The sequence below is a fragment of the Streptomyces sp. NBC_00647 genome (assembly GCF_045207245.1).
Taxonomy (GTDB): Bacteria; Actinomycetota; Actinomycetes; order Streptomycetales; family Streptomycetaceae; genus Streptomyces.
This window is the reverse complement of sequence record NZ_CP109040.1, coordinates 3,724,851-3,782,058: the sequence shown is the minus strand read 5'-3', so window position 1 is coordinate 3,782,058 and position 57,208 is coordinate 3,724,851. Positions and strand designations below refer to the sequence as shown.

The 57,208-nt window shown below is 71.4% G+C and carries 50 protein-coding genes (2 of these 50 only partly in view); 22 read left to right on the top strand and 28 right to left on the bottom strand.

The genetic code is table 11. The annotated features are described in order from the left end of the window. On the top strand, positions 1-45 hold the 3' portion of the coding sequence (locus tag OG788_RS16615; RefSeq protein ID WP_406371684.1) for an exo-alpha-sialidase. Its footprint begins 1,167 nt before the window's first position; 45 of the gene's 1,212 nt are visible here — the last part of the coding sequence; the start codon falls outside the window, past its left edge; it ends in the stop codon at positions 43-45. A gap of 92 nt (positions 46-137) precedes the next feature. On the opposite strand, the gene OG788_RS16610 is transcribed toward OG788_RS16615, so the two are convergent. Genes OG788_RS16610 through OG788_RS16590 form a run of 5 tightly spaced genes read right to left on the bottom strand, consistent with a single transcriptional unit; the run spans position 138 to position 6,788 of the window. Beyond that, complete coding sequence (locus tag OG788_RS16610) at positions 138-1,073, bottom strand: dihydrodipicolinate synthase family protein (protein ID WP_406371682.1); 936 nt, start codon at positions 1,071-1,073, stop codon at positions 138-140. Continuing rightward, entirely contained in the window at positions 1,070-2,173 is a 1,104-nt protein-coding gene (locus tag OG788_RS16605) for an oligopeptide/dipeptide ABC transporter ATP-binding protein (RefSeq protein ID WP_406371680.1), read from the bottom strand. Before OG788_RS16605 ends, OG788_RS16610 begins: the two co-directional genes overlap by 4 nt. Positions 2,174-2,204: 31 nt before the next feature. Beyond that, the gene (locus OG788_RS16600; protein ID WP_406371678.1) at positions 2,205-4,181 is read right to left on the bottom strand and encodes a dipeptide/oligopeptide/nickel ABC transporter permease/ATP-binding protein; all 1,977 of its coding nucleotides are present in this window, start codon (positions 4,179-4,181) and stop codon (positions 2,205-2,207) included. Then, positions 4,181-5,140 carry an ABC transporter permease gene (locus OG788_RS16595; RefSeq protein ID WP_406371676.1) on the bottom strand — a complete coding sequence of 320 codons (960 nt, stop codon included), beginning with the start codon at positions 5,138-5,140 and terminating at the stop codon, positions 4,181-4,183. Before OG788_RS16595 ends, OG788_RS16600 begins: the two co-directional genes overlap by 1 nt. Positions 5,141-5,159: 19 nt before the next feature. Continuing rightward, complete coding sequence (locus OG788_RS16590; RefSeq protein WP_406371674.1) at positions 5,160-6,788, bottom strand: ABC transporter substrate-binding protein; 1,629 nt, start codon at positions 6,786-6,788, stop codon at positions 5,160-5,162. Positions 6,789-7,056: 268 nt separating this feature from the next. On the opposite strand from OG788_RS16590, the gene OG788_RS16585 reads away from it, so the two are divergent. Next, positions 7,057-7,797, top strand: coding sequence for a FadR/GntR family transcriptional regulator (locus OG788_RS16585; protein ID WP_406376773.1), 741 nt, complete (start codon positions 7,057-7,059; stop codon positions 7,795-7,797). Between the two features lie 436 nt (positions 7,798-8,233). Then, on the top strand, positions 8,234-8,635 hold the full coding sequence (locus OG788_RS16580; RefSeq protein WP_406376772.1) for a protein phosphatase: 402 nt from the start codon (positions 8,234-8,236) through the stop codon (positions 8,633-8,635). Positions 8,636-8,941: 306 nt separating this feature from the next. Here OG788_RS16580 and OG788_RS16575 read toward each other — a convergent pair whose 3' ends face one another. Together OG788_RS16575 and OG788_RS16570 are read right to left on the bottom strand one after the other, a co-directional pair. Next, positions 8,942-9,799 (bottom strand): ABC transporter permease, encoded by an 858-nt coding sequence (locus tag OG788_RS16575; protein ID WP_406371673.1) that lies wholly within the window; start codon positions 9,797-9,799, stop codon positions 8,942-8,944. Beyond that, positions 9,796-10,710 carry an ATP-binding cassette domain-containing protein gene (locus tag OG788_RS16570; protein WP_406371671.1) on the bottom strand — a complete coding sequence of 305 codons (915 nt, stop codon included), beginning with the start codon at positions 10,708-10,710 and terminating at the stop codon, positions 9,796-9,798. Before OG788_RS16570 ends, OG788_RS16575 begins: the two co-directional genes overlap by 4 nt. Before the next feature lie 132 nt (positions 10,711-10,842). Between OG788_RS16570 and OG788_RS16565 the strand changes: the two genes are divergently transcribed. The 6 genes from OG788_RS16565 to OG788_RS16540 all read left to right on the top strand — a co-directional run bounded on the left by OG788_RS16565 (position 10,843) and on the right by OG788_RS16540 (position 16,317). Next, on the top strand, positions 10,843-12,219 hold the full coding sequence (locus OG788_RS16565) for a histidine kinase (protein ID WP_406371669.1): 1,377 nt from the start codon (positions 10,843-10,845) through the stop codon (positions 12,217-12,219). Then, on the top strand, positions 12,216-12,887 hold the full coding sequence (locus tag OG788_RS16560) for a response regulator (RefSeq protein WP_406371667.1): 672 nt from the start codon (positions 12,216-12,218) through the stop codon (positions 12,885-12,887). The genes OG788_RS16565 and OG788_RS16560 overlap by 4 nt, the downstream gene beginning before the upstream one ends. A gap of 197 nt (positions 12,888-13,084) precedes the next feature. After that, a complete protein-coding gene (locus OG788_RS16555) occupies positions 13,085-13,825 on the top strand; it encodes a hypothetical protein (RefSeq protein ID WP_406371665.1) in 741 nt (246 codons plus the stop codon). Positions 13,826-13,982: 157 nt separating this feature from the next. Further along, positions 13,983-14,729 (top strand): DNA repair protein RecO, encoded by a 747-nt coding sequence (recO, locus tag OG788_RS16550; RefSeq protein ID WP_351538459.1) that lies wholly within the window; start codon positions 13,983-13,985, stop codon positions 14,727-14,729. Positions 14,730-14,830: 101 nt separating this feature from the next. Beyond that, entirely contained in the window at positions 14,831-15,676 is an 846-nt protein-coding gene (locus OG788_RS16545) for an isoprenyl transferase (protein WP_266758536.1), read from the top strand. A gap of 74 nt (positions 15,677-15,750) precedes the next feature. Continuing rightward, positions 15,751-16,317, top strand: coding sequence for a YcxB family protein (locus OG788_RS16540; RefSeq protein WP_406371663.1), 567 nt, complete (start codon positions 15,751-15,753; stop codon positions 16,315-16,317). A gap of 28 nt (positions 16,318-16,345) precedes the next feature. On the opposite strand, the gene OG788_RS16535 is transcribed toward OG788_RS16540, so the two are convergent. The 4 genes from OG788_RS16535 to OG788_RS16520 are packed head-to-tail and all read right to left on the bottom strand — an operon-like array spanning position 16,346 to position 19,470. Then, a complete protein-coding gene (locus tag OG788_RS16535) occupies positions 16,346-16,762 on the bottom strand; it encodes a Fur family transcriptional regulator (protein WP_406371661.1) in 417 nt (138 codons plus the stop codon). A 10-nt stretch (positions 16,763-16,772) separates the two neighbouring features. Next, entirely contained in the window at positions 16,773-17,723 is a 951-nt protein-coding gene (locus tag OG788_RS16530) for a metal ABC transporter permease (protein ID WP_406371659.1), read from the bottom strand. Next, a complete protein-coding gene (locus OG788_RS16525) occupies positions 17,723-18,490 on the bottom strand; it encodes a metal ABC transporter ATP-binding protein (RefSeq protein WP_351538449.1) in 768 nt (255 codons plus the stop codon). The genes OG788_RS16530 and OG788_RS16525 overlap by 1 nt, the downstream gene beginning before the upstream one ends. A 17-nt stretch (positions 18,491-18,507) precedes the next feature. Further along, the gene (locus OG788_RS16520; RefSeq protein WP_406371657.1) at positions 18,508-19,470 is read right to left on the bottom strand and encodes a metal ABC transporter substrate-binding protein; all 963 of its coding nucleotides are present in this window, start codon (positions 19,468-19,470) and stop codon (positions 18,508-18,510) included. A 197-nt stretch (positions 19,471-19,667) separates the two neighbouring features. On the opposite strand from OG788_RS16520, the gene OG788_RS16515 reads away from it, so the two are divergent. Then, entirely contained in the window at positions 19,668-21,050 is a 1,383-nt protein-coding gene (locus OG788_RS16515; RefSeq protein ID WP_351538443.1) for a glycine--tRNA ligase, read from the top strand. Between the two features lie 173 nt (positions 21,051-21,223). On the opposite strand, the gene OG788_RS16510 is transcribed toward OG788_RS16515, so the two are convergent. The 6 genes from OG788_RS16510 to OG788_RS16485 form a co-directional block, all read right to left on the bottom strand. Further along, positions 21,224-22,276, bottom strand: a complete 1,053-nt coding sequence (locus tag OG788_RS16510; RefSeq protein WP_406371655.1) for a chitinase — start codon at positions 22,274-22,276, stop codon at positions 21,224-21,226. 121 nt (positions 22,277-22,397) lie between these two features. Next, a complete protein-coding gene (locus OG788_RS16505) occupies positions 22,398-23,027 on the bottom strand; it encodes a Fic family protein (protein WP_406371653.1) in 630 nt (209 codons plus the stop codon). Then, positions 23,014-23,808 carry a hypothetical protein gene (locus tag OG788_RS16500; RefSeq protein ID WP_406371652.1) on the bottom strand — a complete coding sequence of 265 codons (795 nt, stop codon included), beginning with the start codon at positions 23,806-23,808 and terminating at the stop codon, positions 23,014-23,016. Before OG788_RS16500 ends, OG788_RS16505 begins: the two co-directional genes overlap by 14 nt. 121 nt (positions 23,809-23,929) lie before the next feature. After that, on the bottom strand, positions 23,930-24,136 hold the full coding sequence (locus OG788_RS16495; RefSeq protein WP_266758517.1) for a hypothetical protein: 207 nt from the start codon (positions 24,134-24,136) through the stop codon (positions 23,930-23,932). A 106-nt stretch (positions 24,137-24,242) separates the two neighbouring features. Continuing rightward, positions 24,243-25,517: a M14 family zinc carboxypeptidase gene (locus tag OG788_RS16490; protein WP_406376770.1), complete on the bottom strand. Its 1,275-nt coding sequence runs from the start codon at positions 25,515-25,517 to the stop codon at positions 24,243-24,245. A gap of 280 nt (positions 25,518-25,797) precedes the next feature. Further along, complete coding sequence (locus tag OG788_RS16485; protein ID WP_356757088.1) at positions 25,798-27,228, bottom strand: MFS transporter; 1,431 nt, start codon at positions 27,226-27,228, stop codon at positions 25,798-25,800. A 344-nt stretch (positions 27,229-27,572) separates the two neighbouring features. Here OG788_RS16485 and OG788_RS16480 point away from each other — a divergent pair, with 344 nt between their 5' ends. Then, positions 27,573-28,490: a helix-turn-helix transcriptional regulator gene (locus OG788_RS16480; protein ID WP_406376769.1), complete on the top strand. Its 918-nt coding sequence runs from the start codon at positions 27,573-27,575 to the stop codon at positions 28,488-28,490. 97 nt (positions 28,491-28,587) lie between these two features. Here the strand turns inward: OG788_RS16480 and OG788_RS16475 are convergent, their stop codons facing one another. Then, positions 28,588-30,051, bottom strand: coding sequence for an MFS transporter (locus tag OG788_RS16475; protein WP_406371650.1), 1,464 nt, complete (start codon positions 30,049-30,051; stop codon positions 28,588-28,590). A 96-nt stretch (positions 30,052-30,147) separates the two neighbouring features. Between OG788_RS16475 and dusB the strand changes: the two genes are divergently transcribed. Then, positions 30,148-31,302 (top strand): tRNA dihydrouridine synthase DusB, encoded by a 1,155-nt coding sequence (gene dusB / locus OG788_RS16470; RefSeq protein WP_351538420.1) that lies wholly within the window; start codon positions 30,148-30,150, stop codon positions 31,300-31,302. Positions 31,303-31,357: 55 nt separating this feature from the next. Here dusB and OG788_RS16465 read toward each other — a convergent pair whose 3' ends face one another. Beyond that, entirely contained in the window at positions 31,358-33,295 is a 1,938-nt protein-coding gene (locus OG788_RS16465) for a glycogen debranching N-terminal domain-containing protein (protein ID WP_351538417.1), read from the bottom strand. Further along, a complete protein-coding gene (locus OG788_RS16460) occupies positions 33,292-34,878 on the bottom strand; it encodes an MGH1-like glycoside hydrolase domain-containing protein (RefSeq protein WP_406371647.1) in 1,587 nt (528 codons plus the stop codon). The genes OG788_RS16465 and OG788_RS16460 overlap by 4 nt, the downstream gene beginning before the upstream one ends. A gap of 119 nt (positions 34,879-34,997) precedes the next feature. Here OG788_RS16460 and OG788_RS16455 point away from each other — a divergent pair, with 119 nt between their 5' ends. Both OG788_RS16455 and ppdK read left to right on the top strand, forming a co-directional pair. Then, positions 34,998-36,224 (top strand): ROK family protein, encoded by a 1,227-nt coding sequence (locus OG788_RS16455; protein WP_406371645.1) that lies wholly within the window; start codon positions 34,998-35,000, stop codon positions 36,222-36,224. A 599-nt stretch (positions 36,225-36,823) separates the two neighbouring features. After that, the gene (ppdK, locus tag OG788_RS16450) at positions 36,824-39,574 is read left to right on the top strand and encodes a pyruvate, phosphate dikinase (protein ID WP_351538409.1); all 2,751 of its coding nucleotides are present in this window, start codon (positions 36,824-36,826) and stop codon (positions 39,572-39,574) included. A 131-nt stretch (positions 39,575-39,705) separates the two neighbouring features. Here ppdK and OG788_RS16445 read toward each other — a convergent pair whose 3' ends face one another. The 3 genes from OG788_RS16445 to OG788_RS16435 form a co-directional block, all read right to left on the bottom strand. Beyond that, the gene (locus OG788_RS16445; protein ID WP_406371643.1) at positions 39,706-40,407 is read right to left on the bottom strand and encodes an ABC transporter ATP-binding protein; all 702 of its coding nucleotides are present in this window, start codon (positions 40,405-40,407) and stop codon (positions 39,706-39,708) included. A gap of 43 nt (positions 40,408-40,450) precedes the next feature. After that, complete coding sequence (locus OG788_RS16440) at positions 40,451-42,337, bottom strand: hypothetical protein (RefSeq protein ID WP_406371641.1); 1,887 nt, start codon at positions 42,335-42,337, stop codon at positions 40,451-40,453. 406 nt (positions 42,338-42,743) lie between these two features. Beyond that, complete coding sequence (locus OG788_RS16435) at positions 42,744-43,028, bottom strand: lactococcin 972 family bacteriocin (protein ID WP_406371640.1); 285 nt, start codon at positions 43,026-43,028, stop codon at positions 42,744-42,746. A 480-nt stretch (positions 43,029-43,508) separates the two neighbouring features. Between OG788_RS16435 and OG788_RS16430 the strand changes: the two genes are divergently transcribed. Together OG788_RS16430 and OG788_RS16425 are read left to right on the top strand one after the other, a co-directional pair. Further along, positions 43,509-44,960: a hypothetical protein gene (locus OG788_RS16430; protein WP_406371638.1), complete on the top strand. Its 1,452-nt coding sequence runs from the start codon at positions 43,509-43,511 to the stop codon at positions 44,958-44,960. A 182-nt stretch (positions 44,961-45,142) separates the two neighbouring features. Then, the gene (locus OG788_RS16425; protein ID WP_406371636.1) at positions 45,143-46,078 is read left to right on the top strand and encodes an oxidoreductase; all 936 of its coding nucleotides are present in this window, start codon (positions 45,143-45,145) and stop codon (positions 46,076-46,078) included. Between the two features lie 130 nt (positions 46,079-46,208). Here OG788_RS16425 and nirD read toward each other — a convergent pair whose 3' ends face one another. From nirD to OG788_RS16410, 3 genes are read right to left on the bottom strand one after another with little or no spacing between them, the layout of a single operon-like run. Then, positions 46,209-46,571 (bottom strand): nitrite reductase small subunit NirD, encoded by a 363-nt coding sequence (gene nirD, locus OG788_RS16420; protein WP_406371634.1) that lies wholly within the window; start codon positions 46,569-46,571, stop codon positions 46,209-46,211. Continuing rightward, a complete protein-coding gene (nirB, locus tag OG788_RS16415; protein WP_406371632.1) occupies positions 46,568-49,207 on the bottom strand; it encodes a nitrite reductase large subunit NirB in 2,640 nt (879 codons plus the stop codon). Before nirB ends, nirD begins: the two co-directional genes overlap by 4 nt. After that, positions 49,208-50,491 (bottom strand): NAD(P)/FAD-dependent oxidoreductase, encoded by a 1,284-nt coding sequence (locus OG788_RS16410; RefSeq protein WP_406371631.1) that lies wholly within the window; start codon positions 50,489-50,491, stop codon positions 49,208-49,210. Between the two features lie 581 nt (positions 50,492-51,072). On the opposite strand from OG788_RS16410, the gene OG788_RS16405 reads away from it, so the two are divergent. The 4 genes from OG788_RS16405 (at position 51,073) to OG788_RS16390 (ending at position 54,522) form a co-directional block, all read left to right on the top strand. Continuing rightward, positions 51,073-51,678 (top strand): hypothetical protein, encoded by a 606-nt coding sequence (locus OG788_RS16405; RefSeq protein WP_406371629.1) that lies wholly within the window; start codon positions 51,073-51,075, stop codon positions 51,676-51,678. 10 nt (positions 51,679-51,688) lie between these two features. Then, complete coding sequence (locus tag OG788_RS16400) at positions 51,689-52,966, top strand: sensor histidine kinase (protein WP_406371628.1); 1,278 nt, start codon at positions 51,689-51,691, stop codon at positions 52,964-52,966. Positions 52,967-52,986: 20 nt separating this feature from the next. Further along, positions 52,987-53,634 (top strand): response regulator transcription factor, encoded by a 648-nt coding sequence (locus OG788_RS16395; RefSeq protein WP_351557425.1) that lies wholly within the window; start codon positions 52,987-52,989, stop codon positions 53,632-53,634. Positions 53,635-53,739: 105 nt separating this feature from the next. Further along, entirely contained in the window at positions 53,740-54,522 is a 783-nt protein-coding gene (locus tag OG788_RS16390; RefSeq protein ID WP_351557422.1) for a TSUP family transporter, read from the top strand. Between the two features lie 4 nt (positions 54,523-54,526). On the opposite strand, the gene OG788_RS16385 is transcribed toward OG788_RS16390, so the two are convergent. Then, positions 54,527-55,147: a class F sortase gene (locus OG788_RS16385; RefSeq protein ID WP_406371625.1), complete on the bottom strand. Its 621-nt coding sequence runs from the start codon at positions 55,145-55,147 to the stop codon at positions 54,527-54,529. 174 nt (positions 55,148-55,321) lie between these two features. Further along, the gene (locus OG788_RS16380; RefSeq protein ID WP_406371623.1) at positions 55,322-55,840 is read right to left on the bottom strand and encodes a hypothetical protein; all 519 of its coding nucleotides are present in this window, start codon (positions 55,838-55,840) and stop codon (positions 55,322-55,324) included. A 445-nt stretch (positions 55,841-56,285) separates the two neighbouring features. On the opposite strand from OG788_RS16380, the gene OG788_RS16375 reads away from it, so the two are divergent. Both OG788_RS16375 and OG788_RS16370 read left to right on the top strand, forming a co-directional pair. Continuing rightward, positions 56,286-56,909, top strand: a complete 624-nt coding sequence (locus OG788_RS16375; protein WP_351557410.1) for an NAD(P)H-dependent oxidoreductase — start codon at positions 56,286-56,288, stop codon at positions 56,907-56,909. Between the two features lie 210 nt (positions 56,910-57,119). Next, on the top strand, positions 57,120-57,208 hold the 5' portion of the coding sequence (locus tag OG788_RS16370) for a dihydrofolate reductase family protein (protein ID WP_351557408.1). The gene runs 511 nt beyond the window's last position; the window shows 89 of its 600 coding nt (coding positions 1-89); its start codon is at positions 57,120-57,122; its stop codon lies off the right edge, out of view.

The window sequence follows — 57,208 nt, the reverse complement described above, 5'->3', positions numbered from 1 at the left end:
ACGATCGAGTTCCGGCGCCTGCCGGTGAAGGAGCTGCGGGGATAGCGAATCCCGGCGGGGCGAATCCCGGCGGGGCGGCGGGCACCCGCCCTGGTGGAACAGTCCCCCCGGCCGGCCGGCCGGCCGTCCCGCCCCGGCTAGAGCAGGCCCGCCCCCGCCAGATACTTCCCGACCCGCTCGACCTCCTCCTGCGACAGCGGCACCTGGGGTTCCGCCGTCGCGGGGCAGTCGATGACGCCCCGCAGGAACAGCGCGGCCTTGAAGGCGCCGAGGGCCGAGGAACTTCCGCCCATCCGGGCGGGATCGCCGACGCCCACCATGCCGAACAGCTCGCACAGCCGCTCCTGCTCCGCCCGGGCCCGCTCCCGGTCGCCCGCCACGCACAGGTCGTACAGGCGCACGTAGCCCGCCGGGTCCACATTGGCCAGTCCGGGAACGGCGCCGTCCGCGCCGAGGGCCAGCGCCGAGTCGACGACCACCTCGGAGCCGGTGAGCGCGGTGAAGCCGCTGATGCCGGGGTGGCGGCGAGCGCCGCCGACGACCGCGCGGAAGGCGCCGAGGTCACCGCTGGAGTCCTTGAGCCCGGCCAGGACGCCGTCGGCGGCGAGTTCGAGGACCAGTTCGGGGCTCAGCTTGGTGTGGACGGAGGCGGGCAGGTCGTAGGCGAAGACGGGGAGCGACGCGCCGGCGGCGACGGAGCGGAAGTGGCGGGCGATCTCCGCGGGATGGGTGCGGGTGTAGAACGGGGCCGTGACGACGATCGCGTCCGCGCCCGCGGCGCGGGCGGCCCGCGTGTGGTCCAGGACGCGCGGCGTCGTCATGTCGATCGCACCGGCCAGCACGGGAAGCCGGCCCGCGACGTGCCCCACCGCCGTCTCCACCACGAGCCTGCGCTGCGCGTCCGTCAGGTAGGCCACCTCGGACGTGGAGCCGAGGACGAACAGGCCGTGCACCCCGCCGTCCATCAGGTAGTCGATCAGCCGGGTGAGCGACGGGACGTCCACCTCGCGGTCCGGTGTCAGGGGCGTGCAGACGGGCGGTACGACACCGGTCAGCGGGGCGGGGAAGGTCATGAAGGCTCCCGGATGTGCTGCTGGAACGGAAGATCGGCCATGGCGGTGGCCTCCGCGGCGGACTCGGCCTGCGCGACCAGGGCGCGCGTCGACCGGCCCTCCTCCACAGGATGGTGACACCGGAAGCGGTGGCCCGGCGTCGACGCGGCCGTGAAGTCGGGCATCAGGGTGGCGCACTCCTCGTCCGCCTTCCAGCACCGGGTGCGGAAGGGGCAGCCGCTCGGCGGACGCGTCGCCGAAGGGACGGGTCCGCTCAGCGGAATCGGGTCGATCGGATCCAGCAGGCCCGGAGTCGCCGAGAACAGGGCCCGGGTGTACGGGTGACGGGAGCCGTCGGTGACCTCGTCGGCCGGGGACTCCTCGACGATCCGGCCGAGGTACATCGTGATCACCCGGTCGCTCATCCGCCGTACCGTCTGGATGTCGTGGGACACGAACACCAGGGCGAGGCCCAGGCGTTCCTTCAGATCGAGGAGGAGGTTGAGGATCTGCGCGCGGACCGACACGTCCAGCGCGCTCGTCGGCTCGTCGGCCACCACCAGGTCGGGATCCAGGGCCAGGGCGCGGGCGATCGCCACGCGCTGGCGCTGACCGCCGGAGAGCTGGCCGGGAAGGGCGTCCGCGAGAGCCCGGGGCAGTCCGACCAGGGACATCAACTCCTGCACCCGGTAAGCCCGTTCGGCCGCAGTGCCGTGCCGGTGCACATCCAGCGGGTCGCGCAGGATCCGGCGTACGGGCAGCCGCCGGTTCAGCGCCGTCGAGGGGTCCTGGAAGATCATGCCCGTGCTGGCGCCGACCGCCCCGCGCCGCTCGTCCGGTTTCAGGGACCACAGGTCACGGCCGCGGAAGGTCACCGTGCCGGAGGTCGGCCGCTGCACCCCCACCAGCACCTTCGCGAGCGTCGACTTGCCGCAGCCCGACTCGCCGACGACGCCGATCGTCTCGCCGGGCACGATGGTGAGATCGGCGCCGTTCAGGGCGTACACCCGGTCCCGGGTGAACACACCGCCGCTGCGGGCCTTGTGGACGACATGCGCGTCGGTGAGCCGGACGAGCGCGTCCGCCCGGTGGACCTCGCTCTCCCGCACCGGCGCGGTCATCGGACTGCCCCGGGCGCCATCGGTGGAATCGTCATGTCACGGCCTCGCTCTCCGTGGTCACCAGGTCGACGGCCGGGTGATGACAGGCCGCCGTGTGCGTGTGCGGCCCGATCAGGTCCGGCGCCGTCGTCCGGCACACCTCGCTCGCCATCGGGCACCGGTCGGCGAAGCGGCAGCCGGCCGGGAAGTCGGCGGGGGAGGGGACGACTCCCTTGATCTGCGTCATGCGCTCCGCCGCCGACTCCAGGGACAGCACGCTGCCGAGCAGCCCGCGCGTGTAGTGGTGCGCCGGGGATTCCACGAGGTCCGCCGTCACCCCGGTCTCCACGATCTGGCCTCCGTACATCACGGCCACCCGGTCGGTGACCGCCGAGATGAGCGCCAGGTCGTGCGAGACGAGGATCAGGGCGAAGTCCAGTTCCGCCCGCAGCCGCAGCAGCAGCTCCATGACCTGCGCCTGGACCGTCACGTCCAGGGCCGTCGTCGGTTCGTCCGCGACGATCAGCCGGGGCTCGCGGGACAGCGCCATCGCGATCAGGACGCGCTGGCGCTGGCCGCCGGAGAGCTCGTGAGCGTAGCTGCGCAGGGTGCGTTCGGGATCGAGGCCGACCAGCCCGAGGAGCTCGGCCGCCGTGCGCTTGCCGCCCCGCCGTATCACCTGCTTCAGCTGCGCCCTGATCGTCATCGCCGGGTTCAGGGACGACAGCGCGTCCTGGTAGACCATCGCCATCTCGTGGCCCAGCAGCCGGCGCCGTACGCGCATCGGCTCGCCCACCAACTGCCGCTGGTCGAAACGGACATGGCCGCGCACCCGGGCGCCCTTCGGCTCCAGGCCCATCACCGTCAGGGCCGTCAGCGACTTCCCGCAGCCCGACTCGCCCACCAGGCCCAGGACTTCGCCGGGATACACCTCGAAGCTGATGCCGTCGACGATGTCCACACCGCCGTGCCGGTGGTCGAAGCCGATGGCCAGGTGCTCCACGGCGAGGACGGGCTGCCGTCCCGGGGGGAGCGGGCGGGCCCGGGAGCGCAGCCGCGCGGCGGCCTCCGCCAGACCGGGGAGTTCGAGCACCGTGCCGCTGCCCGGCTCGGGGGCTTCGAGACGGTCCTCGGCGGGGGGCACGGTCACCTCCCGGGCCGCCGGAGCGGCCCACGCGTCGGAGACACCCTCGGAGAGGATGTTCAGCGACAGGACGGTGGCCAGCATCAGCATTCCGGGGAAGACGGTGGCCCACCAGCCGCCGGTCAGCACCATGTTCTTGCCGTCGGCGATGACACTGCCCCAGGACGGGTCGGGGGGCCGTACGCCCGCGCCGATGAAGGACAGCGAGGCCTCGAAGACGATGGCCTCGGCGACCTGCACGGTGCAGAACACCAGGATCGGCGCGGCGCAGTTGACCGCCACGTGCTTGAGGACGATGTGCGGGGTGCGGGCGCCGATCACCTGCTCGGCCGTGACGTAGTCCTCCCCGTACTGGTCGAGGACGTTCGCCCGGACGACCCGGGCGACCGGCGGGGTGAACAGGAACGCGATCGCGCAGATCAGGACGGTGATGCCGCCGCCGAACACGGCGACGAGCACGGCGGCGAGCGCGATGCCGGGGAACGCCATCACGACGTCCAGGCAGCGCATCAGCGTCTCGTCGACCGCCTTGCGCGAGGTCGCGGCGAGCGCGCCGAGCAGTGCTCCCACCACCAGGGCGAGCGCGGTGGCGCCGAGGCCGATCGCCAGCGACCAGCGCGCCCCGTACATCAGCCGGCTGAGGATGTCCCGGCCGAGACTGTCCTGCCCCATCCAGTGACCGGACGACGGATGCCCGGTGCCGTCCACCGGCGGCTGCTGGTCGAGCGGGTCGTGCGGCGTGAGCAGAGGGGCGAACAGTGCCGTCAAGGCGACCACGGCCAGGAAGCAGACCGCGATCCGCGACAGCGGCGGCAACCTGCGCCGTCCGCGCAGCCGGACACCGGGCCGGGCGAGGGCCCTCGCCAGTTCCTTCCGCGTGAACATCAGGTCGCCTCCCTCAGCCGTGGGTTGACCAGGAGATACAGGACGTCGATGACGAGGTTCACCACCACGAAGCCGATGGCCGTGGTCAGGACGACGCCCTGCACGACCGCCGGGTCACCGTTCTTCACGGCGTCGATCATCAGCTTGCCCATGCCGGGCAGCGAGAAGATCGTCTCGATGACGACGGCGCCGCCCAGCAGATACCCCACGCGCAGGCCCAGCACGGTGAGCGGGTTCATCAGGGCGTTGCGCAGGACGTTGCGGCCGACGACCACCCGGGGCGGCAGCCCGCTGCCGATCGCGGTGCGCACATAGTCCTTGTCGAGCTCCTCGACCACGGACGTCCGGACGATCCGGGTGAGCTGGGCCGCGACCGGCAGCGAGAGCGCGAGCGCGGGCAGCGCCATGGTCTTCAGCCAGCCGGACAGCGAGTCGGCCGGGTTGATGTAGCCGCCGGTCGGGAACCAGCCCTGGTCGACGGCGAGATACTGGATCATCAGCAGGGCCAGCCAGAAGCCCGGTGCGGCGACCCCGGTCAGGGACACCACCCGGATGACCTGGTCGGGCAGCCGGTCGCGGTAGATCGCGGCCGTGACCCCGCCGAGCAGCGACAGCACCACCGCGACACCGAGCCCCAGGAAGGTGAGCTGGAGCGTGAGCGGCAGCGCCGTGGTGACCTGCTCGACGACCGGCGCCCGGGTCAGCGCGCTGGTGCCCATGTCGCCGTGCACCAGGTCCGCCACGAAGTGGACGTAGCGCACGGGCAGCGGATCGAGCAGGCCGTTCTGCTCTCTGAAGTCGTGCAGTTGCTGCGGGGTCGGGTTGGCGCCCTGGAAGAACGCGGACGCCGGGTCGACGTCCGAGAACCGCATCACCAGGAACACGAACAGGACGATCCCGAGCATCAGCGGAACGAGCAGCGCGACCCGGCGCAGCAGGATCCTGACGATGGCGACCACGTACCGGCTCCCCTGTCGCCTAGACCCACTTGGCTTGCAGCAGGTTGATGCCCGGGTAGGGCTGTGGCCTTATCCCCGCGAGCCGCTGCGGATTCCACGCCGTCATCAGCTCGTTGTGCACGACCGGGTAGAGCACGGCCTGCTCGGCGACGACGTCGATGTAGTCCTGGATCATCGTCTTCTTCTTGTCGGCGTCCGGCTCCTGCGTCGCCCGGTCCATGTCCTTGAAGAGCTTCTTGGCCACCGGGTCACCGGCCCAGCGGGCGTAGCCCATCCAGAGGTTCTGGGGGCCGTAGTTGTAGTGCATGATCAGGTCGGCGTCGAGGCCGAACTGGTTGGGGTTCGAGGCGGCTGCGACGACCTGGTAGTCCTGCTTCTGGTCCATCTTGGTGAACACGGCCGTGGTCTCCTGCGGGGACAGGGTGGTCTGCACGCCGATCGCGTCCCAGGACGCCTTGACGGTCGGAAGGCAGTCGACGATCCAGCTGACGTTCACCGACATGATCTCGATCTTCAGCCCCTTGACCCCGGCCTCCTTCAGGAGCTTCTTCGCCTTCTCCGGGTCGTAGCCGTAGACGGTCTTCGCGGGCCGGTAGGAGGGGTTGGCCTCGTTCAGGAACGATGTCGACGGCCTGCCGTGCCCCTTGAGGGCGACCTCGACCATCTTTCCGGTGTCGATGGCGTAGTGCAGGGCCTGCCGCACGCGCACGTCGTCGAACGGCTTGTGCCGGGTGTTGAACATGAGGAACAGGTTGTTCATGCCGGCGCCGCCCTGGACGGTCATGCCGCCCTTGCGGAGCTGCGCGATGTTGGCGTACGGGATGTTGTCGGCGATCTGGGCACCGGCGCTCGCTCCCGAGATCTTCGCGACGCGGGGCGCGGCGTCCACTATGGTCAGCCAGTTCATCTTCTTGAACGCGGGCTTGCGCGGCCCGTTGTAGGCGGCGAACGCCTCGAAGGTCGTGTTGGACTTCGGGTGGTGCGCGGTCTGCCGGTACGGCCCCGATCCGATCGCCTTGCCCTTGATCGCGTCGTCCCAGGCGCCCGGCTGCGAGAAGACGTGCTTGGGCATGATCTTCGCCAGGGTGAGCCGGGAGATCCCCTCCGGGAAGGGGAACTTGAGGACCAGCTCGACGTTCTGCGCGTCGATCTTGCGGACTTCCTTCAGCCAGCTCGCGAAGAAGCCCTTGGCGAGGGTCTGGGTCTTCGGATCGAGTATCCGGTCGAAGACGAACACCACGTCGTCGGCGGTGACCGGCTTCCCGTCGTGGAAGGTGGCGCCCGCCCGCAGGGTGAACTTCCAGGACGTGCCGGTGAGATCGGCGGGCACCTGGGTGGCGAGCGCGGCGTAGGGCTCGCGGGAGATCGGGTCGGTGTCGAGCAGGCCCTCGTAGATGTGGTTGTTGGCGGCCATGCAGAAGGCCGACGCGGTCTGCGTCGGGTCCCAGCTGCCGTCGTTCCCGTAGCCGATCACGGCCGTCAGCGTGGCGTTCCGGCCGCTGCCCGAGCCGCCGGTGTCGTTCGTGGACTCCGGCCCGGACGAGCAGGCGGCCAGGGACGAGGAGAGGGCGGCGGCCGCGCCCACGGCGCCGGTGTACTTCAGGAACGACCGGCGGTGCAGCGCCGGTGTGCGGTTCACGTCGCGCACGGTTCCTCCAGCAAGGAGTGGTCCAGTTGAGCGGTCCGGTGGAGCGGTGGAGCGATCGGTCCGATGGCCCGGAGACAGGAGATACGACGTCCTACGTCATAGGGGGCAGCGTGACCATAGGAGGGGGCGCGGAGGGGGTCAAGGGATCGCACACGAATGGCGTATCTTCCACAGGTGCGACCAATGACGGTATGAAACAGGGGCAGTTGGCGGTACTTGGCGTTTAATCAGCCCGGAGGTGGGACGTCCGATGTCCAGCGAGCGTACGATGCGGCGCATGCCTGAGGAGACCGGGAACCGGCGTCGGCCCGAGCGCCGGGTGAGCAGCCAGATCCAGCGCGAGGTCATGCAGCTGATCCTCGACCAGGGGCTTCCGGCCGGTGCGCCGCTGCCCACCGAGACCGAGCTGATGACGGATCTCGGCGTGAGCCGCAACTCGGTCCGTGAGGCGCTCAAGGCCCTCCAGGCACTCGACATAGTCGAGATCCGGCACGGCTACGGCACCTATGTCGGCGAGGCGTCCATGACGCCGTTCGTCGATGGACTGACCTTCCGCACGCTCGCCCGTCCGGACGATCCGACTGGGGCGCTGGCCCAGATCCTCCAGGTCCGTGAGGTGCTGGAGGAGGGGCTGATAAGCCGCGTGGCGGAGCTGCTGACAGAGGAGGAGCTGGACCGGCTCGAAGCCGTCGTCACAGAGATGGAGTCGGCGGGCAGCGACGGGCGCTCCTTCCCCGAACTCGACAGCGAGTTCCACGAGTTGCTGTACGCGTCGCTCGGCAACCCGCTGGTGCCCCAGCTGCTCGGCGCCTTCTGGACCGTCTTCCGGCGGGTCGCGGCGGTGCGGGGCTGGACCGACGACATCACCCCGGAGGTGACGGCCCGCCGCCACCGCGACATCCTCACCGCCCTGCGGGCACGGGACGTCGAGGGCGCCCAGCGCGCGATGTCCGACCACTTCCGCGGGATCGAGGCCCGCGCCGCCCAGGGATCGCGCGGGGTGAGCTGAACCGGGCCCGTCACTCTGCGGGCCCGTCCGGCTCCGGGTCCGTCCGGCTCCGGGTCCGTTCGGCTCCGGGTCCGCATCGGGCCTGTCCGGCTCCGGGTCTGTCCGGCTCCGGGTCCGCATCGGGCCTGTCCGGCTCCGGGTCTGTCCGGCTCCGGGTCCGCATCGGGCCTGTCCGGCTCCGGCCCGTCCCGCTCCGGGCCCGCATCGGGCCTGTCCGGAGGCGGCTTCCGGGGGCGCCTTCCGGACAGGCTGACCCGTCCGAACCGTCCGTCTCGTCCTCGGTGCGGCGCCGCTCCGCTCCCGCCCAGTCTCGGCTCCTCGCCCCGGCCCGTCCTACCCTGGCCCCGTGGCCGAAACCGAACCCGACCCGCACGCTCACCCGCAGCCCGGCTCCGGCGCACCCGGCGGTACCTGGGAGCCGGGCGGCGCGGGAGTCCTGTGCCTGCCCTCCGGGCGGCTGATACGGGGCCGGGCCCTGCGCCGGCCGCTCCCCGCCGACGGCGGCCCGGTGCCCACGTACGCCGTCCACCTGCTCGGCCGGCAGCCGCCCCCGGTCCCCTGGGAGGCCCACTGGCTGCGCTGGCCGGACTTCCGGCTGCCGGCCGACCGCGCCGAGGCCCGCGCGGTCCTCGCCGAGGCCTGGCGGCGGGCGGCCGGCGAACGCGTCGAGATCGCCTGCTACGGCGGCCGGGGCCGCACCGGCACGGCCCTGGCCTGCGTCGCCGTCCTCGACGGTGTACCGCCCGGGGAGGCGGTGGCGTACGTACGCCGGCACTACGACCGGCACGCGGTGGAGACGCCCTGGCAGCGCGCGTACGTCCGGCGGTTCGGCACCTAGACGGCCTTCCGGACGACGCTCCTGGGGGTGGGTCGCCCGGAAGCGGAGGGTGTCGCCCCGCCGGTGCACGTCCACGGACACGTCCGGGAAGCCGGCCGCGCCCAGCCGTGCCGGGAGCTCCCGCGGATCGAGGGTGTTCATCGCGCCAGTACGTCCCGTCCGGCCCGTGAACCACCCCGCCGGAAGCCCGCCGGGCCGCCCGCCGGGGCCGGTGCCGGGCCCGGGAATCTCCTTGCCGCACGCCGCACGCCGCGCCTCCCGCCGCGCACGCCTCCCGCCCGCGCCCGGCGTACAGGCCGTGACCGCTCACACATCCCGGCGGTCCACCGCCACGATCGCGACGACGGCCGCCACCGCCGCCCAGGCGGCGAAGGTGATCCAGGCGCCCTGGGCCGTCGCCTGATGGCGGGGGACCAGCGTGAACGGATCGTGGGCGTAGGAGATGTCCGCCAGCCGGTTCCAGGCGTTGACCGGCTGGGCGTGCTTCACCGCGGCCGTCCAGGCGTAGCGGTCGGTGATGAAGGAGGGGATCAGCAGGAGCACGGCGGTGGCGGCGACCATCGTGGTGGCGCTGTGCCGGATCAGGGCGCCGAGCGCCATCCCGGCGAGGGCACACACCGGGGCGAGGAGCGCCGAGGCGCAGACGACGCGTGCCGCGCCGGGGTGGGTGAGGGCGACGCCCGCGTCGCGGGTGGCGAGAATCGCCTGGGTGGAGGCGAACGAAGCACCCGCGACGAGCGCGCCGTAGCCCGTCATGACGACGGCCAGCAGGGCCGCCTTCGCGGCCATCAGGGCACGCCGGTCGGGAACGGCCGCGAAGGTCGTGCGCACCAGACCGGTCGAGTACTCACCCACGACCGTGATCGCGCCGATGCTCGCCACCGCCAGGACCAGGATCATCGCGGAGCCGTCGGTGAAGGCGTCCCGGAGGGCCAACCGGGCCATCTGTGAACGCATCCCGTCGTCGAGACGCGGAAGGTCGGCCGCGTCCACCCGCGCCGCGTTCGCGTTGAACGCGATCACCGCGAGGGCACCGGCGCCGAGCGCCCAGTACGTCGAACGCAGCGAGCGCAGCTTGATCCACTCGGCGACGAGGAGGTCCCCGAAACGGGCGGCGGGAACAGGGACGGAGTCGGGGGAGGCGGGCACGGAGGCGGTCGTCATCGGGAGTCTCCGGCGAGGAATTCGGCGCTGTCGGCGGTCAGTTCCATGAAGGCCGCTTCCAGAGAGGCGGCCTGCGGGGTCAGCTCCTCGAGCAGAATCCGGTGCCGGAAGGCGAGTTCGCCGATCCGCGCCGCGCTCAGCGCCGACACCTTCAGAGTCCGGCCGTCGTACGGTGCCACCGCCGCGCCCTCGGCGGACAGCACCGCCGTCAGCCGTTCGGCGTCCGGCGTCCGGACCGTCACGGCGAGCGGGGTGCCGCGCGCCGCGAACCGCGCCACACTCTCCGCGGCGATCAGCTCACCCCGCCCGATCACGATCAACTCCTCCGCGGTGTTCTCCATCTCCGACATGAGGTGGCTGGAGACGAAGACGGTGCGGCCCTCGGCGGCGAGTCCCCGGAACAGTCCGCGCACCCACAACACGCCCTCCGGGTCGAGGCCGTTGAGCGGTTCGTCGAACAGCAGCACCGGTGGATCTCCGAGCAACGCGGCCGCGATTCCCAGGCGTTGCCGCATGCCCAGCGAGAAGCCGTCGACGCGGCGGCGGGCCGCCGAGCCCGAAAGTCCCACCTCCCGCAGCACCTCGTCGACCCGGCCGGCCGGGATCCGGTTGCCGCGGGCGAGAGCCGACAGATGGGCCCGCGCGCTGCGCCCGCCGTGCACATCGCCCGCGTCCAGCAGCGCGCCGACATGCCGCAGTCCGCGCGGGCGGTCCCGGAACGGCCGTCCGTCGACGGTGGCCGTCCCGCCGGTCGGCGCGATCAGACCGAGGAGCATGCGCAGGGTCGTCGTCTTGCCCGCTCCGTTCGGGCCGAGGAACCCGGTGACGCGTCCCGGGCGCACCTGGAACGTCAGCCGCCGTACAGCTGTCATGTCGCCGTATCTCTTGGTCAGTTCGTCGACTTCGATCATGCCCACACCGTCCCGCCGACGGCCGGACCGGCGCATCGGTCCGGCGCGGACACTCTCCCGCGACCCGTGTCGACCCCGGTTGTACGTCCACGGGCCGATGCCCGCGCCCCACCGCCTGCCTACGATCGGCGCATGCATGTCACGCCGCCGCTCCCCCCGCTCAAGCGTGTGCCGCCCGGCGTCTGGGTGGCCCTGGCCTGGTGCGCCAGCACCTTGTTCACGTTCCTCGCGCGCGTCCGGCTGCCCGGCGAAGAGGCGGCCAACGAACTCGTCGCCGTCCAGTTCTACCGTTGGGACGGCCTGCTCTTCCTCACCGTGGCGTGCGCCCTGGCCCTGGCCGGCAGCCTGTGCCTCGGGCGCCGGCCCCTCACCGCCTTCACCCTGCTGCTCGCGGCGGCCGCCCTGATCACCGTCAACCTCGCCGTGGGGGCGATCCAGCTCCCCCAGTACCTGGCCGTCGACATCGCCCTCTACTTCATCGCGGCCGGCCGTCCCCGCCGTACCGGGGTCACCGCGCTCACCCTGGCGCTCGCCCTCCTGGTCGCCTGGCTGACGGTACGACTGCTGCACGGATGGGGCGTCGGCACACTCGTCGGGCTGACCGTGGCCCTGACCGTCGTCGTCTCCTGGCTGCTCGGCGACGCCGCCCACCGCACCCGCGCCCACGCCGAGCAACTGCGCGTCCGGGCGGCGGGCCAGGCCGTCACCGACGAACGTCTGCGCATCGCCCGCGAGATGCACGACATGGTCGCCCACAGCATCGGCATCATCGCCCTCCAGGCCGGCGCGGCGGCCCGGGTCGTGCACAGCCAGCCGGACGCCGCCCGCGAGGCGATGACGGCGGTCGAGACGGCCGGCCGGGAGACCCTCGCCGGGCTGCGCCGCATGCTCGTCGCGCTGCGCCAGGCGGACCAGGCGGACCAGGCGGACCGGCCCCACCCACCCGGAGCCCGGGGCGCGTCCTCCGACGCGCCGGGCGGATCGCGCGGACAGGGCGACTCCGACGCGCCCGGCCGGTCCCCCGAACACGGTCCCGGAGGGCCGGGCCGTAGCCCCGCGCCCGCCGACAACCGGTCCCGCGTCCCCGAGGCCGCGCCGCTGCGCCCCGCCGAGGGACTCGCCGACCTCGAGCGGCTGGCCGCCGCGACGACGGCCGCGGGGGTCCGCGTGGACATCCACTGGACGGGGGCGCGGCGTCAACTCCCGCCGGACATCGACCTGTCCGCGTTCCGGATCGTCCAGGAGTCGGTCACCAACGTCGTACGGCACGCGGCGACGACCGCCTGCCGGGTGACCGTCGACCACCGCGACACCGAGGTCGCCCTCGAGATCACCGACGACGGCCGGGGGAGGGGCAGTACCACGGACACGGGATTCGGCCTCATCGGCATGCGTGAGCGGGCCGCCCTGCTGCACGGCGAGCTCATCGCGGGGCCGCGCCCCGAGGGCGGCTTCCGGGTGAGCGCCCGCCTTCCGTTCCCGGCCACGAGCACGGCGGCCGCCCGATGACGGTCCGGGTGCTCCTCGCCGACGACCAGCAGCTCATCCGCACAGCCCTGCGCATGGTCATCGCCGACATCGAGGATCTGGAGGTGGTGGGCGAGGCGGAGAACGGCGCGGAGGCGGTGGCCCTCACCGCGCGGCTCTGCCCCGATGTCGTCGTCATGGACATCCGCATGCCCGGCATGGACGGCATCGAGGCGACGCGCCGGATCACCTCGGACGCGGCCGAGCCGAGGAAGGAGACGAGGATCGTCGTCCTCACGACGTTCGACGACGACGACTACGTCTACGGGGCGCTGCGAGCCGGCGCGTCCGGGTTCCTGGTCAAGGACATGGCGCTGGACGACATCATCGCGGCGGTCCGCGTGGTGGCGGCCGGGGACGCCCTCATCGCCCCCGGCGTCACGCGCCGGCTCATCCAGGACTTCACCGCCTCCCGGCCCGAACTGGCCCGTGCGCAGCGCGAGTTGAAAGGCATCACCGAACGTGAGCGCGAGGTCCTGACACTGGTCGGCACCGGGCTGTCCAATACGGAGATCGCCGAGCGGCTCTTCATCAGCGTGGCCACGGCGAAGACGTACCTCACCCGCCTGCTCTCGAAGCTGGACGCCCGGGACCGCGTCCAGCTGGTGATCATCGCGTACGAGGCGGGGCTGGTGTCCGTGAGCCGGTGAGCACCCCGGAGGACCGCGTACCGGGGTGTGCGCGCACCGGATGTCCGGGCCGGATGCCGGTGACCCCGGTGACGCAAGAGGGGCGAATCGATTCACCATGATCTATTCCGTAGTTTTGCGTGAATGTCGCACAACTGCGGTGTCCGGGCGGCAATATGGGCTGATCTTCCTCAGAACCACGGACCCGAGGCAGCGCCATGACCAGACCGCAGTCCCCGACGGATCCCTACGCGAGGCCGCAGCGCCGGGGCCAACCGGTCCCTGGCGACTCCCACCGGACCGCGCTCGTCGTAGCCCTGATCGGCGCCGCCGCCACGGTCGTCGCGGCGCTCATCGGGCTGTTCGTGCAGCTGAGCGGGGATATGGAACAGCGCGGCTCCGGTCCGTCGGTCGGCGGCGCGTCGCCCGTCTCCGGCACACCCGGCGTGCCCGATGAGGCCGGTGTCCCGCGCGCGTCGGGGCCGCCGAGCGCGTCCGCCGCACCCGCGGTGTCCGCCGCACCCGGGGTGTCCGCCGCACCCGGGGTGTCCGACGGGGCCGGGGTGTCCGACGAGGCCCCCTCCACGGCTCCGGCGGCCGTAGGTCTCCCGGAGGAATTCCTCGGGCGCTGGCAGGGCTACGCCGAGGAGGTCGACGCCGGCAGGACCGACCACTACCGCGTCACCGTGGAGCTGAGCGGCGGGAGCCGGCGGGAACAGGTCGGCAGCATCCACTACGCGATGGAGTCCTCCGACTGCCACGGCGTCGTCACCCTGACGACGGTCAGCGGCGGCGACCGGGTGACCCTCGGGGAGGACATCCAGTCCGGCAACTGCGTCACGAACGGCCGCATCACCCTCACGCTGAACCCCGGGGACACCATGGACTTCGCCTACGAGTCGACCAAGCGGGACGGCACTCGGCAGTCCGTGGAGGCCGGCCTGGAACGCGTCGCCTGACCGGCGACGAAGGCCGTCGCCCGGGCGCTCGGCGGGCGGGCCGGGACCCTGCCCGCGGGGCCGCACGCGGCCGCCGTGAGGCGCCTCGTGGGGGTCCCCGGGCGCAAAGAGGCCCATCGGGGCCGGGGCGCGGGTGCCGTAGGCGAGAATGGGCCGCATGAGTCTGTTCCGCGACGACGGCATCGTGCTGCGCACCCAGAAGCTGGGTGAGGCGGACCGGATCATCACGCTGCTCACACGCGGTCACGGGCGCGTACGGGCGGTGGCGCGCGGTGTCCGGCGGACCAAGTCCAAGTTCGGGGCGCGCCTCGAACCCTTCTCCCATGTGGACGTGCAGTTCTTCGCGCGCGGCAGCGAACTGATCGGACGCGGGCTGCCCCTGTGCACGCAGAGCGAGACGATCGCTCCGTACGGTGGCGGAATCGTCACCGACTACGCGCGCTACACCGCGGGCACCGCCATGCTGGAGACCGCCGAGCGGTTCACCGACCATGAGGGGGAGCCCGCGGTGCAGCAGTATCTGCTGCTGGTCGGCGGACTCCGCACTCTCGCCCGGGGCGAGCACGAGCCGCACCTCGTCCTCGACGCCTTCCTGCTGCGCTCCCTCGCCGTCAACGGCTACGCGCCCAGCTTCAGCGCCTGTGCCAAATGCGGCATGCCGGGACCGAATCGGTTCTTCTCGGTCGCGGCGGGAGGTTCCGTCTGCGTCGACTGCCGGGTGCCCGGCAGCGTCGTACCCTCGCCTCAGGCCCTCGAACTCCTCGGTGCGCTGCTCACGGGAGACTGGGAGACGGCGGACGCGAGCGAGCCGCGGCACGTCCGGGAGGGCAGCGGGCTGGTGTCGGCCTATCTGCACTGGCATCTGGAGCGCGGACTGCGTTCCCTGCGCTACGTGGAGAAGTAGGCGCCACCCGGGTACGCGAGAACGACGAGAACAGCAACAACGGCAAGCAGTACCAGAGCACGACGAGCGCCGAGCGCAAGCAAGAGGGAGACGAGAAGCACATGGTCGTACGCGGGATCCTGGGACGCCAGCGCCGCGAGTACAAGACGCCGGAACCGCACCCCTCCGGTGCCCGCGCGCCCAAACTCCCCGGCGAGCTCATCCCGAACCATGTCGCGGTCGTCATGGACGGGAACGGCCGGTGGGCCAAGGAGCGCGGGCTGCCGCGCACCGAGGGGCACCGGGTCGGCGAGGGCGTCGTCATGGACGTCCTCAAGGGCTGCATCGAGATGGGTGTGAAGAACCTCTCCCTCTACGCCTTCTCCACCGAGAACTGGAAGCGCTCGCCCGACGAGGTGCGCTTCCTCATGAACTTCAACCGGGACGTCATCCGGCGCCGCCGCGACGAGATGGACGAGCTCGGCATCCGGATCCGCTGGGTCGGCCGCATGCCCAAGCTGTGGAAGTCCGTCGTCCAGGAGCTCCAGATCGCCCAGGAGCAGACGACGCAGAACGACGCCATGACGCTGTACTTCTGCGTCAACTACGGCGGTCGTGCCGAGCTCGCGGACGCCGCCAAGGCGATGGCCGCCGATGTCGCCGCCGGCCGGCTCGACCCCGACAAGGTCTCCGAGAAGACGATCCAGAAGTACCTGTACTACCCGGACATGCCGGACGTCGATCTGTTCCTGCGCCCCAGCGGTGAGCAGCGCACCTCCAACTACCTCATCTGGCAGTCGAGTTACGCCGAGATGGTCTTCCAGGACGTGCTGTGGCCCGACTTCGACCGGCGTGACCTGTGGCGTGCCTGCGTCGAATACGCGCAGCGCGACCGGCGTTTCGGCGGCGCCGTCCCGAACGAGGACCTGCTGGCCATGGAGCAGGGCATGCGGGGCGACGGCTCGTAGCACCCGCCGTCCGGGGCGTTGTCCGAACCTGGCCTTACGATCATGGCTCATCACCACCGAACCGGGGAGGGGCCGTGGTCGAGGGTCAGGGTGCTGCGCCGCAGCAGGAGTTGCCGGAGCAGCCGCAGGGGCACGGGGCGGATGTCGTCGAGCTGGAGTACCGGCCGGCCGTCCGGGATCTCTCGTCGGCGCTGAGAGCGCGCAGAGGCGTCAGCAAGGCGGGCCGAAGACAGTTCTGGTTGCTGGGCGCCGCGGCCGTGGTGGTCGCCCTGGAGTGCGCGCTCGCGCTGGCCGGACAGGACGCGTCCACGCTTCCCGTGATCTGGCTTGTCGTTTTCGCGCCCCTCTTCTTTCTGACGCCCTGGCTCCGGGCCCGCCAGGTGCAACGCTTCGCGGAGGTCCAGGGCACCTTCCGTGTGACCGTCACGGACGCCGGGGTGACCGTGGCCACGGACAACACCACGATGACGCTCAACTGGGTTGCACAGCCCCGCTACCGGGAGACGGCGGACACCTTCGTCATGCTCAGCCCCGACAAGAACGCCGTCGGCTTCACCGTGCTGCCCAAGCGCGCCGTGCGCGCTCCCGCGGACGTGGACAGGCTGCGGGCGGTCCTCGACCGCAACCTGACCCGCGTCTGACGCCCCGGGGCGGGCACGCGCCGAGGACTCAGCCCTTCGCCGCGGCGCACTCCGAGCACGTGCCGAAGATCTCCACCGTGTGGGCCACGTTCACATAGCCGTGCTCCGCCGCGATGGCCTCGGCCCACTTCTCGACGGCCGGGCCCTCCACCTCCACAGCCTTGCCGCACACACGGCAGACGAGGTGGTGGTGGTGCTCGCCGGAGGAGCAGCGCCGGTAGACGGACTCGCCCTCGGACGTACGCAGGACGTCGACCTCGCCGGCGTCGGCCAGGGACTGCAGCGTGCGGTAGACCGTGGTGAGCCCGACCGAGTCGCCCTTGTGCTTGAGCATGTCGTGGAGCTCCTGCGCGCTCCGGAACTCGTCCACCTCGTCGAGCGCGGCCGCCACGGCGGCACGCTGCCGGGTGGAACGGCCCCGGACGGGCGATCCAGCGGTTGTCACCGTTGCCTCCTCACGTCTGCCCTTGCCCGGCCATTGTGCCAGTCCGGGCTGTGCCCGGTCGGACGCCGACCGTGCTCTCCGCGCCGCGCGCGGCCGGAATCGTGCACTCCGCCGGGTCTCCGGCGGCCTGCGCCGCGGCCAGCGCCCGGGCCCGGCGCCGGGCCAGCGGGGTCGCGAGCGCGGTCAGCGCGATGAACACGCCGATCGTCAGCAGCACGATCGTCGCGCCGGGAGGCACGTCCTGGTAGTACGACGTCACGGTGCCGCCGATCGTCACGGTCACCCCGATCGCCACCGCGATGGCGAAGGTCGCCGCGAAGCTCCGGGTGAGCTGCTGGGCCGCCGCCACCGGAACCACCATCAGCGCGCTCACGAGCAGCAGCCCGACCACCCGCATGGCGACGGTCACCGTGACCGCCGCCGTGACCGCCGTCAGCAGGTTCAGGGCCCGCACCGGAAGACCGGTCACCCGTGCGAACTCCTCGTCCTGGCTGACCGCGAACAACTGGCGGCGCAGTCCCACCGTGACGAGCACGACGAAGGCGGCCAGCAGGCAGATCGCCGTCACGTCGGACTCGCTGACCGTCGACAGGGAGCCGAAGAGATACGAGGTCAGGTTGGCGTTCGAGCCACCCGGCGCGAGGTTGATGAACATCACGCCGCCCGCCATGCCCCCGTAGAAGAGCATGGCCAGCGCGATGTCCCCGCGCGTCCTGCCGTACCAGCGGATCAGCTCCATGAGCACGGCGCCCAGCACGGACACGGCCATCGCCATCCACACCGGTGACGTGGACAGCAGGAAACCGAGGCCGACACCCGTCATGGCCACATGGCCGATCCCGTCGCCCATCAGGGCCTGGCGGCGCTGGACCAGATAGATGCCGACGGCGGGGGCGGTGATGCCCACCAGGACGGCGGCGAGCAGAGCCCGCTGCATGAAGGCGTAGTCGAGGATGTCCATCAGCTCAGCAGTCCCGTCCGGAGGGGTTCGGCGTCATGAGCCGCGTGCGGGTGCACGTGGTCGTGGCCGGGCAGCGCGTGCTGGCCGACCGCCTGCGGTGGCGGGCCGTCGTGCAGCACACAGCCGTCCCGCAGGACGACCGCGCGGTCGATCAGCGGCTCCAGGGGGCCCAGCTCGTGCAGCACGAGCAGGACGGAGGTGCCCTGGGCGACCTGGTCGCGCAGGGTCGCGGCCAGCACCTCCTGGCTGGCGAGGTCCACGCCCGCCATCGGCTCGTCCATGATCAGCAGTTCGGGCTCGCAGGCCAGCGCGCGGGCGATGAGGACCCGCTGGTGCTGCCCGCCCGACAGGGCGTTCACGGAGTCCTTCGCGCGGTCCGCCATCCCGACGAGCTCCAGGGCCCGCCGCACGGCCGCGTGATCCGCCTTGCGCAGCACACCGAAGCGGGCCCGGGACAGCCGCCCCGAGGCGACGATCTCGGTGACCGTCGCGGGCACACCGCCCGCCGCCGTGGTCCGCTGCGGGACGTATCCGACCCGGTGCCAGTCGCGGAAACGGCGCCCCGGGACGCCGAAGATCTCGATCTCGCCTGCGCTGACGGAGACCTGGCCGATGACACTGCGCACCGCGGTCGACTTGCCCGAGCCGTTGGCGCCGAGCAGCGCGACGACCTCGCCGCGGCGCACGGTGAGATCGATGCCGCGCAGGACCGGGCGCGAACCCAGCTCCGCCCGGACACCGCGCAGGGATACGACGGACTCGCTCACGACGTCCTCCACACTGGTCACTTGGCGCCGAGAGCCGTCTGCAGCGCCTTCAGGTTCGACTCCATGACCTGCATGTAGTCGCTGCCCCTGGACTTGTCGGTGATGCCCTCGAGCGGGTCGAGGACATCCGTGCGAAGACCCGTGTCGTCGGCGATCGTCCTGGCCGTCTTGTCGCTGACGAGCGTCTCGTAGAACACCGTCGTGACGCCGTCGGCCTTCGCCATCGTCTCCAGGCCCTTCACCCGGTTCGCGCTGGGCTCCGACTCCGGGTCCAGGCCGTTGATGGCCTCCTCGGTGAGCCCGTAGCGCTCGGCGAGGTAGCCGAACGCGGCGTGGGTGGTGATGAAGGTCTTGGTCTTGGTGTCCGCGAGACCGTTGTGGAAGTCGGTGTTCAGCGCGACGAACTTCTTCCGCAGCGCCGACATGTTCTTCTCGTAGTCCGCGGTGTGCTTCGGGTCGGCCTTCTTCAGTGCGTCGGAGACCCCCTCGGCGACCTCGGCGAACCGCACCGGGTCGAGCCAGATGTGCGGGTCGGTGGCGCCGGTCCCCTCGCCCTCGCTGTCGTCGTGGGCGGCCGCGTGCCCGCCGACCTCGTTGCCGTGCTTCTCCAGCGTCGTCAGCGAGGCGGCGTCGATCTTGGTCTTCACCTCGGCCTGGGCGACCGCGTCGTCGACGGCAGGCTGGAGGTTCTTGAGGTACAGGACGGCGTCCGCCTCCTGGAGCTGCGCGGTCTGCCGGGCGCTGATCTCCAGGTCGTGCGGCTCCTGGCCGGGCTGGGTCAGGTTCGTGACGTTCACATGCGTCCCGCCGATCTCCTCGGCGAGGTACTGGAGCGGGTAGAACGACGCCACCACGTCGAGTTTTCCGTTGCTCTTGCCGTCGGCCGAGGCGGAGCCGGAGCAGGCCGAGAGAGCGCCGAGGCCGAGGGCGGTGGCCGCCACGACCGCGGACCCCGATATGAGGCGTCGTCGTACGTTCATGACACTCATTTTCAACAAATCTGGAAACGATTGTCAACAAGCCCTCGTCGGGGCGGCCGCGCACCCCCCGGCAACGGGCATCAAGCGGATGTAAGCGGCAGGAAGCGGCCCACTCCGCGAACCGATTTGATACAGGGGTGGGCGACGCCGGTAACCTGAAGCATTCGCTGCCGTCCGTTCGTAATGAAGAGAGCACCGTGGCCGCCGACAAGATCGAGACCATCGTCAGCCTGAGCAAGCGCCGTGGCTTCGTTTTCCCCAGTAGTGAGATCTACGGCGGACAGCGTGCCGCCTGGGACTACGGCCCGCTCGGCGTCGAACTCAAGGAGAACATCAAGCGCCAGTGGTGGCGTTACATGGTCACCTCCCGTGAGGACGTCGTCGGTATCGACTCGTCGGTGATCCTGGCCACCGAGACCTGGGTCGCCTCCGGCCACGTCGCCACCTTCACCGACCCCCTCACCGAGTGCACCTCCTGTCACAAGCGCTACCGCGCCGACCACCTGGAGGAGGCCTACGAGGCGAAGCACCACCGCCTCCCGGAGAACGGCCTCTCGGACGTGAACTGCCCCAACTGCGGCAACAAGGGCATGTTCACCGAGCCCAAGCAGTTCTCCGGCCTCCTGAGCACCCACCTCGGCCCCACCCAGGACAGCGGCTCCGTCGCCTACCTGCGCCCCGAGACCGCTCAGGGCATCTTCACCAACTTCGCCCAGGTGCAGACGACCTCGCGCCGCAAGCCGCCCTTCGGCATCGCCCAGATGGGCAAGTCCTTCCGCAACGAGATCACGCCCGGCAACTTCATCTTCCGCACCCGCGAGTTCGAGCAGATGGAGATGGAGTTCTTCGTCAAGCCGGGCGAGGACGAGAAGTGGCAGGAGTACTGGATGCAGGAGCGCTGGAACTGGTACACCGGCCTCGGCCTCAGCGAAGACAACATGCGCTGGTACGAGCACGCCAAGGAGAAGCTCTCCCACTACTCCAAGCGCACCGCCGACATCGAGTACCGCTTCCAGTTCGGCGGCAACGAGTGGGGTGAGCTGGAGGGCGTCGCCAACCGCACCGACTTCGACCTCGGCGCGCACTCCAAGGCCTCCGGCCAGGACCTCTCCTACTTCGACCAGGAAGCCGGAGAGCGCTGGACCCCGTACGTCATCGAGCCCGCCGCCGGTGTCGGCCGCGCGATGCTGGCCTTCCTCCTCGACGCCTACGTCGAGGACGAGGCCCCGAACGCCAAGGGCAAGATGGAGAAGCGCACCGTGCTGCGCCTCGACCCGCGCCTCGCGCCCGTCAAGGTCGCCGTGCTGCCCCTGTCGCGCAACCCGGAGCTCTCGCCCAAGGCCAAGGGTCTGGCCACCGCGCTGCGCCAGAACTGGAACATCGAGTTCGACGACGCCGGCGCCATCGGCCGCCGCTACCGTCGCCAGGACGAGATCGGCACCCCGTTCTGCGTCACGGTCGACTTCGACACCCTCGACGACAACGCCGTCACGGTGCGCGAGCGCGACTCGATGAAGCAGGAGCGTGTCTCGCTCGACCAGATCGAGGGCTACCTGGCCAGCCGCCTCATCGGCTGCTGATCACCCGCCGCTCACGAAGCCCCCGGTTCCCGAGCAGGGAACCGGGGGCTTCGCGTCGTCCCGGACCATGGGGTGTCCGGGCATCGACGGCACCGGCCGCCGGGCGGCACCGGTGCGGCGTGGGTGGCACCGGGCGGCGGCGCCTCCTCCCGGCCCCATCGGCCGGGCCGGCCTCAACGGCCCTGCAGGGCCTTCACGTTGTCTCCGAACGTCCAGTTCTTCGAGCCGTCCCAGTTGACGGACCAGGTCATCAGACCCTTGAGGCCGGTCCCGTAGTGGCGCCAGGCCTGGGAGACGAGACTCGGTGACATGTAGCCACCGCCGGCACCGGACTGCGCGGGCAGCCCCGGCACCTGCTTGTCGTAGGGAACCCTGATGGTGGTCCCCTGCACCACGAGCCCCTTGTCCAGGCAGTCGGTCTGGGCGGTGAAGCCCTGCACCGTGCCCGCGGAGTACGAGTCACCGGAACAGCCGTACATGCTCCCGTTGTAGTACTGCATGTTCAGCCACCACAGACGTCCGTTGTCCGCGTACTTCTTGACGATCGGCAGATAGGCGCCCCAGATCGAGCCGTACGCGATGCTGCCGCCGGTGACGTACGCCGTCTCCGGCGCCATGGTCAGCCCGAAGTTGGACGGCATCTGCGTCAGCACTCCGTCGATGATGCGGATCAGGTTGGCCTGGGAGGCGGAGAGCTGACCGATGTTCCCGCTGCCGACGAGTCCCGTCTCGATGTCGATGTCGATCCCGTCGAAGTTGTACTTCTTCAGGATGGGCACGATCGTCGCGACGAAACGGTCGGCGACCGCGGACGAACTCAGGTCGATCCCGGCAGCCGCTCCGCCGATGGACAGCAGGATCGTCTGCCCCGACGCCTTGGCCGCGCACATCTCGGCGGGCGTCGCGACCTTCACGCCGGTGTCCATCCCGTCCTGCCACAGCGCCGTGCCGTCCGAGCGGATGACGGGGAACGCCGCGTTGATCACGTTGTAGCCGTGCGCGGCGATACGGGAGTCGGTGATCGGTGTCCACCCGAAGGGCGGGTGCACACCGTTGGACGAGCCGTCCCAGTTCTCCCAGTATCCCTGGAGAACCTTTCCGGAGGGGCGGGACTTGACGGCGCAGGTGTCCGCCGCGGAGGCGCTGGGGGCGCCCGCGATCGACAGGGGGGTGAGGACGGCTGCCGCCAGGGCGACGGCGAGCAGGCGCAGCTTCCGACGGATCATGCGAGGCCTCCCGGTGGGGGTGCGGTGAGGTGTCGTAGGCATGACAGTCGCGCGGTCCAGACCTTTCGTCAATAGGTCTGGACCAAAGTGGCGCCGGTGACTCCGGGCGGCCGCCCTCGGCTCACCGGCTGCGGGGCTGGGCCGCGTGGCGGCGGCGGTCGAGTACGCCGATGAGCGCGGCCAGGTCGTCGGCGCCCGCGGGGTCGTCCGCGTAGCGGGTGGTCTGGAGGGGGCCGACCTCCGGAAGGACGACGTTCTCGCGGGCCAGGACGTGGACCAGGGTCAGGAGGGCCGCACGGGCGTTGCCGTCGCCGAACGGGTGGAAGAACGCCACATCGAGGTAGGCGCGGGCGGCGCGGGCCGCGAGCGGGACGTCCGGGTCGGTGGCCTCGCGCAGACAGGCGGCGAAGTCGGCCGGGGTGCGCGGGGTGAGGCCGTAGCGCTCGCGTCCGCCCTTCGCGTAGGCGTCCCCCGTGCGGAACGGTGCTTCCGTCGTGCCGAGGACCTCGCACTGCCAGCGGGCCGCCAGGACGAAGTCGAGCGGGGCGCGGCGCGCGGCGTCGGCGCGGGCCAGGGCGTACGCGCGGAGCAGGCGTCCGGCGCGGACGGGGTCGCGCCGATGGACGGGCCCGGCACACCAGGTCCGGAACCCGTCGCGCGCGGGCCGACCGGGCCTCAGGGCGGGCGCTCGGTGCCACTCGGCCTCGCGGCGCACGCGCAGCCAGGTGGTCAGGCTGTCAGCGGCGGTCATGGAAGTCCTCCAGGGCGGCCCGCTCGCGGTGGTCCTGGTAGGGGGCGTGACCTGTGAGGGCGACGGCGAAGTCCTCGCCGACCGAGTCGATCAGGGTCTGCGCGGGAGCGACCCAGCTCTCGAAACGGCCGCCGATCGCGGCCTCCACCACCTGGTCGGCGTCGTCCGGGCTCATGCCGGTGCTGGTGAGGAACCAGAGCAGGAGCCGTCCGGCCTGCCCGGGCAGCGCGCCCTCCACGCCCGAGTCCAGCGCGAGGGTCACGAGCCGGACGCAGGCCCGCTCCAGGTGCCAGCTGCGGACCTCGGGCGAGGCGTCGGACGGTGGCGCCAGGTCCGCGAAGCGCCGGGCCAGCCACTCCAGCACCCCCCGCCACTGCAGCAGCGCGGCCGCCGCGCGGGCCGCGGTCTCGTCGGGAGTCGTGACCGAGGTGGACGCGTGGTCCCAGCCGCCGGCGACTGCGCCGTACTGGCAGCCCCAGCGCCAGCCCAGGGCCCAACTGCCGTAGCGCTCACGGATGATCGCGTCCACCTGGTGCTCGCACCAGTACTCGCCCTGCCACCAGCCGGCCCCGCCGGAGAGCACGGGCGGCACCCATGGGCGCACCAGCGCACGGAGGCGCGCTTCCTCGTCCTCGTCCCAGACGAAGGGGTGGCGGGCCGGGTCGAGGTTCTCCCAGTTCCGGAAGGTCTCGAAGGAGACGCGGGGTACGAGGTTCTCGGGGAAGGGCAAGGTGTCTCGGTTGTACGTCAGTGCCGGGTCCGCTCTTCCGTCCGCTGCCATGGGCCCTCAGTCTCGGCCCGCGGCGCCGGGGTCGGCGACTGATTTTTCCGGACCCCGACCCCGGACCCGACCTCTGGCCCCGGTCGTGCCCCCGTCCGCAGCCTGATCCGGGCGGCGGCCCTCAGGCCTCTTTGGGGTCGACCGTCGCCTGGTGTTCCTCGGCCAGGTGTTCCTCCGCCTTCAGCCAGGGGAGGAACTGGGCGCTTTTGCGCCAGCCGCAGGTGTCGCATCTGATGGTGCGCTGCACGCCCGCTCGTTGCACGCGGACGGTGTGTTCGCGGCCGTGCTGGTCCCAGCGGCTTACTTTGCTCGTGTTGATCTGCAGCATGACGCCTCCTGGTTCTCCCGCTTCGTCTGCGCAGCAAGGAGTGTGCAGCATGGTGAAGATCAACGGGGGTTCTTCGGCGGTGAGTTCGGTGAGGGTGCGGTCGCTCTCATGAGGCGGCGAGGTGTCCTTCGGCGGCCTCGACGGCGGCGGTGGTGACGTTGACCTGGTGTTCTATCTGCCGGTGCACCGGAACCCAGGTCGCCGTGAAACTCGCCGAGTAGGCGGCGCACCAGCGCGCGACGATGGCTTCCAGTTCGGCGCGTTGGGGCGCGGTCCCCGGGGTCGGCGCGTATTCCTCCAGGAGGCGCAGCAGCATGGCCGCGGCCCGGAGCGGGGTTCGCCGGGCGAAGCCCTCGATGCTGGCCGTGCGGGCGCGGGTGAGATCGGGCAGCGGCGTGAAGGACGAGTGCGCGGGGTCCCAGCTGTCGGCCAACGGGCCGCATACACGCAGCGTTTCGGCCACGGCCCGGCGCATGCTGAAGCCGGCGTCCGGACCGGGCGGGGGAAGGTGCGGGCGAGCCCGTTCGTAGTGGCCGCGGACGGTGTGGGCGTAGGCCCGAAGGCGTTCCGCCCAGTGCTGCAACCGTTGTTCGGGGGCGGGGTGGGGAGTGAGGTCGGCGAACCCGGCGGCGGCCCAGACCGGCACTTCCACCACCGCGGTGACGCCGCCGTGGGCGTGCGGGGCGAGCCAGGTGGAGCGGTGGGCGTTCTCCGGGAAGGCGGTGGGGCGTTCGGGCGCTCCGGGGGGTGGCAGGACGAAGACGCCGGGGGCGCTCGTGGGCCAGTGCAGGGCGTCCAGCGGGGCCCTTTCGACCGGGATGCCGAGCCGTTCGGCGGAGGCGGCGAGGGTCCGGTCGAGGCCGGGTACCTCTCGGGTCACCTGGGCGAAGGTGCCGCCGATGTCCGTGCCGTGCAGAGAGATCTGGATGAAGGGCCGCAGCCGGCGGATGACGTCGAGCAGGGCGCGGCTCTCCGGCAGGAACCGGGGACGGGGGAGGGCGGGTGCCCATTCGGGCTGCTCGTCGGCCGTGGGGCGGAAGAAGCGGCGGTAGTGGTCGAAGAGGGTGTCGGCGTGGTGTCCGCCGTCGTTGAGGCGGGCTCCGTCCGGATCGAGGCACAGCATCAGGTTCCATACGGTGCCGGGCCGTTCGCCGGCCAGCGCCCGGTGGGCCAGCGCGAGGAGGGTGCCCCCGCCGACGTACTCGTTGGGGTGCGCGCCCGCGACCACGAGGGCGTGCCGCGGCCCCTTTCCGACGCTCAGCATCCGCAGCGGGACGCCGCGTCGGGAGTGGCCGATCGTGCTGAGCCGGCACAGGCCGGGATGCCGGGCGGCCAGTGCTTCGGCGGTGCGGGTGACGTCGGCGGGCGTGGGATAGCTCAGTGTTCGGAACCGCTGTCGTCCCCGGTCTCCGTCTGGTCCAGCGCACGGATCTTGACCTCGGCCACGGGGCTCTCCTCGGATCGCGGTTCGGCCGGACGGAACGCGCCGGGCCACCGCCGGGCGCGTTCTGTTCGACTTCAGTGCGACTCAGTACGACATGGTGCATCACCGGTGTCAACAGCCCCTGAAAGGAGGGAAGTTGGGCTCATGGCCGATGCATATGCCGGTGGCCGCGAGGGTGGCCGGCCGCCGGTTCGCGCGGCCGGCCGGGGCCGGCCCCTCAGCTGATCGTGCGCGGCAGCCGCAGGCTCAGTGCCGTGGTCAGGGCCACGCCCACCAGCTGGACCAGGAGCGTCGTCACCAGGGCGTCGCGCATGCCGTGGGCCGGGACGAGGGACAGGAACAGGGTGCCGAGGGTGGCCACCCCGACGGCGAGGGCCGCCTGCTGGGTGGTGGCCATCACGCCGCTGCCGACGCCGGCCCGGGCGGCCGGCACCTCGGAGAGGACGATCCGGATGAGGACGGGGAGCTGGAGCGCCTGACCCGCGCCGGCGACCGCCGCGCCGGGCAGCAGTTCCGCCACCCCGAGGTCCGGCCAGGACCGCCAGGCGGCCAGGGCGATGAGCGCCACGCCCACCGCCTGGATCAGCCCGCCGGCGGTGACGACCCGGGTGCCGTAGCGGGCGATCAGCCGGGGGCCGCACAGGGACGTGATGAAGAAGACGACCGCCATGGGCGCGAGGGCCATCCCCGCGGCGACAGGGCCGAGGCCGGCGCCGCGCTGCAGGGCCACCGCGATCACGAACATGAAGCCGCTGAAGCCGATCGAGAACGGCACGATCATGATCAGACCCCGGCGCAGCGAGGTCAGCTCGAGCAGGCTCGGCGGTACCAGGGGGGTCCGGCCGCCCCGGTCCGCGCGGCGTTCGACGAGGTAGAAGGCGGCGGCCGCGAGCGGGAACAGGGCGAGGGACACCCAGGTCCACAGCGGCCAGCCCGCCGCCCGGCCCTCGGTGAGCGGGGCGAGCAGGGCCAGCAGGGCCACCGCGAGCAGGACGGTGCCGGGGGCGTCGATCGGCTCCGGGTGCTGCGAGCGGGTCTCGGGGACGGCACGGGCGGCCAGGACCAGACCGAGGACGACGACGGGCACGTTCACGAGGAACACCGAGCGCCAGCCGGTGCCCGCGATGTCGGCCGCGACCAGGACGCCGCCGAGGATCTGCCCGGCCACCATGGACAGGCCGGCCGTGGCGCCGTACAGGCCCATCGCCTTGGCGCGGCGGGGACCGGAGGTCGCCGACTGGATGGTGGCGAGGACCTGCGGCAGCATCGCCGCGGACGCCGCGCCCTGGGCGACGCGTGCCGCCACCAGCGTCCACGCGGTGGGCGCGAGGCCGCAGGCGAGCGAGGTCAGGCCGAAGGCCGCCATGCCGCCGAGGAAGAGCCGGCGCCGGCCGAACAGGTCGCCGAGCCGTCCGCCGAGGACGAGCAGGACGGCGTACGCGACCCCGTAGCCCGCGACGACCAGTTCGAGGACGGCCTCACTCGCGTTCAGGTCATGCCCGATGGTCGGAAGGGCTACGTTGACGATGAAGAAGTCGATCAGGGGCAGTGCCGCGCCCAGCAGCACGGTGAACAGTCCGAGGCCGCCCAGTGCGGGTGGCGCGGTGGGGGCGCGGACTGCGGTGGTGAGAGTTCCGGTTTCGGTCACGTCCTCCAGACTTCTCCCTGACTCAGACGGGTACCAGAGTCTTCTTATCCTGGTACAAGCACTACCTGGCAACAGGCTGCGGTGAGCGGCAGGCTGGAGGCATGACGACCATGGTGCGGGACACGACCACCGGCCCGGACCCGGCACGGCCCACCCCGGACCCGGCACGACCCTCCCCGGGCGGGACGCGATCCGTCCCGGACACGGTGGCCCCGGCCCCGGAGCGGTCGGCTCCGTCCCCGGCGGCTTCCGGCCCGCCGCCCGCGGATGCGGCCCCCGGCAGTGCGCCCGGTGCGCCCGGCCCCTCGCGGGCGTCGGGCCCCGCGGGGTCCCGCGGCAGCGAGATCCGGCGGCACGAGCTGGCCACCTTCCTGCGCAGCCGGCGCGAGCGCATCACGCCCGAGCAGGTCCAGCTGCCCCGCGGCCGACGGCGGCGCACACCGGGCCTGCGCCGCGAGGAGGTCGCCCAGCTCTCCGCGGTCGGGGTCACTTGGTACACGTGGCTCGAGCAAGCGCGCGATATCCAGGTCTCCGAGCAAGTTCTCGACGCCCTGGCGCGCACCCTGCAGCTCGACTCCAGCGAGCGGGCGCACCTCTTCCAGCTGGCCGGAGCCGTCGACCCCTCGCCCGCGGCCCAGTGCGCGGTCATCACCCCGGCGCTGCGCCAGATCCTGACGCAGCTGGAGCCGGTTCCGGCCTGCATCCAGAACAGCCGGTACGACATCCTGGCGTACAACCGCACGTACGCGCGTCTGATGATGGGCGACCTCGACACGATCCCGCCCGCCGACCGCAACTGCATGATCCTCGCCTACACCAACGAGGAGTGGCGCCGGTCGATCGTCCTCCTGGACGAGACCATGCGTCTGATGGCCGCGCGGCTTCGCGTCTCGATGGCCGGGCATCTCGGGGAGCCCGCCTGGAAGATGCTGCTGAAGCGGTTGCGGTCCGAGTCGGCCGAGTTCCGCGAGATCTGGGACCGGTACGAGGTGGTCGGCACCCGCGGCAAGACCAAGAAGTTCGTGAACCCGTACGTCGGTCTCGTCACCGTCGATCACACCGACCTGTGGCTCGCGCCCGATCTCGGTGCCCGCATGGTGACGTACGCGCCCTCCGACGAGGAGAGCCGCGAACGGCTGGAGAAGCTGCACGCGATCGCGCTGGAGGCGGAGGCGGAGGCGCGTGCGGAGGCGGAGGCCGAGGCCGCAGCCGACGCCGAGGCCGAAGCGGCATCCCCCGCGGAGGCGGCGGGGGCGGCCTGATCCGGGTGCCGCCGACGCGGCGGACGCGGGTCCGTGCCGTCGGCGCGGTGAGGCGCCGGTGCGGCCGGAGGGCGGACGTGGTGACGCGTCGGCGCGGTCAGACGGCGGAGTGGTCCTGGGCCCGTGCGCCCGCCGTCTCCCGGATCTCCGGGGACTCCAGCAGGCGGGCCGTGCGCTCGGCCGTCGCGCGGGCCCAGCGCCCGCTGGTGAGCGCGCCGAGGACGAGCACGGCGAGACCGCAGGCGGTGATGACCCACCAGCCGGGGCGGGCCGCCGCGACGAAGGTGTCGCGGTAGGCGGAGGCGTGAATGCCGGAGGCGAGGGCCGCTCCGACGACGGCGACGCCGAGGGTGCCGCCGATCTGGCGGCTGGTCGAGGCGACGGCGGCGGCGACGCCCGCCTGGGAGCGCGGCATGCCGGAGACGGCGGTGTTGGTGATGGGGGCGTTCACGAATCCGAAGCCGAGGCCGAAGAAGACGTAGCCGATGACGAGCGTGACGTTCGACGTCTCCCCCTCGAACGCGGCGAACAGCACCCCGCTCACGGTCATCGCGACACCGGCGATCAGCAGCGACGGGCGTGGGCCGCGGCTGCCGACCAGGCGTCCCGAGATGGGCGCGCAGACGAAGCACAGGGCGGCCATGGGCAGCATCCACAGGCCCGCGTGCAGGGCGTCGAGGCCGCGCACGTTCTGCAGGTACAGCGTCGACAGGAACAGGAAGCCGCTGAGCGCGGCGAACGCGCTCACCGCGATGACGGTGGCCCCGCTGAACGGCGCCGAGCGGAAGAAGCGCAGGTCGATGAGGGGTTCGTCGCGCCGGGGCTCGTACCACAGGAGGCCGAGCAGTGCGGCGAGGGCGATCACGCCGAAGCCGGTGGTCCACAGGGCGCCGGAGGTGGGCGCCTCGATGATGGCGTACGTCAGCGAGCCGAGCAGCACGATGACGAGGAGCTGGCCGACCGGGTCGGGGCGGCGGGCCTTGGGCGCGCGGGACTCGGGGACGAAACGCAGGGTCAGCAGGAGCGCGGCGAGGCCGATGGGGAGGTTGATCCAGAAGATCGACCGCCAGCCGACCGTCTCGACGAGCAGGCCGCCCACCAGAGGTCCGGCGGCCATGGAGATGCCGACCACGGCGCCCCACACGCCGATCGCGCGGGCGCGTTCGCGCGGGTCCGTGAACGTGTTGGTGATGATCGACATCGCCACCGGGTTCAGCATCGAGCCGCCGACGGCCTGGACCATCCGGAAGACGATGAGCGCGTCCAGGTTCGGGGCGAGGGAGCAGAGCACCGAGCCGATGGTGAAGAGGACCAGGCCCGCCATGAAGACCTTGCGCCGGCCGATGCGGTCGGCGGTGGAGCCCGCGAGCATCAGCAGGGAGGCCAGCACCAGGGTGTACGCGTCGATGGCCCACTGCATGCCCGCGACGTCCGTGTGCAGTTCCCGCTGCATCGAGGGCAGGGCGACGTTCAGGACCGTGACGTCGAGGCTCACGATCAGCAGACTCATGCAGCAGATCGCGAGCACCAGCATCCGGTGCCGGTGGCTGAGCTCAGGCATTCCCTCAATGTACGCCGCTGTCGATAGTGTGTCTAACTAATGACCGCTACACGATCTTTCGCGCGAGCACCCGGCGCCGTGCGCCACAATGGGGGAATGTCCACGCCCACGTCCACCGTGAACCCCCCGCTGTCGATCGGTCCCCACCAGGTGCAGCCGCCCGTCGTCCTGGCCCCCATGGCCGGGATCACGAACGCGCCGTTCCGCACGCTGTGCCGCGAGTTCACGGGCGGCAAGGGCCTGTTCGTCAGCGAGATGATCACCACGCGGGCACTGGTCGAGCGCAACGAGAAGACCATGCAGCTGATCCACTTCGACGCGACCGAGAAGCCGCGCTCGATCCAGCTGTACGGCGTCGACCCCGCGACCGTCGGCAAGGCCGTCCGCATGATCGCGGAGGAGGACCTCGCCGACCACATCGACCTGAACTTCGGCTGCCCGGTCCCCAAGGTCACCCGCAAGGGCGGCGGCTCCGCCCTCCCCTACAAGCGGCACCTGCTGCGCGCGATCCTGCGCGAGGCGGTCAGTGGCGCCGGGGACCTGCCCGTCACCATGAAGATGCGCAAGGGCATCGACGACGACCACATCACCTTCCTCGACGCCGGACGGATCGCGGTCGAGGAGGGCGTGACGGCCATCGCGCTGCACGGCCGTACCGCGGCCCAGCACTACGGCGGCACCGCGGACTGGGACGCCATCGCCCGCCTGAAGGAACACGTGCCGGAGATCCCCGTCCTCGGCAACGGCGACATCTGGTCGGCGGACGACGCGCTGCGGATGGTGCGCGAGACCGGGTGCGACGGCGTCGTGGTCGGACGCGGCTGCCTCGGCCGGCCGTGGCTGTTCGGTGACCTGGTGGCCGCCTTCGAGGGCCGGGCCGACGCCTACGCGCGGCCGGCGCTGCGCGAGGTCGCCGCGGTCATGGTCCGCCACGCCACGCTCCTCGGCGAGTGGATCGGCGACGAGGCGCGCGGTGTCATCGACTTCCGCAAGCACGTCGCCTGGTACCTCAAGGGCTTCGCGGTCGGCTCGGAGATGCGCAAGCGCCTCGCCGTCACCTCGTCGCTCGCCGAACTCTCCGACGGACTGGCCGAGCTGGACCTCGACCAGCCGTGGCCGTCGGGCGCCGACGGACCCCGCGGCCGTACCTCCGGCAACAACAGGGTCGTCCTGCCGGACGGCTGGCTGAAGGACCCCTACGACTGCGCGGGCGTGTCCGAGGACGCGGAACTGGACACGTCCGGCGGCTGAGCCGCCGGACGTGAGGTGCGCGCGCCGCCCCGCGCGCGCACCGGACCCGGACCCGTCAGGCGCCACCCACCGCCGTGAGCAGGGCCAGGGGGGCCGCCGCCGACCTCGACTCCCTGACACAGGCGTGCGGGTAGGGCACCGGCTCGGCATGGGTGTCGCGCCCGTAGCCCGCGAGGACCTCGGGGAGGCGGTGACCGGCGGCCGTGGCGGCGTCCACGAGCGCGTGCGCCACCGTACGGGCCTCGTCGTGCAGGCCGTACCGCGCCAGCCCCAGCGTGATGAGGGCGTTGTCGTGGGGCCAGACCGAACCCCGGTGATACGACAGCGGATGGTAGGCGGGCTGGCCGGAGGCGAGTGTGCGCACGCCCCAGCCGGAGAAGAAGTCCGGTTCGAGGAGCCGGCGGCCCACCAGCTCGCCGTACTCCTTGTCCAGCAGGCCCGACCACAGCAGATGACCCGCGTCCGAGGCGAGCGCGTCGACATGGCGGCCGTCGCCGTCCAACGCCAGCGCGGGGAAGGAGTGTTCACTCATCCAGAAGTCCCGCTGGAACCGGTCGCGGAGGTCGGCGGCGGCCTGTTCCAGGAGCGCCGCGTAGACCTCGTCGCCCCAGACCGTGCGGGCCAGCAGCGCGGTGCGGCGCAGCGCGTCGTACGCGTATCCCTGGGCGCCCGCCGCCATCACCGGCCCGGTCGGGCGGCTGCCGTCGGCCGAACAGATGGCGCCGGGGGAGTCCTTCCAGTTCTGGTTGGCGAGGCCGCCGCCGTCCGCGCGGTAGACGAGATAGCCGCGCGAGGTCAGCCCGCCGTGGTCCAGCATCCAGCCGATCGCCGCACGGGCGTTGGGCTCCAGCCGGCGGGCCAGCGCCACATCACCGGTCCGCTCGGTGTACGCGCCGAGGAGCACCAGGAACAGCGGCGTCGCGTCCACCGAACCGTAGTAGCGCCCGTACGGCACCTGCCCGAAGTGCGCCAGCTCGCCGTGCCGCACCTCGTGCACGATCTTGCCGGGCTGGGCGACCGTGTCCGCGCCCACCTCGACCGCCTGGGTGGCGGCCAGCGCGGGCAGCGTGGCGGCGGCGAGCTGGGGCCGGTAGGGCAGCGCGAAGAGCGAGGTGAGCAGCGCGTCACGGCCCAGCAGGGTGAGGAACCAGGGGACTCCGGCCGCGGGAACCCGCAGCTCCTCGCCGTCCGGGCCCGTCGCCGGCACCTGGAGGACCGCCAGGTCCGACAGGCCCCGCGCACAGGCCGCGGCCAGCTCCGGCCAGCCGGTCGGGAAGGGCACGCCCTCCGCGAACTCGCCCTCCAGGGCGAGGAGTCGCTCATTGGCCGCGGCGGGGGAGGCGGGCACCCGCGGCGCGTGCGTGGCGCCGTGCGGACGGGCCGCGACCCGGAGCGCCAGCTCCGCCGAGCCGTGCGGTTCGAGGTCGAGGGTCCATACGAGGCGACGCGCGCCCGTGCCCGTCTCCTCCACCCCGTCCGGAGCGGGCTCGGAGGTGACCGTCGTACGGGACTGCCACTCCCCGCGCCGATAGCTGAACTCCACGCCGTCGTCGAGGACCTGGCGCTGGCGCACGACGCCCGTCTTCGCGTACGTGCGGTAGTCGGAGCGCAGCTCGAACTGGTCCGTGAAGTCGGCGTCCGCGGTGACCGCGATGCGGACCGTGGTGGTCGTCGGACGGTTGCTGGTGACGCGCAGCGCCTCCACGAACGCTCCCTCGGCGACGGCCTGTTCGCGGAACAGTGTGTACGCGGGCGGTTCGTTGCGGCCGCCCCGCGGCACCAGCACACAGCGTGCCGTGTCACCGTCCGCGACCGGCGTGAGCGCCTCGGGCACCGCGCCGTCCACCGTCAGCTGCCAGCGGCTGAGGTGCCGGGCGTCCCGGACGAATAACCCGTCCGGAGAGCTGCCGCCCCGTACTCCGCTGATGTCCCCGCCGTCGCCCACGGCGGCGAACGTCCCACCGTGCACGAGCAGATGATGCCGGTCCGTCATCCCCGGTCCCCTCCCTTGGCGCCCGTCTCGAACGCGAATGCGCGCTGTCCCGCAGTGCTGTGTGCCGTGTCGATCAACGCGTCGTGCCCCGCCGGGGACACGACCGGTGCCGCCCCGGAGGGCTCGTGCAGCAGGTCGAGCGTCAGCGCCGCCGTCCAGCTGAAACCGAGCGCTCCGCAGGCCTCGCCGGTGTACGGGTCCACGTACTCCGCGAACCCGGACTCGCCGGCGGTGTCCAGCAGGGCGGCCCGCAGTCCGTCCGCCCGCCCGTGCTCCCCGTGCAGCCGCAGCCCGCGCTCCAGCAGCCAGTTGGTGTTGAACCAGGCCGGTCCCCGCCAGTACCGGTGCGGATCGAACGCCTCGCCGGTCAGGTCGTAACTGGGCGCGAGCCGCGTCGCCCCGCCCAGCCCGAAGTGCGGCCCGCCCGCGGTCCGTACGAGCGTGGCCGCGATGTCGCGGGGCAGCGCGGGGAGGATGAGCGGGAGCAGCCCGGCGACACTGCGCTCGGGGATCAGGGCACCGCGCCCGCCGTTCTCCTCGCTCCGCTCGTCACGGCAGAAGAACATGCCCTCCGCCGGATCCCACAGCCGCTCCACCAGTGCCGCCGTCAGCCGCTCGGCGCGCGCGTGGCGGGCGGTTCCCGCCGCGCCCAGCTCCTGGGCGATACAGGCCAGCGCGTGTTCCGACGCGATCAGCAGAGCGTTGAACGCCGGGTCCTCGACGGCGAACTCGCCGCCGCCGTCGGCGTACCCCCGGTCCCGGTAGTCCGTGGCCAGCCGTACGTACCGCCCGTAGTCGAGGTCCGTCGGCCGGTCCTCGGGGGCGCCGTGGTCGAGGTCGGCGCGCCGGAAGGAGCGGGCCGGTGCCGGGGTGACCCGGCCGAGCGGGGCGTCCCAGCAGGGACTGTTGTCCATGCCCTGCTCCCAGGGGTGGACCACACAGGCGAGGCCCCCGCCGCCCAGGTCCCGGCGGTGCAGGAGATAGCGGTGCCAGGCCGCCAGCCGGGGATACATCCGGGAGAGGAAGGAGCGGGCCCGGGACAGCCCCGGGTCCGCCCGGTGCACCAGCCACACGGCGAGCGCGTGCACAGGTGGCTGCACGATGCCCGACGTCTGTACGGTGCGCGGGGCGCCCGCAGCGCGCCCCGCGGTCGAGGAGCGCCAGAAGTCGGGGCTCGGGAAGTAGGCGTCGAGCGGGACGGAGGGGTTGAACACGATGTGCGGGACGCGCCCGTCGGCCCACTGCGCGCCGAGCAGGGTCTCCAGCTCCGTCTGCGCCCGCAGGGGGGACAGATGGCGCAGGCCGATCGCGATGAACGCCGAGTCCCAGGACCACTGGTGCGGATACAGACCGCGCGAGGGCACCGTGGACGTTCCCGTCCAGTTGCCGTTCAGCACGCGGGACGCCCTGAGGTGCAGCGACCCCGAAGGGTCGGCAGGATCGTATACAAGCGGTCCGGTCCGGGCGATCTCGCCCGGTCCGGGTGGAGAGGGCGGGCCGGAGGCGTGCACGGGTGCGCCGGAGGTACGCATGGGGGTGGTGAGCCCCGTGCGCAGGGCGGTGAGCTGGGTTGTGCTGTCCACTCAGGTCTCCCCGAAGACGTCCGACCGACCAGTTCGGCAGTAGCTGCCGTAGGGTTACGTCTATTTAACACGCAAAACTCAATATGTAATGCAGAGTTGGGGAACGCAAGAGGGTGCGCATGACAGAAAGGGCGGGGAGGACCGTGAAGACCGGCAACCAGGCAAGCTCCGGAGAGCTGCTCGAACTGGTGCGCAGCGGCCGGGCGACCACGCGCGGCGCGCTCCAGCGGGCCACCGGCCTGTCGCGGGCCACGGTCGGCCAGCGGCTCGACCGGCTGTTCCGCGCGGGCTGGCTCCGCGAGGGAGCCGGCGGCCCCGTCGACTCACCGCTCGGCGGCCGTCCCTCCATCACCCTGGAGTTCGACGACGAGCACGCCGTCGTCCTCGCCGCCGACCTCGACACCCGGCACGGCCGGGCCGCCGTCCTCACCCTGACCGGAGAGATCCTCGCCGAGCACGCGGGCCCGCTGGTGGTCGACGACGGTCCCGAGGCCGTCCTCGGCGAGCTCGGGCGCTGGTTCGCCGAGCTGCTGGAGAAGTCCGGGCAGCGCGCCGACGCCGTCTGCGGCATCGGGCTCGCGGTGCCGGGCCCGGTCGACAGCGACACCGGCCGCGTGGTGCAGCCGCCGATCATGCCGGGCTGGGACGGCTACGACATAAGGGGCCGGCTGGGCCGCGCCTTCGCCGAACACGCGGGCACCGGCGCCGCCGAGGTACCCGTGCTCGTCGACAACGACGCCAACCTCATGGCGTACGGGGAGCAGCGCGTCGGCTATCCGGACTGCTCGGCGTTCGCGCTGGTCAAGGTCTCCACCGGTATCGGAGCGGGCATGATCGTGGGCGGCACGGTGTACCGGGGCATCGACGGCGGGGCCGGCGACATCGGGCACATCCGGGTGGGCGCCGACGCCCTGTGCCGGTGCGGCTCGTACGGATGTCTGGCCGCCGTCGCCAGTGGCGGTGCGGTGGCACGCCGGCTCGCGGAGTCCGGGGTCCCGGCCGCGTCCGGCTCGGACGTGCGGGACCTGCTGGCTGCCGGGCACCCCGAGGCGATGGCCCTCGCGCGGGAGGCGGGCCGGCAGGTCGGGGACGTCCTGGCCACCGTGGTGACGCTGCTCAACCCTGGCGTGCTGATGATCGCCGGGGATCTGGCCGGAACCCCCTTCCTCACGGGGGTCCGGGAGCTGCTGTACCAGCGGGCGCTGCCCCGCTCCACCGCTCATCTGGACGTGGTGACGTCCCGGCTCGGTGAGCGGGCCGGCCTCGTGGGCGCGGGGGCGATGGTCGTGGAGTACCTGTACGCGCCGGAGCGGGCCGAGGAGCGCCTGGCGGCCCTCGGCGTGTGACGGACGGCCGCGGCCCCGGGCAGGGAGGCCCCGGGCCTCCCTGCCCGCGGGTCACCGCTCCTGGTGCCGTCCGGCCCGGGGATCGTCCCCCTCCGGCGTCCGCGGTCCGCGGCCGTCCGTCCCGGGGTCATCCGAGCGGGTTGTCCGTGCGTGGCATCCGTGCGTGGCATCCGTGTGCGACATCCGTGTGTGACATCCGTGTGTCGTGTCCGGATCGTGGTCCGCATGATGAAATCTGACTCCTCCACGTGGCGTGATTCTCGCCACCCTTGATAAGGGTCACGCTCAGATGAGCGGATCTTGGGCGATTGCACTTCCCTAAGGGGTGGCACTCAGTGCCACGCTCTGATCGTTCATCGATTAAACTCAGACGTGCCGAAGCTCGCTCACCTGAGCGTCTGAAGCGATCTATGTGCGTTGATTCGTTCAAGAAGTGAAAACACCGCTGTCGGATGGCTTGCCAAGCTTTGACTTTTGATCCGGTGGCGGACGAGTGGTTACAGGCGCATGACGCGCAAGTGGACGTACCCAGACGCCTTCGATCTGGGTATGTTCCCCGTCGTCAGGGCAGCCACCGCGACGTCGAGGAGTCGAGACTCGTGTCGGAAAACAAAGATCCCCACGTAGCTGAGAGCGGCGAAAGCGGCGTTGGCGGAGTGAAGTTCGTTTATGACTTCACCGAGGGCAACAGGGACCTCAAGGACCTCCTCGGGGGCAAGGGCGCCAACCTTGCCGAGATGACCAACCTGGGCCTTCCCGTCCCGCCCGGCTTCACCATCACCACCGACGCGTGCAAGACCTACCTCGACAGTGGCGAGGAGCCGGCGGCACTGCGTGACGAGGTGAGTGCGCACCTCGACGCCCTCGAGGCGAAGATGGGCAAGAAGCTCGGCCAGGCCGACGATCCTCTGCTCGTGTCCGTCCGTTCCGGGGCGAAGTTCTCCATGCCCGGCATGATGGACACCGTCCTGAACATCGGGCTCTCCGACAAGTCGGTGCTGGGCCTCGCCAAGCAGGCCGGCGACGACCGCTTCGCGTGGGACTCCTACCGCCGTCTCATCCAGATGTTCGGCAAGACGGTCCTCGGCGTGGACGGCGAGCTCTTCGAGGACGCGCTGGACGCGGCGAAGGACCTCAAGAAGGTCACCGTCGACACGGACCTCGAAGCGGCCGATCTGAAGAAGCTCGTCACCAAGTTCAAGAAGATCGTCAAGACCGAGGCCGGCCGGGACTTCCCGCAGGACCCGCGCGAGCAGATGGACCTCGCCATCCACGCGGTCTTCGACTCCTGGAACACCGACCGCGCCAAGCTGTACCGCCGCCAGGAGCGCATCCCGCACGACCTCGGCACGGCCGTCAACGTCTGTTCGATGGTCTTCGGCAACCTCGGCCCCGACTCCGGCACCGGCGTCGCCTTCACCCGCGACCCCGCCTCCGGCCACCAGGGCGTGTACGGCGACTACCTCCAGAACGCCCAGGGCGAGGACGTCGTCGCCGGTATCCGCAACACGGTCCCGCTCGCGGAGCTGGAGTCGATCGACAAGAAGTCGTACGACCAGCTCATGCAGATCATGGACACCCTGGAGAACCACTACAAGGATCTCTGCGACATCGAGTTCACCATCGAGCGCGGTCAGCTGTGGATGCTCCAGACCCGCGTCGGCAAGCGCACGGCGGGCGCGGCCTTCCGCATCGCCACGCAGCTCGTGGACCAGGGCCTGATCGACGAGGCCGAGGCGCTCCAGCGGGTGACGGGCGCCCAGCTCGCGCAGCTGATGTTCCCGCGCTTCGACGACGAGGCGAAGGTCGAGCAGGTCGGCCGGGGCATTGCGGCGTCGCCGGGCGCGGCCGTGGGCAAGGCGGTCTTCGACTCGTACACCGCCGTGAAGTGGTCGCGCTCCGGTGAGAAGGTCATCCTGGTCCGCCGGGAAACGAACCCCGACGACCTGGACGGCATGATCGCGGCGGAGGGCATCCTGACCTCGCGCGGCGGCAAGACCTCCCACGCGGCCGTCGTGGCGCGCGGCATGGGCAAGACCTGTGTCTGCGGCGCCGAGGAACTCGAGGTCGACACCAAGCGGCGCCGGATGACCGTGCCCGGCGGGCGCGTCGTCGAGGAGGGCGACGTGATCTCCATCGACGGCTCGAGCGGCAAGGTCTACCTGGGTGAGGTCCCGGTGGTCCCGTCCCCCGTCGTGGAGTACTTCGAGGGCCGGATGCACGCGGGTGCCAACGACGCCGACGAGCTGGTCGAGGCCGTGCACCGGATCATGGCGTTCGCCGACCGCAAGCGCCGCCTGTGGGTCCGCGCCAACGCCGACAACGCCGAGGACGCGCTGCGCGCCCGCCGCTTCGGCGCCCAGGGCATCGGTCTGTGCCGTACGGAGCACATGTTCCTCGGCGACCGCCGGGAGCTGGTCGAGCGCCTGATCCTCGCGGACACCGAGGCCGAGCGCGAGGAGTCGCTGCAGGCGCTCCTGCCGCTCCAGAAGCAGGACTTCGTGGAGCTGTTCTCGGCGATGGACGGCCTTCCGGTCACGGTCCGGCTCCTGGACCCGCCCCTGCACGAGTTCCTGCCCGACATCACCGAGCTGTCGGTCCGCGTGGCTCTGGCGGAGTCTCGTCAGGAGCCCCACGAGAACGAACTCCGGCTCCTCCAAGCCGTTCACCGGCTGCACGAGCAGAACCCGATGCTGGGTCTGCGCGGTGTGCGACTCGGCCTGGTCATTCCCGGCCTGTTCACCATGCAGGTACGGGCGATCGCCGAGGCCGCGGCCGAGCGCAAGACGGCCAAGGGCGACCCGCGCCCGGAGATCATGATTCCGCTCGTCGGCACCGTCCAGGAGCTGGAGATCGTCCGTGAGGAGGCCGACCAGGTCATCGCGGAGGTCGAGGCGGCGACGGGGGTTCAGCTGAAGCTGTCGATCGGCACGATGATCGAGCTGCCGCGCGCCGCGCTGACCGCCGGTCAGATCGCCGAGGCGGCGGAGTTCTTCTCCTTCGGCACCAACGACCTGACCCAGACGGTGTGGGGCTTCAGCCGCGACGACGTGGAGGCCTCGTTCTTCACGGCCTACCTGGAGAAGGGCATCTTCGGCGTCAGCCCGTTCGAGACGATCGACCGGGACGGCGTGGGTTCCCTGGTGAAGCTGGCGGTGGAGGCCGGTCGCGCCACCCGCCCCGACCTGAAGCTCGGCGTCTGCGGCGAGCACGGCGGCGACCCCGAGTCGGTCCACTTCTTCCACGAGGTGGGACTCGACTACGTCTCCTGCTCCCCGTTCCGCATCCCGGTCGCCCGCCTGGAAGCGGGCCGCGCGGCCTCCAGCTCGACAGGCAGCGACCACCGGTAGACCCCGGAGTCCGCGCCGGTCACCTCACCCTCACCGACCCGGCAACGGCACCGGCATCCAGAACGAAGGGGCGGCACCCTGTGCGGAGATGCCGCCCCTTCGGGCTTCGTCGGCGAAGGCCGGACGGGTGGTCACCCCATCGCACCGGCCGATGCCCGGGAGCCGACGAGGGCGGACTCGTGCACGGCGAACACGGCGTCGCACCGATCCCGGACGCCGGCATCGTGGGTGGCGATGACCACGGCGCATCCGGCGTCGCTCATCTCCCGAAGGATGTCGATGACAACAGCGCTGTTGTCATCGTCGAGCGCACCGGTCGGCTCGTCCGCGAGCACCAGGGCCGGCCGCTGGACCATGAGACGGGCCAGCGCCACGCGCTGCTGTTCCCCACCGCTGAGATGGTGGATCTTCTCCTTCTCCCGCCCCGCCAGACCGACACGCTCAAGGGCTTCGGTGACAGCCGCACGGCCCTTGTCCGTGTTCTTGCCCCCGCCCTCGCCCCGCGCCGCCCGCCGTGGCCTGACCACCACGTCCAGGTTCTCCGCGACCGTCGCGTTCTCGATCAGCGCATAGTGCTGAAACAGATAGCCGAGAGTGTCGCGGCGGAACCGACGGACATCGCCTCGGCCGAATCGGGTGATGTCCTTGCCCTCGTACCGAATGGTCCCGGTACTCGGCCTGTCGAGCAGCCCAAGACAGTTGAGGAGGGTCGACTTGCCGGATCCACTCGGTCCCACGAGGGCGAGCATCTCACCGCGATGCACGGTGAGGTCGACGTTGCGCCACAAGGTCCGGGCGCCGAAGACCTTCGAAAGATTCTCGATATCGATCACAACATACTCCGGCTCGGTAGGGCGGCTTTCGTACCGGCGGGGCTCATGTCTCCGTCGCCCCTTCCTTCACGATGCGGCGATGGAAAAACGCGAGGGCGAGAAGTACGGCCCCCAGCTCGAAAACAACAAGACCGGTGATGACGGTGAGATCCAGTGCAGTGACGTGAACCGCCTGGAAGGGAGCGGGCGCACCGGCCGCCGCGAACTCCTCCAGTTCCTGGTTTCGCTGCCATGCCTCAAAAGGAACCCGCGTGGCGAAGACGGCAGCGATAGCCACTTCCACGGCGAGAATGAAGCGATGGTTGGCGACATATCTCCAGCCGCCGATGTGCCGTATGAATATACTCTGCGCATTCTTTCGCGAGTAGATGAGACAGACGCCGACCCCGGCGATGAGGAGCACTGTCACGGCAACGGCAAGGTTGAAAATCTCAAGGCGAAGTTTGTTGGTCGAATTCCGGAGGTCCAGAGCGGTTTTCTGCCCGACCGGACTCACGGAATTAACATAGTTGCTGACCTGTTTCGACTCGATGGCATTGAATACGTCATCGGGGTCGGGGAAGATCACTCCATCCTGGGTTGCGAACGAGGTGTAGGCATCGTTCGTGAGGAAACGCGAACCATTGGGGACGACGACGAGAATCGGATCGCGCACCAGGGATCTGTCCTCGTCCGCACTGTGCGCCGAGTTGTAGGCGTAGGTACCGGTGTTGTAGCCGAAGAGGCGCTGTCCGGTCCTGCTGTCGCGCGTTTCGATCGGGATGTGCCGGCTGAGATCCGGATCGATGATCCTGGAGACCGCCTTGGTGATCGTCGGCGTGTGGGAGGAAAGGGAGGCGGGAATGATGACCCGCACCGGACGCGAGTCCGGCGTTTCTCCGCTCCGGGCCTCAGAGGTATAACGCCGTCCCGACGGATCGAGCACCGGCTGCTTGCTGAGATACGTGTCGTTGACGACGAGAATCTCGCCGGCCGGCAGTCGCTCGTTCGGGGCGGAGACCTGGAGATCCCTGCGCCCGGCGACAATCACCTCGCCCCGTCTGTCGGCCTGGCGCAGCCACGGGCCGACATGGTCGTTCAGCTGGTCCATGTGCATGGCGAAAGCGCCGTTGAGACGGATCGAGACCGCGTCGCCCACCGTGCCGTAGAGGTCACGGTTCTCCTGGCGTGTCAGTACGTCCCGGCTCGCGAGGGTGACATTGGTGGCGATGGCGAGAGCGAGCAGCAGCGCGGGGATCCGGACGAGGTAGACGCTGATGGACGCGGCCTTCGAAGGCAGTTCGCCTTTCAGGGCGCCCAGTACGTCGACCTTGTACGTGAGGGCCAGCGCGGCCGCGTGCGTGGCCAGCGCCAGGGCGCCGAGCAGGGCGGCGATACCCGCCGCCAGCGAGGCGAACAGCCCCAGCCGGGCGAGACCGTTGTAGAAGCCGAGGAAGGCGAGCGCCGTGACCGTGACGGTGGCGACCGCCACCGACCAGAACACCGCCAGCTGCCGTAGATCGCGAAGCAGGATGCCGGCGAAGGACAGGCCCTGCATCCGGAGGACTCCGTACGCCTTCGCGTTGAGGAGCACGCTCGCGCCGGTCATCGTCAGCGCCGCGAGGGCGACCACGCAGAGGGCCCAGTACAGGGGATCGTCCGAGTACCGCTCGGCCAGTTCCTGGTACGACAAGGGGTGGGTGACGGCCACGGTCATGCCGAGCTCGTCGAACTCGGCCCGCAGGGCATCGGCCGCCGCGGCCGACCCGAACACGTAGTAGGAACCGCGCGGGTCCTGTTGCCCGATCTCGGCGATCGGATGCACGCGCGTCTCGTAGTTCCTGCTGAACTCCGGGTATCCCTTGTCCAGCCACTCCGCTGTCGTGGAATGGGGCCCGCCCGGAGCCAGATACAGATGCCGAACCCCGTCGGAGTTCTTCAGATCGGGCACCTCGCGAGCCACTCCGACCGAGTGCTCGGCGGAGAACGACGTGATGTCCCGGACGACCTGAGCACTGCTGACGGAATCGTCGGAATCCATCACGTCGATCAGGGCCGAGTTTCCCAGGACCCCGCCCTCGTCCAGGCTCCGCAGGAACAGAAAGGCCAGCACGGCGGAGAAGGCCAGTACGGCGGCGTGGACGAAACGTATACCTCGATGCAGCATGGAATACCTAGGTTGAGGGCGCTCGCTCGGGAGCGCGCGTCCGGGAATTCAGAGTCCGAGAGAAAAGCTGTGGAGGCGAGCGAGGCTCGCCTCCACAGCCGCAAAGCCCATCCGGCAAGCCCAGCCGAGCAGTCGGGAGCGGCGCCACTCTCGGCGGCTTCCTAGGCTTGTCGAGATTCGACCCAGAGAATTAGCAGTTCGGGTCGTAGTAGTACGACACCGAGCCGTTCAGCCCCGCCGAAGCCAGGGACCACTCGCCCTTGGCCGTGCAGCCGCTGCCGAATACGTGGCCGCCCGTCTTCACCGAGGACGCGTGCTTGTTGTTCGGGTGCTTGTAGTTCGACCACGCCGTGTTGGCGCCCTTGTCGTAGCTCCACCTGCCACCGCCGACGTCGACACTGGTGGCCAATGCCGGCGTGGCCGCGGCCACGATGATGGCGGTGGCCGCCAGCACAGCCTTTACCCCGTTTTGCATGCTCAAGACTGACTCCTAGTCATCTGTTCTGGTCGGAACAGGAATAGATCTTGATCGAAACGTACGGCCGCGGGCAACCGAATATCTGAGTGATCCAGATCACGGCAAATTTGGGTCGCGACATGCATCGGCCGGCATGGTCCATTTCTGGCCGAGTCCGCCATGGGGTATGCGATTCGGAACGGGCCATGGGACGCGTGAGCGGATGCAAAAAAGCCTTTCGTGGTTGCGTCGGATATCGCCAAATCCTGACAGCACTTTTCAGCCACAATGCCCCGTGTGTGGCGGCATTTTCGGTCTCCATATACTCTCGACGAGTTCCGAGGCGGGGCAGGCAATGTCGCCTGCCTTTCCGGGCAGGGCAATTCGCGATTCCGCGGTACTTCCGCGCAACCCGAAAGCCGGTCCGGTGGGTCTTGGCCAAGTCGACGAACCGCCGACTTCAGTCGGTACCGCTACCCCGAGGGCCTGACCACCTTCATGAATCCCCCGATAACCACCGGCCGCCGCTCCCTGCCCGTATGGCCGATTTCCGCGCTGTGGACCCTGGCCCTGGGCCTGTGGGGGCTGTCCCGGCAGCACAGTCTGTGGCGGGACGAGGCGGCGACCTGGCAGGTGGCCCAACGGCCCACCGCCGAGATCTGGCACATGCTGGGACAGGTCGACGCCGTACACGGGCTCTACTACCTGCTGATGCACGGACTGTTCGAGTGCTTCGGGCCCGGCACGGCGACGCTGCGACTGCCGTCCGTGCTGGCCATGGCGGTGGCGGCGGCGTGTGTGACCGTCATCGGCCACCGACTGGCCGGGGTGTGGGCGGGTCTGGGGGGAGGGCTGGCGCTCGGACTGCTTCCGGCGGTGCAGTTCTATCTGCAGGAGGGCCGCCCGTACGCGCTGGTCGCGGCCGGCGCCGCGATCTCGACGCTGCTGCTGGTGACCTTGCTCATGGGACGTGGCAGAGCGGCACTTTGGGCGGCCTACGGGGGCACGATCCTGCTGTGCGGACTGCTGAACTGGCTGTCGCTGATGATTCTGCCCGCGCACGCCGCGACCCTGGCCCGCACGAGGGCCGGACGCGGAGTGTGGGCCCGCTGGACGGCGGCCTCGGCGGCGGCCGTTGCGGGTGTGCTGCCCCTGATCCTGTTCAGCCGGAGTCAGTCCGCCCAGATCTCCTGGATACCGCCGCTGACCTGGCACATGCTGATCGGCCCGGCGGTCCTGCTGGCGATCGGCGGCCTCGGCGCCCTGGTGGACCGCCCCCGCGCGGGCCGATTGTCGGTGGCGGCCGTGGGGCTGCCGCTGCTCGCGGTGCCGCAGCTCATTCTGATCGGCCTCTCCCTGGTCCAGCCGCTGTTCCTGGACCGGTACGTCCTGTTCAGTCTGCTGGGTCTGGCACTGCTGATCGGAACCGCGCTGGGCACGGCGATACGGGCGGCCGCGCCGCGCTTCCCGAGGGCGGCCCCGTGGATCCTGCCCGTGACCATCGCCGTGGCGACGACGGCACTGCTGCCGCAGTCGCTGGCCAAGCGCTCCGCGGCGAGCCGGGTGGACGACGTCCTGTCCGTGGCGGCGGACGTACGACGGCTCAAGGAGCCCGGAGACGCGGTCCTCTTCATACCGGCAGCGCGCCGCGACACCAAGTTGGTCTCCCCGCACGCCTTCACCGGCCTGGGGGACATAGCGCTGACCGAGAGCCCGCAGAAGTCCGGCACCCTGAAGGGCGTGGAGGCCGGCCCGGCTCGGATCCGCGCCGAGATGCTGACCCGGCGGCGGATCCTCCTGGTGACGGACGCGCCGAAGGTCGCGAGGGCGGTGTCGGCGAAACGGGACCGAATGAAGACCTCAGTACTGGAGAAGTACTTCACGCCGGTGGCGGACGAGCAGGTCCGGGGCCGCAGGGTGACGGTGTACCGACGCAACGACAGCTCATGACCCCTCGGCCACTCCACTCCGGCCGGCGGCCCCGGACAAGAGACCCGAGGCCGGACGGAACGCCTCCCCGGGACGGAAATCCCAGGTCGGCGACGCAACGCGCTGTGCCCCGGCAGGATTCGACCGTGCGACACCCGCTCTAGGCTGGAGCCGCCCTCACCCCCCCGTGGAAGGAATCCGCCATGTCCGGCTGGAACGCGCAGGCCGTCCCCGATCAGCGCGGGCGCACCGCCGTCGTCACGGGGGCCAACAGCGGTCTCGGGTACGTGACCGCGCGCGAGCTCGCCCGCCGCGGCGCCCGGGTCGTCCTCGCCTGCCGCAGCGAGGGGCGGGGCGCCGAGGCCGTGGACCGGCTCGTGGTCGAAGTGCCGGGCGCGGAGGTCGAGTTCATACAGCTGGATCTCGGGGAGCTGGACTCCGTGAGGGAGTTCGCGAGCGTCTGCGAGCGGACGCACGACCGGCTCGATCTCCTCGTCAACAACGCCGGGGTCATGGCGCTGCCTCTCGGCCGCACCGCCGACGGGTTCGAGACCCAGTTCGGCGTCAACCACCTCGGGCACTTCGCGCTCACCGGGCTGCTGCTCCCGATGATCGCCGAGACCCCCGGGGCGCGGATCGTCACCGTGTCGAGCATGGTCCACGCGCTCTCGAACATCGACATCGACGACCTGAACAGCGAGAACGGGCCCTATCGCCGCTGGATCGCCTACGCCCGGTCCAAGACCGCCAACCTCCTCTTCACGCACGAACTCGCGCGGCGGCTGTCCCGCACGGGGAGCGACGCGGTCGCGGCCGCCGCGCACCCCGGGTACGCCTCCACCAACCTGCAGGCCGCCGGTCCCCGGCTGGAGGGGCGCAAGGGCGCCGAGCGGTTCATGGAGATCGGCAACCGCGTCTTCGCACAGAGCGCCGAGGCCGGGGCCCTGCCGACGCTGTACGCGGCCACCGCGCCCGGCGTGCGGCCCGACACCTTCGTCGGACCGTCCTTCGCGATGTGGCGTGGCTCGCCCGCGAAGTCCTGGCGGGCCGGCTGGACCCGCGACGACATCGCGGGAGAACTGCTCTGGGCCGCCTCGGAGCGGCTGACGGGCGTCACCTACGAGGGGCTCAAGGACTGACACCGGCGGGGCCGACACCGGCGCCGCCACGAGGGAATCGAGGGCGGACACCGGCGCCGCCGAGAACCTGCGGGCGCCGGCGGCCGGCGGATGCCCCGCTCGGTCCCGGTCCGGCGCGCGGCTGCCCGGGTCAGGCCGCCCGCACCTCGTACGTCGTCACCCGTACGTCCTCGTCGTCCAGGCACCGCCCCGACTCCAGGTCGAAGCGCTGCTTGAGCAGCGGGGAGGCCACGAACGGGCGGCCCCGGTGCGTTCCGGTCAGCCCGCGGGAGAGCACCGCCGCGCCGCTGAACGGGTCACGGTTGTCGATGGCGTACGTCCGTCCCGCGCGGTCGGTGAACAGGGCGGCCTGGCTGCCGTCCGGGAGGAGCGCGGCGACCCCCCGGCCGGGGGTCAGCAGGGCCAGCTCACAGATCGTGAACCAGCCGTCCTCCAGCAGGAGCTGGAGCTTGAGGGCGGCCGTCGTCCGGGTCGTCTCGGGTGCCAGGGTCATCGCTGGGCACTTCCTTCCAGGGCTTCTTGGGGACGGTGTCCGATGGTCAGCAGCGGCAGGTCGGGCTTGATCTGGTCGCGCTCGGGGACGAAGCCGACGACCGGGTCCGGGGTGTCCGGGGCGTTCACGAAGGACACGAACCGGCCCAGCTTCTCGGGGTCGTTGATGGTCTCGGCCCACTCGTCCCGGTAGTTCGCGACATGCGCGGTCATCAGCGACTCCAGCTCCTCGCAGATCCCGAGCGAGTCCTCCACCACCACCTCCCGGACGTGGTCCAGGCCGCCGGGAATCCGCTCCAGCCAGGTCGAGGTGCGCTCCAGTCGGTCCGCCGTGCGGATGTAGAACATCAGGAAGCGGTCGATGAGGCGGATCAGTTCGGCGTCGCCCAGATCCTGGGCCAGCAGGTCCGCGTGGCGCGGGGTCGCGCCGCCGTTGCCGCCGACGTACAGGTTCCAGCCGTTGGAGGTGGCGATGATGCCGAAGTCCTTGGACTGGGCCTCGGCGCACTCGCGGGCGCACCCGGAGACCGCCGACTTGAGCTTGTGCGGGGAGCGCAGACCCCGGTAGCGCAGCTCCAGGTCGATCGCCATCCGGACCGAGTCCTGCACGCCGTACCGGCACCAGGTCTGTCCGACACAGGACTTGACGGTGCGCAGCGACTTTCCGTACGCGTGCCCGGACTCGAAGCCGGCGTCCACCAGCCGTGCCCAGATCAGCGGGAGCTGCTCCACCCGCGCGCCGAACATGTCGATCCGCTGGCCTCCGGTGATCTTCGTGTAGAGCCCGAAGTCCCGTGCCACCTCGCCGATCACGATGAGCTTCTCGGGAGTGATCTCGCCGCCGGGGATGCGCGGCACGATGGAGTACGAGCCGTTCTTCTGGAGGTTGGCGAGGAAGTGGTCGTTGGTGTCCTGGAGCGCGGCCTGTTCGCCGTCCAGGACGTAGCCGTCGGCGCCGATGGTCGGGGCCAGGGAGGCGATGATCGAGCCGACGGCGGGCTTGCAGACCTCGCAGCCGTCACCGCCCCGGGCCTCCTCGCGGCCGTACCGGTCGAGCAGCGTCCGGTACGAGGTGATCCTGAGCGCCAGGACGATCTCGTACAGCTCCTCGCGGGTCTGCCCGAAGCAGCCGCACAGGCCGTGGTCGACCTCGACGCCGCTCGCGGCCAGTTCCTCATTGACGAGCTGACCGAGGACCTTGACGCAACTTCCGCAGCCCGTACCGGCCTTGGTGCACTTCTTGACCTCGGGGACGGTCGTGCAGGAGTGCTCGGTGACCGCGCCCCTGATCGTGCCCTTGGTGACGTTGTGGCAGGAGCAGATGACCGCCGAGTCGGGGAGCGCGGAGGGGCCGAGGGCCACCGGGGCCCCCGCGCCCGCCGGCAGCACCAGCTGCTCGGGGGAGATCGGCGGCACCGAGCCGGTGAAGGCGCGCAGGGTGCCGTAGGCGTCCGCGTCGCCGACCAGGATGCCGCCGAGGAGCTGACCGTCGCGGCCGATGACCAGCTTCTTGTAGGTGCCCGAGCGCGAATCCGCGTAGACGACGTCGAGGCAGTCGGCGGTGGCCCCGTGCGCGTCGCCGAACGAGGCGACGTCGACACCGAGGAGCTTCAGCTTCGTCGACAGGTCGGCGCCGGTGAAGCTCGCCTCGTCGGCGGCGATCGTCGCGGCGGCCGTCGCGGCCATCTCGTAGCCGGGCGCGACGAGTCCGTACACCCGGCCGTCCGCGGCCAGGGCGCACTCGCCGATCGCGAACACGGACGGGTCGGAGGTGCGGCACTGCTCGTCGACCGTGATGCCGCCGCGCTCGCCGACGGTGAGCCCCATGTCACGGGCGAGCTGGTCGCGCGGACGGACTCCCGCCGAGAACACCACCAGATCCGTGGGGAGTTCGGACCCGTCGGACAGCTTCATGCCGGTCACGGCGCCGTCGTCACCGGTGACGATCTCCTGGGTGCCCGTGCCGGTGTGCACGCTCAGGCCCATGTCCTCGATGGTGCGCAGGAGCGCGGCGCCGCCGCCTTCGTCCACCTGCACCGGCATCAGGCGCGGCGCGAACTCCACGATGTGCGTGGTCAGTCCGAGCCCCTTGAGCGCACCGGCCGCCTCGAGGCCGAGCAGGCCGCCGCCGACGACGGCGCCGGTCGTCGCCCGCGCCTTCGCGTACTCCTCGATGGCGAGCAGATCCTCGATCGTGCGGTAGACGAAGCAGCCCTCGGCGTCCTTGCCGGGCACCGGCGGAACGAAGGGGTAGGAGCCGGTGGCAAGGACGAGGGTGTCGTAGCCGACAGTCAGACCGGACCGGGCGGTCACGGTGCGCGCGTCCCGGTCGATCGACTCGGCCGGATCGCCGAGGTGCAGCTCGATACCGTGCTCCTTGATGAACTCCGCGTCCGTGAGCGAGAGTTCGTCGGGTGTGCGGCCCGAGAAGTACGAGGTGAGCTGGACCCGGTCGTAGGCCGGGCGTGGCTCCTCGCAGAGCACGACCACGCGGTGCGTGGCGGTCAGGCCGCGTTCGGCGAGCGACTCCAGGAAGTGCTGTCCGACCATGCCGTGGCCGACGAGCACGATCGTGGGCGCGGTCCCGGCGTCCGGGGCCGTCGCCGCCGTTGTCATCGTCGTCGTGTCCGGGGACATTCAGGAGCCTCCGTCGTTGGTGAGCAGGTGGAGCAGCGGTGCGCCGTCCGAGGGGAGCGGCTCTGCTCCCTCCCAGGCGCGGGCGAGGGCGCCGACGGTGCCGAGTTCGCCGACGAGCACGCCGCCGACCAGCCGGTCGTCGCGGACGACGACCTTGCGGTAGGTGCCGCGGGTGGCGTCGGCGAGCTGGACGACGTCGTCGCCGGGCAGGGCATCGGTCTCGCCGAACGCGGCGAGGTCGAAGGGCGTGATGCCGCCCGCCAGGGTGAGGCGGGTGAGGGAACGGGTGCCGGTGTAGCGGGCGGGGGAGCGGGTGGCCGCGCGCTTCCCCGGCAGGGCCTCGGCCGCTATCGACTCGGCGAGGACGTCGGCCTGTTCGAGGGCCGCGGTCGCCAGCCCGTAGACCGTGCCGTCGTGCTGGGCGCAGTCGCCCACGGCCCGGATGCGGGGGTCGGACGTCCGCAGTTCGTCGTCGACGAGGATGCCCTTGTGGACGGCGAGTCCCGCGTCCTGGGCGAGGCCCGTGCGGGGATGGACGCCGCAGGCCAGTACGACGAGGTCGGCGTCCAGGGCGTATCCGTCGGCCATCTCGACGGAGCGGACCGCGCCGCCGACCGAGCGCACGTCGCGCACCCGGCACTCGGTGTGCACCTCGACGCCCAGCTCCGTGAGGTGCCGGTGCACCAGGCGGGACGCGGCCGGATCGAGCTGACGCTCCATGAGCCGTTCGGCCTGCTGCGCCAGCACCACCTGGGCCCCGCGCAACGCCAGCGCCCGGGCGGCCGACACTCCGAGCAGGCCGCCGCCGATCACGACGGCGCGGGTGCCGGGCCGGACGGCCTTCGACAGGCCCAGACAGTCGTCCATGGTGCGGAACGCGTGCACACCTTCCGGGAGTTCGTGCCGGCCCTGGGCGAACAGGCCGCGCAGCGGCGGAAGGACGGGGTTGGAGCCGGTCGCGAGGACCAGCGTGTCGTATGCGATCACCGCGCCGTCCGCGCAGCGCACCGTGCGCGTGACGCGGTCGATGCCGGTGACCCGGGCCCGGGTGAGGCGGTCGACGCCGGGAAGGGCGATCACCTCGGGGGCGTACCGTCCCGCCAGGACCTCGGCGAGCAGCACCCGGTTGTACGGGGCGTGGTCCTCGTCGCCGATCAGCGTGACGGAGACGGGAGAAGCGGCGGACCGGGCGCCGCCGGTCGCGCCGAGCTCGTCGAGCCGCCGGGCGAGACGGACACCCGCCAGTCCGGCGCCGATCACCACCACACGCGTATTCGAGGTCATGTCCACACCGTGCGGTGCCGGTGTTACCCGGTGGCATCACGTCTGTTTCCCGGGAGGAACGCTGCCCTCAGCGGGGGCGGTACCACGGTGTGAGGGTTCGGAGGGCCGGTGCGGGGTGGGCTGTGAGGTTCGGGGGGCCGGGAGGGAGACGGGACGAGCCGTGCGGCGGGGCCCGCCGAGAGGGGCGGGGGAGAGGGCAGGCGGCCCGGACACCGGCCGGCGGGGGACCGGGCCGGGGTCGGAGGCGGGTCGGAGCCGGGTGGGTGGTGGGGTCGGCCGAGCCGCCCTTCTCCGTGTGGGCGCGAGCCGGGTCGGTGGTGGGGTCGGCCGGACCCCCGGACTCCGTGCGGGCGCGAGCCGGGGTGGGTGGTGGGGTCAGCCGAACCTCCGGTCTCCGTGCGGGCACGATCGATCGGCGCGTCTGCGGGCGGAATCCTTTGAAGGGCCGGACCCCACCTGTTCCGCACCTTCGGGGTCCGGATCCCGAAGGTGCGGATTCGCGCTCCGCGGATTCGCGCGCCGCACGCGTTCCGCCCGCTCACCGTGCACGCCGCTCCACCCGCCCACGAGGGGGACCCACCATGGCCACCGCCCGCAAACCTCAGCCTCCGCCGGCCCACGACGTCCGGCTCCGGCCGCCCGCCGACCGTGACGAGGCCTCCGTACGCGTCTGGCGGTTCGTCCGGGAGCCGTTCCGGGCGGCCACCTGGCGGCAGGTCGCGTACGCACTGCTGGCCCTCCCGGCGGGAGTGGCCTGCGTCCTGCTGTCGCCGGTGGGCGCCCCGACGGGACGCTGGCAGCGGGCACTCGTGCACCGCTTCCTCGTCCGTCCCGAGGGCGGACTCACCGAGGGCGGCTCTGCCGACGCCCTTCCCGATACCGGGATTCCCGAGGGCGCGGAGCCGCCGGGGCCCTTGAAGGGATTCGTCCACGCGCTCCTCGCGGCGCCCCTCAACCTCCTCGTCCTGGCCGTCACCGGCTACGGCTGGTCCATCGTGCCGATGAACCTCGGCTGGCCCCTGCGCGCCGGCTCCGACTACGCGAACGCCTGGGGCGGGCCCACCTTCGCCGGCGCCTGGGCCTTCCACGCCCTCGTCGGCGGCGTCGGATTCCTGCTGCTCATGCCGTGGCTCGGCAGGGTCATGGCCGCCGTACAGCTCCGCCTCGCGGCGGCGCTCCTCTCCTAGGTTGGGGTCCATGAACCGCCTCCGCGCCACGCTGGGCCTCCCGTTCGGGCGGCGGGCCCTCGCGGTCCTCCTCTACGCGCTGATCGCCTTCCCGCTCGCCCTGACCGGGTTCGTGCTCACGCTCGTGGGCCTGCTGGTCGGCGGCGCGCTGTCCGTGACCACCCTCGGGCTGTGGCTGATCGCCGTCACCGTCCGCGGGGCACTCGCCCTGGGCAGGCTCCAACGTGCCCTGGCCCGTGGTCTGTTGGGGCTGGACATCGAGGAGCCGGAACGCCGCCCGGGCGCCGGGCCACTGGGCTGGCGGCGGGCGCTGCTCGCCGACCGGAGCGGCTGGCGCGCCGTCGCCTGCGCCCTGGCGACGCCCTTCACCGCCGTCCTCGGATACGTCGCCCTCGTCATCGGTTACGTCTACGGCGTCCTGCTCACCCTCCACCCCGTCCTGGAACACTGGAACTACGAGACCGAGCGGGCGGCCGACGGCACCGAGCGCCGGGTGTCGCTGGAGTTCTTCGGCTTCCAGGTCGACTCCTGGCCACGATGGCTGATCCCGGTGGCCCTCGGACTGCTGTTGCTGGCCACCGCCGCCTGGCTGCTGCGGCAGGCGCTCGCCCCGCACCGGTCCTGGATCGCCACCCTGCTCGGACCGGACCCCGCCGACCGCCGCATCCGCACCCTGGAGGAGACCCGCGCCCAGGCCGTGGACGACGCCGCGGCGACCCTGCGCCGTATCGAACGCGACCTGCACGACGGCACACAGGCCCGGCTCGTCGCCCTCGGGATGCACCTCACGATGATCAGGGAGCTGATCGCAGCCGGTGCCCCCGCGGACCGGCTGCTCACCGTCGTGGACACCGCGCGGGGCAACGCCGGGCAGGCCATCGCCGACCTGCGCCATCTCGTCAAGGGCATCCATCCGCCCGTACTGGACCAGGGCCTGGACACGGCTCTGGCCACCCTCGCCGCCGACAGCGCGCTGCCCGTCGAGCTGAGCGCAGACATCGCGGAGCGGCCGAGTCCGGCGGTCGAGTCGATCGCGTACTTCTGCGCCGCCGAACTCCTCGCCAACGCCACCAAGCACAGCGGGGCCACGCGGGCTGGTGTCACGGTGACCGCCCGGGACGGGCTGCTGCGGCTGAGCGTGCGGGACGACGGGCGCGGGGGAGCGGTGATCGGCGCGGGCTCGGGCCTGACCGGTCTGCTGGCCCGCGCGCGGACCGTCGACGGCACGCTGGCCTGCGACAGCCCGCCGGGAGGGCCTACCGTGGTCACCGTCGAACTGCCCTGCTGACCCTGGTGAACGGGAGCCCCATGCGCGTCGTCATCGCCGAGGACTCGGCCCTGCTGCGTGACGGGCTGGCCCAGCTGCTCCAGCTGCGCGGAGTGGAGGTGGTCGCGGCGGTGGGCGACGCGGACGCCCTGCTGGCCGGGGTCGCCGAGCACCGGCCGGACGTCGCCGTCGTCGACATCCGGCTGCCGCCGACCCAGACCGACGAGGGCATCCGGGCGGCCGTGCGGCTGCGCGAGGAGCACCCCGGCACCGGCGTTCTGGTCTTCTCCCAGTACGTGGAGACGAAGTACGCCGCCCGGCTGCTGAGCGACCCGGCGGGGTTCGGCTACCTCCTCAAGGAACGCGTCGTCGACATCGGCGAGTTCGTGGACGCCATGGAACGGGTCGCCTCGGGAGGCACGGCGCTCGACCCCGAGGTCGTCTCCCAGCTGTTCGGCGCGAGCCGTCGCGTCCGCGCCCTCGACACCCTCACGCCCCGCGAGCGCGAGGTCCTCGCCCTGATGGCCGAGGGCCGCACCAACCAGGCCGTCGCCGCCGCCCTCACGGTCTCCGAACGCGCCGTCGAGAAGCACATCGCCAACATCTTCCTGAAGTTCGACCTGCCTCCGTCGGACACCGGCCACCGGCGGGTTCTCGCTGTCCTGCGCTACCTGGACTCGGTGCACTGAGCGCCGGCGCCCGCGCGGGGAACCCGCCCGTGCGAACCTCTGAAGTCGCTCAAGCTTCCCAAGATCCATGGACGGCACATCTACCGTGTCCATAGGGTCGCGATCATGCCCGACATATCTCTGACCATGGTCCTTGTGCTCTGCGCCGCAGCCCTGGCGGCCGGTTGGATCGACGCCGTGGTCGGCGGCGGAGGGCTGCTTCTGCTGCCCGCCATGCTGCTCGGTCTGCCCGGCGGCACCCCGGCGGCCTACGCGCTCGGCACGAACAAGGCGGTGGCGATCGTCGGTACGACGGGAGCCGCGGTGACGTACGCGCGCAAGGCGCCCGTCGATGTGCGCCTCGCCGTACGGATCGGGGCCGCGGCGCTCGCCGGTTCCACGGCGGGGGCGTTCGTCGCGGCCGGGCTGAGCACCGACGTGCTCAAGCCGGTCGTCATGGTCGTCCTGGTCGGCGTCGGCACCTTCGTGATCCTGCGGCCCGCCTTCGGCACGGCGCCGCCGACCACCCCGGTCTCCCCGCGCCGCGTCCTCGCCGCGATCGGTCTCGCGGGCCTCGGCATCGGCTTCTACGACGGGCTCATCGGCCCCGGCACGGGAACGTTCCTCGTGCTCGCGCTCACCGCCCTGCTCCACCTCGACCTGGTGACCGCCTCCGCCACCGCCAAGATCGTCAACTGCTGCACCAACGCGGGCGCCCTCGCGACCTTCGCCTGGAAGGGCACGGTGTTCTGGCAACTCGCCGCCCTGATGGCCGTGTTCAATCTGGCGGGCGGCATGGTGGGGGCGCGGACCGCGCTCAAGAAGGGCAGCGGGTTCGTCCGGGTGGTGCTGCTGACGGTGGTGTTCGCACTGGTGGCCAATCTGGCGTACCAGCAGTGGCTCGCCTGAACGCTCAGCGGCTGCCCGTGAGATGGGCGAAGACGACCACGTTCCCCTGGTAGCCCGTCGTCTCCGAGTAGCCGCCCCCGCACGTGATGACGCGCAGCTCGGGCCGGCGCGCGGCGCCGTACACCTTCGCGTCGGGGAAGGCGCGGGAGTCGTACACCTCGACCGCGTCGACGGTGAACAGGGCCGTGCTGCCGTCGAGCCGGTCCACCTCGACCGTGCCGCCCTTGCGGAGGGCGCCCAGGTCGTAGAAGACGGCGGGGCCGTCGGCGTTGTCGACGTGCCCGGCGACGACGGCCGTGCCGCGCTCACCGGGGGTGGTCCCGGCCTCGTACCAGCCGGCCAGATTCTTCTTCTCCGCGGGCGGCACGTTCAGGCTGCCCTGCGGAGTGAGGCCGAGCCCCATCAGGGGGGCGTCCACGCCGATCGCGGGGATGCGGATGCGGTCCGGCGGGGAGTGCGGCATCGCGGGGGCGACGGACCGCGCGCCGTCCCCGGCCGTCGCCGCCTGTGCCGGGGAGGGCTGGGGAGGGGGGTGCGGCTCGGCGCCGCTGCGCAGCAGCCAGGCACCGGAGCAGAGGGCGACGACGGTGACGGACGCTATGGCGACATTGCTGACCCGGCGCACGCGAGCCTCCTCACGGTTCCTTTCCCGGGCCCGGGCCGGCCGGGCCCCGGCGGCCGAGGGTGCCGGCCGGGGTGCTGATGGGGTCGGTCCCGTCCCCCTCCGGGCCGCGAGGGGCGTCGGGCCACGGAGGGGGAGGGACGGCGGTACCGGCGGACGGGCAGCGGAGGGTGCCCGTCAGATCCCGTCGCCTCTCGCCCGGCGATGCAGGAGCCAGGTACCGCCCGCGGCGGCGACGGCCAGCGCCGCCACTCCCGCCGCGGTCTGTACGGGGTCGGGGCCCAGCGCGCCGCCGACACCCGTGTTCACATGCCCGCGCGGCTGGATCTGCTCGCGCGTGGAGGTCAGGGTCACCATCAGGTCCCCGGTGACCCGCCGGCCGTGGGAGCACCGCGCGACGATCTCGTACGTCCCGGGCTGCGCGCTCGGCGGTACCCGGAACTGTCCGATCGCCTCCTGCTCGTGTGCGCTGGCGGCCAGCGTGAAGGTACCGCCGCCCACCGCCCCGGCGTCCCCGTTCGCGGTGCCGTCCGAACCGCACGCGGCCGTGTTGACGGTGACCTCGGCGCCCGGGACGACGGTGGAGGGGAACACCTCCAGGCTTCCGGTGTCCGCGCCGTACACGGGCGCGGCGGCCAGAGCCGCGACGGCGACGGCGAGCGCGGTACCGGTCATCAGACGGGCGGTACGTCGCATCGTGCTAGCTCCTCCGAGGGGGCGCGGCCCGCGACACCCCCAAGTGCCGCTGCGTCGGTCGAACCCCTGCCTAACCGAGGTAAGTGGCACATGCCCCCGGCCGCTCTCTGATGGTGCGTCAGAAATGATGTGAACGGGTGTCAGGCGGGGTGCCGGAAACGGCGGAACCCCCGGCATTCCGGCAGGTCATCGGTGTGCGCGCGGCGTGTCGCGCAGGAGAACCCGAAGGGTGCGGGGCTGGGGGTGTGAACGGGTGATCGGGAGGCTCGGGAAGCGAGGGAATCGAGGTGCGGTGGCGGAAGGGACGGGAGGGCGGAGGGGGTGGAGGGGGCGGAGTGGGGTGGAGGAGTGTGTGCCGGTGTGAAGCGGCCGGGCGGGGCGGGCGCGGCCCGGCTCGACCTCAGGACTTGACCTCAAGAATGGTTGAGGTATGAGGCTGTCCCTCATGAAGACAGCCACAGCTGAATCCACTGTCCCCGAGCAGATGTCCGAGCCGCCCGTACGGGTCGCCGTCGTGGTCGGCAGCAATCGCGAGGGGCGTTTCGGTCCCGTCGTCGCGGGCTGGCTGCTGGACCGCATCGGCGAACGGGACGACTTCCTCCCCGAGGTCCTCGACGTCGCCTCCGTCGAACTCCCCACGGCCCTGTCCCACTCCCCGTCCCCCGCGGTGGCCGCCGAACTGGCGAAGGTCACCCCCGCCCTCGCCGACGCGGACGCCTTCATCGTCCTCACCCCCGAGTACAACCACTCCTTCCCCGCCGGCCTGAAGAACCTCATCGACTGGCACTACGGCGAGTGGCGGGCCAAACCCGTCGCCCTCGTCTCGTACGGCGGAGTGTCCGGGGGTCTGCGGGCCGTGGAGCACCTCCGTCACGTCTTCGCCGAACTGCACGCGGTGACCGTACGGGACACGGTGTCCTTCCACGGCGCGGGCGCCGCCTTCGACGAGGCCGGCCACCCGCGCGACGCCGTGGGCCCCGCGGCGGCGGCGAAGACGATGCTCGACCAACTGGGCTGGTGGGCAAGGGCGCTGAAGGAGGCCAGGGGGAAGCGGCCGTACGGGGGCTGAGTCCCGGGGCGGCCCGACGAGTGTCGAGGACGAGGCGTGGCACGACCCGGCCGGCCGGAAGGCGCGCCGGAATGTGTGCCGCATCACATCATGGCGTCGGCCGGACGCGATGATTTCGGAGCGGTGCGCCGGTCTTCACCGACGTAACCGAACACGTGACGCGACCGAACGCGTGACGTGGCCGAGGCACAGCGACGAGGAGCGAGTCCCATGCGCATCGTGATCAGCGAGTTCATCAGCCTGGACGGTGTCGTGCAGGCGCCCGGCGGTCCCGAGGAGGACACCGACGGCGGGTTCGC

What these genes read in the sequence shown, in the direction of transcription:
- OG788_RS16575 (WP_406371673.1), bottom strand. Translation starts at nt 9,799, where the DNA reads ATGACGACCGCCTCCGTGCCCGCCTCCCCCGACTCCGTCCCTGTTCCC.
- OG788_RS16455 (WP_406371645.1), top strand. Translation starts at nt 34,998, where the DNA reads ATGACAGAAAGGGCGGGGAGGACCGTGAAGACCGGCAACCAGGCAAGC.
- OG788_RS16495 (WP_266758517.1), bottom strand. Translation starts at nt 24,136, where the DNA reads ATGCTGCAGATCAACACGAGCAAAGTAAGCCGCTGGGACCAGCACGGC.
- OG788_RS16435 (WP_406371640.1), bottom strand. Translation starts at nt 43,028, where the DNA reads ATGCAAAACGGGGTAAAGGCTGTGCTGGCGGCCACCGCCATCATCGTG.
- OG788_RS16390 (WP_351557422.1), top strand. Translation starts at nt 53,740, where the DNA reads ATGCCCGACATATCTCTGACCATGGTCCTTGTGCTCTGCGCCGCAGCC.
- OG788_RS16605 (WP_406371680.1), bottom strand. Translation starts at nt 2,173, where the DNA reads ATGACCGCGCCGGTGCGGGAGAGCGAGGTCCACCGGGCGGACGCGCTC.
- OG788_RS16585 (WP_406376773.1), top strand. Translation starts at nt 7,057, where the DNA reads ATGCGGCGCATGCCTGAGGAGACCGGGAACCGGCGTCGGCCCGAGCGC.
- OG788_RS16545 (WP_266758536.1), top strand. Translation starts at nt 14,831, where the DNA reads ATGGTCGTACGCGGGATCCTGGGACGCCAGCGCCGCGAGTACAAGACG.
- OG788_RS16505 (WP_406371653.1), bottom strand. Translation starts at nt 23,027, where the DNA reads ATGACCGCCGCTGACAGCCTGACCACCTGGCTGCGCGTGCGCCGCGAG.
- OG788_RS16465 (WP_351538417.1), bottom strand. Translation starts at nt 33,295, where the DNA reads ATGACGGACCGGCATCATCTGCTCGTGCACGGTGGGACGTTCGCCGCC.
- OG788_RS16510 (WP_406371655.1), bottom strand. Translation starts at nt 22,276, where the DNA reads ATGATCCGTCGGAAGCTGCGCCTGCTCGCCGTCGCCCTGGCGGCAGCC.
- OG788_RS16430 (WP_406371638.1), top strand. Translation starts at nt 43,509, where the DNA reads ATGAATCCCCCGATAACCACCGGCCGCCGCTCCCTGCCCGTATGGCCG.
- OG788_RS16375 (WP_351557410.1), top strand. Translation starts at nt 56,286, where the DNA reads ATGAAGACAGCCACAGCTGAATCCACTGTCCCCGAGCAGATGTCCGAG.
- nirD (WP_406371634.1), bottom strand. Translation starts at nt 46,571, where the DNA reads ATGACCCTGGCACCCGAGACGACCCGGACGACGGCCGCCCTCAAGCTC.
- OG788_RS16405 (WP_406371629.1), top strand. Translation starts at nt 51,073, where the DNA reads ATGGCCACCGCCCGCAAACCTCAGCCTCCGCCGGCCCACGACGTCCGG.
- OG788_RS16530 (WP_406371659.1), bottom strand. Translation starts at nt 17,723, where the DNA reads ATGGACATCCTCGACTACGCCTTCATGCAGCGGGCTCTGCTCGCCGCC.
- OG788_RS16565 (WP_406371669.1), top strand. Translation starts at nt 10,843, where the DNA reads ATGCATGTCACGCCGCCGCTCCCCCCGCTCAAGCGTGTGCCGCCCGGC.
- OG788_RS16610 (WP_406371682.1), bottom strand. Translation starts at nt 1,073, where the DNA reads ATGACCTTCCCCGCCCCGCTGACCGGTGTCGTACCGCCCGTCTGCACG.
- OG788_RS16520 (WP_406371657.1), bottom strand. Translation starts at nt 19,470, where the DNA reads ATGAACGTACGACGACGCCTCATATCGGGGTCCGCGGTCGTGGCGGCC.
- OG788_RS16425 (WP_406371636.1), top strand. Translation starts at nt 45,143, where the DNA reads ATGTCCGGCTGGAACGCGCAGGCCGTCCCCGATCAGCGCGGGCGCACC.
- OG788_RS16380 (WP_406371623.1), bottom strand. Translation starts at nt 55,840, where the DNA reads ATGCGACGTACCGCCCGTCTGATGACCGGTACCGCGCTCGCCGTCGCC.
- recO (WP_351538459.1), top strand. Translation starts at nt 13,983, where the DNA reads ATGAGTCTGTTCCGCGACGACGGCATCGTGCTGCGCACCCAGAAGCTG.
- OG788_RS16600 (WP_406371678.1), bottom strand. Translation starts at nt 4,181, where the DNA reads ATGTTCACGCGGAAGGAACTGGCGAGGGCCCTCGCCCGGCCCGGTGTC.
- dusB (WP_351538420.1), top strand. Translation starts at nt 30,148, where the DNA reads ATGTCCACGCCCACGTCCACCGTGAACCCCCCGCTGTCGATCGGTCCC.
- OG788_RS16400 (WP_406371628.1), top strand. Translation starts at nt 51,689, where the DNA reads ATGAACCGCCTCCGCGCCACGCTGGGCCTCCCGTTCGGGCGGCGGGCC.
- OG788_RS16500 (WP_406371652.1), bottom strand. Translation starts at nt 23,808, where the DNA reads ATGGCAGCGGACGGAAGAGCGGACCCGGCACTGACGTACAACCGAGAC.
- OG788_RS16555 (WP_406371665.1), top strand. Translation starts at nt 13,085, where the DNA reads ATGACCAGACCGCAGTCCCCGACGGATCCCTACGCGAGGCCGCAGCGC.
- OG788_RS16410 (WP_406371631.1), bottom strand. Translation starts at nt 50,491, where the DNA reads ATGACCTCGAATACGCGTGTGGTGGTGATCGGCGCCGGACTGGCGGGT.
- OG788_RS16560 (WP_406371667.1), top strand. Translation starts at nt 12,216, where the DNA reads ATGACGGTCCGGGTGCTCCTCGCCGACGACCAGCAGCTCATCCGCACA.
- OG788_RS16395 (WP_351557425.1), top strand. Translation starts at nt 52,987, where the DNA reads ATGCGCGTCGTCATCGCCGAGGACTCGGCCCTGCTGCGTGACGGGCTG.
- nirB (WP_406371632.1), bottom strand. Translation starts at nt 49,207, where the DNA reads ATGTCCCCGGACACGACGACGATGACAACGGCGGCGACGGCCCCGGAC.
- OG788_RS16570 (WP_406371671.1), bottom strand. Translation starts at nt 10,710, where the DNA reads ATGATCGAAGTCGACGAACTGACCAAGAGATACGGCGACATGACAGCT.
- OG788_RS16475 (WP_406371650.1), bottom strand. Translation starts at nt 30,051, where the DNA reads ATGCCTGAGCTCAGCCACCGGCACCGGATGCTGGTGCTCGCGATCTGC.